Source organism: Phytopseudomonas dryadis (genome assembly GCF_004327355.1).
Classification (GTDB): domain Bacteria; phylum Pseudomonadota; class Gammaproteobacteria; order Pseudomonadales; family Pseudomonadaceae; genus Aquipseudomonas; species Aquipseudomonas dryadis.
Map to the genome: position 1 here is coordinate 1 of NZ_QJUM01000029.1, position 57,671 is coordinate 57,671.

General features: G+C 65.2%; 46 protein-coding genes (1 of these 46 running past the window's edge). 15 read left to right on the forward strand and 31 right to left on the reverse strand.

Annotated features, from left to right (window positions below; all coding sequences use genetic code 11):
• Nucleotides 1-231: 231 nt before the first annotated feature.
• Nucleotides 232-1,431 carry a tyrosine--tRNA ligase gene (gene tyrS / locus DNK34_RS20510; RefSeq protein ID WP_131177159.1) on the reverse strand — a complete coding sequence of 400 codons (1,200 nt, stop codon included), beginning with the start codon at nt 1,429-1,431 and terminating at the stop codon, nt 232-234.
• Nucleotides 1,432-1,651: 220 nt separating this feature from the next.
• Between tyrS and DNK34_RS20515 the strand changes: the two genes are divergently transcribed.
• Together DNK34_RS20515 and DNK34_RS20520 are read left to right on the forward strand one after the other, a co-directional pair.
• The gene (locus DNK34_RS20515) at nt 1,652-3,073 is read left to right on the forward strand and encodes a peptidoglycan DD-metalloendopeptidase family protein (protein WP_131177158.1); all 1,422 of its coding nucleotides are present in this window, start codon (nt 1,652-1,654) and stop codon (nt 3,071-3,073) included.
• Between the two features lie 4 nt (nt 3,074-3,077).
• A complete protein-coding gene (locus tag DNK34_RS20520) occupies nt 3,078-4,166 on the forward strand; it encodes an anhydro-N-acetylmuramic acid kinase (protein WP_131177157.1) in 1,089 nt (362 codons plus the stop codon).
• A 60-nt stretch (nt 4,167-4,226) separates the two neighbouring features.
• Here the strand turns inward: DNK34_RS20520 and erpA are convergent, their stop codons facing one another.
• The 3 genes from erpA to DNK34_RS20535 all read right to left on the reverse strand — a co-directional run bounded on the left by erpA (nt 4,227) and on the right by DNK34_RS20535 (nt 5,747).
• Nucleotides 4,227-4,577, reverse strand: a complete 351-nt coding sequence (gene erpA, locus DNK34_RS20525; protein WP_025163181.1) for an iron-sulfur cluster insertion protein ErpA — start codon at nt 4,575-4,577, stop codon at nt 4,227-4,229.
• 75 nt (nt 4,578-4,652) lie between these two features.
• Complete coding sequence (locus tag DNK34_RS20530; RefSeq protein WP_131177156.1) at nt 4,653-5,063, reverse strand: bactofilin family protein; 411 nt, start codon at nt 5,061-5,063, stop codon at nt 4,653-4,655.
• 15 nt (nt 5,064-5,078) lie between these two features.
• The gene (locus tag DNK34_RS20535; protein WP_131177162.1) at nt 5,079-5,747 is read right to left on the reverse strand and encodes a DUF6776 family protein; all 669 of its coding nucleotides are present in this window, start codon (nt 5,745-5,747) and stop codon (nt 5,079-5,081) included.
• A 269-nt stretch (nt 5,748-6,016) separates the two neighbouring features.
• Here DNK34_RS20535 and hemJ point away from each other — a divergent pair, with 269 nt between their 5' ends.
• From hemJ to DNK34_RS20555, 4 genes are all read left to right on the forward strand, one after another.
• Nucleotides 6,017-6,442 carry a protoporphyrinogen oxidase HemJ gene (hemJ, locus tag DNK34_RS20540; protein WP_131177155.1) on the forward strand — a complete coding sequence of 142 codons (426 nt, stop codon included), beginning with the start codon at nt 6,017-6,019 and terminating at the stop codon, nt 6,440-6,442.
• A gap of 28 nt (nt 6,443-6,470) precedes the next feature.
• Nucleotides 6,471-7,418: an NAD(P)H-dependent flavin oxidoreductase gene (locus tag DNK34_RS20545; protein WP_131177154.1), complete on the forward strand. Its 948-nt coding sequence runs from the start codon at nt 6,471-6,473 to the stop codon at nt 7,416-7,418.
• A gap of 116 nt (nt 7,419-7,534) precedes the next feature.
• Entirely contained in the window at nt 7,535-8,536 is a 1,002-nt protein-coding gene (locus DNK34_RS20550; RefSeq protein ID WP_131177153.1) for a DUF805 domain-containing protein, read from the forward strand.
• 41 nt (nt 8,537-8,577) lie between these two features.
• Complete coding sequence (locus DNK34_RS20555; RefSeq protein WP_131177152.1) at nt 8,578-9,366, forward strand: SDR family NAD(P)-dependent oxidoreductase; 789 nt, start codon at nt 8,578-8,580, stop codon at nt 9,364-9,366.
• A gap of 12 nt (nt 9,367-9,378) precedes the next feature.
• On the opposite strand, the gene DNK34_RS20560 is transcribed toward DNK34_RS20555, so the two are convergent.
• On the reverse strand, nt 9,379-10,860 hold the full coding sequence (locus DNK34_RS20560) for an AAA family ATPase (RefSeq protein WP_131177151.1): 1,482 nt from the start codon (nt 10,858-10,860) through the stop codon (nt 9,379-9,381).
• Nucleotides 10,861-11,275: 415 nt separating this feature from the next.
• On the opposite strand from DNK34_RS20560, the gene coq7 reads away from it, so the two are divergent.
• Complete coding sequence (coq7, locus tag DNK34_RS20565; protein ID WP_131177161.1) at nt 11,276-11,923, forward strand: 2-polyprenyl-3-methyl-6-methoxy-1,4-benzoquinone monooxygenase; 648 nt, start codon at nt 11,276-11,278, stop codon at nt 11,921-11,923.
• Between the two features lie 106 nt (nt 11,924-12,029).
• Here the strand turns inward: coq7 and DNK34_RS20570 are convergent, their stop codons facing one another.
• Nucleotides 12,030-12,458, reverse strand: coding sequence for an OsmC family protein (locus tag DNK34_RS20570; RefSeq protein ID WP_131177150.1), 429 nt, complete (start codon nt 12,456-12,458; stop codon nt 12,030-12,032).
• Between the two features lie 392 nt (nt 12,459-12,850).
• Between DNK34_RS20570 and crp the strand changes: the two genes are divergently transcribed.
• On the forward strand, nt 12,851-13,495 hold the full coding sequence (gene crp, locus DNK34_RS20575; RefSeq protein ID WP_131177149.1) for a cAMP-activated global transcriptional regulator CRP: 645 nt from the start codon (nt 12,851-12,853) through the stop codon (nt 13,493-13,495).
• A gap of 46 nt (nt 13,496-13,541) precedes the next feature.
• Here crp and DNK34_RS20580 read toward each other — a convergent pair whose 3' ends face one another.
• The 3 genes from DNK34_RS20580 to ptsP are packed head-to-tail and all read right to left on the reverse strand — an operon-like array spanning nt 13,542 to nt 19,106.
• A complete protein-coding gene (locus DNK34_RS20580; RefSeq protein ID WP_131177148.1) occupies nt 13,542-15,278 on the reverse strand; it encodes a fructose-specific PTS transporter subunit EIIC in 1,737 nt (578 codons plus the stop codon).
• 22 nt (nt 15,279-15,300) lie between these two features.
• Nucleotides 15,301-16,233 carry a 1-phosphofructokinase gene (pfkB, locus tag DNK34_RS20585; RefSeq protein ID WP_131177147.1) on the reverse strand — a complete coding sequence of 311 codons (933 nt, stop codon included), beginning with the start codon at nt 16,231-16,233 and terminating at the stop codon, nt 15,301-15,303.
• Nucleotides 16,233-19,106, reverse strand: coding sequence for a phosphoenolpyruvate--protein phosphotransferase (gene ptsP, locus DNK34_RS20590; RefSeq protein ID WP_131177146.1), 2,874 nt, complete (start codon nt 19,104-19,106; stop codon nt 16,233-16,235). Before ptsP ends, pfkB begins: the two co-directional genes overlap by 1 nt.
• A 253-nt stretch (nt 19,107-19,359) precedes the next feature.
• Here ptsP and cra point away from each other — a divergent pair, with 253 nt between their 5' ends.
• Nucleotides 19,360-20,349: a catabolite repressor/activator gene (gene cra / locus DNK34_RS20595; protein ID WP_131177145.1), complete on the forward strand. Its 990-nt coding sequence runs from the start codon at nt 19,360-19,362 to the stop codon at nt 20,347-20,349.
• Between the two features lie 9 nt (nt 20,350-20,358).
• Here cra and DNK34_RS20600 read toward each other — a convergent pair whose 3' ends face one another.
• A complete protein-coding gene (locus DNK34_RS20600) occupies nt 20,359-22,428 on the reverse strand; it encodes an AsmA family protein (protein WP_131177144.1) in 2,070 nt (689 codons plus the stop codon).
• A 148-nt stretch (nt 22,429-22,576) separates the two neighbouring features.
• Between DNK34_RS20600 and DNK34_RS20605 the strand changes: the two genes are divergently transcribed.
• Nucleotides 22,577-23,365: a TatD family hydrolase gene (locus tag DNK34_RS20605; RefSeq protein ID WP_131177143.1), complete on the forward strand. Its 789-nt coding sequence runs from the start codon at nt 22,577-22,579 to the stop codon at nt 23,363-23,365.
• A gap of 140 nt (nt 23,366-23,505) precedes the next feature.
• Here DNK34_RS20605 and DNK34_RS20610 read toward each other — a convergent pair whose 3' ends face one another.
• The 4 genes from DNK34_RS20610 to DNK34_RS20625 form a co-directional block, all read right to left on the reverse strand.
• Nucleotides 23,506-25,524 carry a methyl-accepting chemotaxis protein gene (locus tag DNK34_RS20610; protein ID WP_131177142.1) on the reverse strand — a complete coding sequence of 673 codons (2,019 nt, stop codon included), beginning with the start codon at nt 25,522-25,524 and terminating at the stop codon, nt 23,506-23,508.
• A gap of 318 nt (nt 25,525-25,842) precedes the next feature.
• Nucleotides 25,843-26,679 (reverse strand): regulatory signaling modulator protein AmpE, encoded by an 837-nt coding sequence (gene ampE, locus DNK34_RS20615; RefSeq protein ID WP_131177141.1) that lies wholly within the window; start codon nt 26,677-26,679, stop codon nt 25,843-25,845.
• A complete protein-coding gene (gene ampD, locus DNK34_RS20620) occupies nt 26,676-27,239 on the reverse strand; it encodes a 1,6-anhydro-N-acetylmuramyl-L-alanine amidase AmpD (protein WP_131177140.1) in 564 nt (187 codons plus the stop codon). The genes ampE and ampD overlap by 4 nt, the downstream gene beginning before the upstream one ends.
• A 406-nt stretch (nt 27,240-27,645) precedes the next feature.
• Nucleotides 27,646-29,949, reverse strand: coding sequence for a DUF1631 domain-containing protein (locus DNK34_RS20625; RefSeq protein WP_131177139.1), 2,304 nt, complete (start codon nt 29,947-29,949; stop codon nt 27,646-27,648).
• A gap of 350 nt (nt 29,950-30,299) precedes the next feature.
• Here DNK34_RS20625 and nadC point away from each other — a divergent pair, with 350 nt between their 5' ends.
• On the forward strand, nt 30,300-31,148 hold the full coding sequence (gene nadC, locus DNK34_RS20630; protein ID WP_131177138.1) for a carboxylating nicotinate-nucleotide diphosphorylase: 849 nt from the start codon (nt 30,300-30,302) through the stop codon (nt 31,146-31,148).
• Between the two features lie 50 nt (nt 31,149-31,198).
• Here the strand turns inward: nadC and trpC are convergent, their stop codons facing one another.
• The 8 genes from trpC to DNK34_RS20670 all read right to left on the reverse strand — a co-directional run bounded on the left by trpC (nt 31,199) and on the right by DNK34_RS20670 (nt 37,534).
• Complete coding sequence (trpC, locus tag DNK34_RS20635; protein ID WP_131177137.1) at nt 31,199-32,035, reverse strand: indole-3-glycerol phosphate synthase TrpC; 837 nt, start codon at nt 32,033-32,035, stop codon at nt 31,199-31,201.
• A complete protein-coding gene (gene trpD / locus DNK34_RS20640) occupies nt 32,032-33,078 on the reverse strand; it encodes an anthranilate phosphoribosyltransferase (RefSeq protein ID WP_131177136.1) in 1,047 nt (348 codons plus the stop codon). The genes trpC and trpD overlap by 4 nt, the downstream gene beginning before the upstream one ends.
• On the reverse strand, nt 33,075-33,671 hold the full coding sequence (locus DNK34_RS20645) for an aminodeoxychorismate/anthranilate synthase component II (RefSeq protein ID WP_131177135.1): 597 nt from the start codon (nt 33,669-33,671) through the stop codon (nt 33,075-33,077). The genes trpD and DNK34_RS20645 overlap by 4 nt, the downstream gene beginning before the upstream one ends.
• A 332-nt stretch (nt 33,672-34,003) precedes the next feature.
• Nucleotides 34,004-34,543 carry a lysis system i-spanin subunit Rz gene (locus DNK34_RS20650; RefSeq protein WP_131177134.1) on the reverse strand — a complete coding sequence of 180 codons (540 nt, stop codon included), beginning with the start codon at nt 34,541-34,543 and terminating at the stop codon, nt 34,004-34,006.
• Entirely contained in the window at nt 34,540-35,079 is a 540-nt protein-coding gene (locus DNK34_RS20655; protein WP_131177133.1) for a glycoside hydrolase family 24 protein, read from the reverse strand. Before DNK34_RS20655 ends, DNK34_RS20650 begins: the two co-directional genes overlap by 4 nt.
• 54 nt (nt 35,080-35,133) lie before the next feature.
• Nucleotides 35,134-36,270, reverse strand: a complete 1,137-nt coding sequence (locus tag DNK34_RS20660) for a glycoside hydrolase family 5 protein (protein ID WP_131177132.1) — start codon at nt 36,268-36,270, stop codon at nt 35,134-35,136.
• A gap of 110 nt (nt 36,271-36,380) precedes the next feature.
• On the reverse strand, nt 36,381-36,740 hold the full coding sequence (locus tag DNK34_RS20665) for a putative holin (protein ID WP_131177131.1): 360 nt from the start codon (nt 36,738-36,740) through the stop codon (nt 36,381-36,383).
• A gap of 431 nt (nt 36,741-37,171) precedes the next feature.
• Nucleotides 37,172-37,534, reverse strand: a complete 363-nt coding sequence (locus DNK34_RS20670) for a PA0613 family protein (protein ID WP_131177130.1) — start codon at nt 37,532-37,534, stop codon at nt 37,172-37,174.
• Between the two features lie 193 nt (nt 37,535-37,727).
• On the opposite strand from DNK34_RS20670, the gene DNK34_RS20675 reads away from it, so the two are divergent.
• Complete coding sequence (locus tag DNK34_RS20675; protein ID WP_131177129.1) at nt 37,728-38,378, forward strand: XRE family transcriptional regulator; 651 nt, start codon at nt 37,728-37,730, stop codon at nt 38,376-38,378.
• Between the two features lie 41 nt (nt 38,379-38,419).
• Nucleotides 38,420-38,731: a pyocin activator PrtN family protein gene (locus DNK34_RS20680; protein ID WP_131177128.1), complete on the forward strand. Its 312-nt coding sequence runs from the start codon at nt 38,420-38,422 to the stop codon at nt 38,729-38,731.
• Nucleotides 38,732-39,309: 578 nt separating this feature from the next.
• Here the strand turns inward: DNK34_RS20680 and DNK34_RS20685 are convergent.
• The 7 genes from DNK34_RS20685 to DNK34_RS20715 form a co-directional block, all read right to left on the reverse strand.
• A complete protein-coding gene (locus DNK34_RS20685) occupies nt 39,310-39,846 on the reverse strand; it encodes an ankyrin repeat domain-containing protein (protein WP_131177127.1) in 537 nt (178 codons plus the stop codon).
• Nucleotides 39,843-40,307: a hypothetical protein gene (locus DNK34_RS20690; protein ID WP_131177126.1), complete on the reverse strand. Its 465-nt coding sequence runs from the start codon at nt 40,305-40,307 to the stop codon at nt 39,843-39,845. The genes DNK34_RS20685 and DNK34_RS20690 overlap by 4 nt, the downstream gene beginning before the upstream one ends.
• Nucleotides 40,308-40,464: 157 nt before the next feature.
• Nucleotides 40,465-41,943: an anthranilate synthase component I gene (gene trpE / locus DNK34_RS20695; RefSeq protein WP_131177125.1), complete on the reverse strand. Its 1,479-nt coding sequence runs from the start codon at nt 41,941-41,943 to the stop codon at nt 40,465-40,467.
• A 476-nt stretch (nt 41,944-42,419) separates the two neighbouring features.
• The gene (locus tag DNK34_RS20700) at nt 42,420-43,100 is read right to left on the reverse strand and encodes a phosphoglycolate phosphatase (RefSeq protein WP_131177124.1); all 681 of its coding nucleotides are present in this window, start codon (nt 43,098-43,100) and stop codon (nt 42,420-42,422) included.
• Complete coding sequence (rpe, locus tag DNK34_RS20705) at nt 43,097-43,771, reverse strand: ribulose-phosphate 3-epimerase (RefSeq protein WP_131177123.1); 675 nt, start codon at nt 43,769-43,771, stop codon at nt 43,097-43,099. Before rpe ends, DNK34_RS20700 begins: the two co-directional genes overlap by 4 nt.
• 257 nt (nt 43,772-44,028) lie before the next feature.
• On the reverse strand, nt 44,029-45,852 hold the full coding sequence (locus DNK34_RS20710; RefSeq protein WP_131177122.1) for an ATP-binding response regulator: 1,824 nt from the start codon (nt 45,850-45,852) through the stop codon (nt 44,029-44,031).
• Nucleotides 45,849-46,454: a response regulator gene (locus DNK34_RS20715; RefSeq protein WP_131177121.1), complete on the reverse strand. Its 606-nt coding sequence runs from the start codon at nt 46,452-46,454 to the stop codon at nt 45,849-45,851. Before DNK34_RS20715 ends, DNK34_RS20710 begins: the two co-directional genes overlap by 4 nt.
• A gap of 208 nt (nt 46,455-46,662) precedes the next feature.
• On the opposite strand from DNK34_RS20715, the gene DNK34_RS20720 reads away from it, so the two are divergent.
• The gene (locus tag DNK34_RS20720) at nt 46,663-48,384 is read left to right on the forward strand and encodes a ShlB/FhaC/HecB family hemolysin secretion/activation protein (RefSeq protein WP_165496954.1); all 1,722 of its coding nucleotides are present in this window, start codon (nt 46,663-46,665) and stop codon (nt 48,382-48,384) included.
• An 81-nt stretch (nt 48,385-48,465) separates the two neighbouring features.
• Nucleotides 48,466-54,765, forward strand: a complete 6,300-nt coding sequence (locus DNK34_RS20725) for an MBG domain-containing protein (protein WP_131177119.1) — start codon at nt 48,466-48,468, stop codon at nt 54,763-54,765.
• A 42-nt stretch (nt 54,766-54,807) separates the two neighbouring features.
• Here the strand turns inward: DNK34_RS20725 and gabD are convergent, their stop codons facing one another.
• Together gabD and DNK34_RS20735 are read right to left on the reverse strand one after the other, a co-directional pair.
• A complete protein-coding gene (gabD, locus tag DNK34_RS20730; protein ID WP_131177118.1) occupies nt 54,808-56,268 on the reverse strand; it encodes an NADP-dependent succinate-semialdehyde dehydrogenase in 1,461 nt (486 codons plus the stop codon).
• A 41-nt stretch (nt 56,269-56,309) separates the two neighbouring features.
• Nucleotides 56,310-57,671: the 3' portion of a hypothetical protein gene (locus DNK34_RS20735; RefSeq protein ID WP_131177117.1), read on the reverse strand. Its footprint extends 27 nt past the window's final position; 1,362 of the gene's 1,389 nt are visible here — the last part of the coding sequence; its start codon lies beyond the right edge, outside the window; it ends in the stop codon at nt 56,310-56,312.

Sequence of the window (57,671 nt, forward strand, 5' to 3'; positions counted from 1 at the left end):
CAAACCGCTGTCAACCGCCTCATCACCACCTTCGATCCAACCCGATCGAGCCACCGACAGAACCACTCGAACCGCCCTGTCAGCGCCGGCGCATTCTACTCGAATTCGCCGTCCGTGCAACCCTTATATTCCTCTAACCCTTTGTTTAACAATAGGTTTTCAGATCAGGCCGCGCCGGAAGTGGTGCGCATTATAGGCAACCTGATTCTCAGGTCAACGGTTATTTCAGGTTTATTGCGCTTTCAGCGTGATACGCGCAAACGCCTTCTTGCCGGCCTGGAAAACATGGGTCGCCCCCAGTTTGCAGACGAATGCACGGTCGACCACCTCGCCATCGACGCGCACGCCACCGGAACCCAGCAGGTCACGGGCAACCGCCGCGTTCTTCACCAGCCCTGCCTTATTAAGGAGGGCTGCAATCGGCATGTCCTCGGCAGAGGCAAGCTCGACCTCAGGCAGATCGTCCGGCAGCTCGCCGTCCTTCATGCGGTTACCGGCAGAACGGTGCGCGGAGGCAGCCGCTTCTTCACCGTGAAAACGCGCCACGATCTCTTCGGCCAGCTTGATCTTGATGTCACGCGGATTGGCGCCAGCCTGGACATCCTTCTTGAACTGCTCGATCTCCTCCATGGAGCGGAAACTGAGCAGTTCGAAGTAACGCCACATCAGGGCATCCGGCATCGACACCAGCTTGCTGTACATGACGCCGGGCGCTTCCTGGATACCTATGTAGTTACCCAGCGACTTGGACATCTTCTTGACGCCGTCCAGCCCCTCGAGCAAGGGCATGGTGACGACGCACTGCGAGGCCTGCCCATAGGCACGCTGCAATTCGCGCCCCATCAACAGGTTGAATTTCTGATCGGTGCCACCGAGCTCCACATCCGCACGCAACGCCACGGAGTCGTAGCCCTGCACCAGCGGGTAGAGGAACTCATGGATGGCGATCGGCTGATTGCCAGTGTAGCGTTTGTCGAAATCGTCGCGCTCGAGCATGCGCGCCACGGTGTACTGCGAAGCCAGGCGAATGAAGTCGGCCGGCGTCAGCTTGTCCATCCAGGTGGAGTTGAAAGCGACCTCGGTCCTGGCCGGGTCCAGAATCTTGAACACCTGGGTCTTGTAGGTCTCGGCGTTTTCCAGCACCTGCTCGCGGGTCAGCGGAGGCCGGGTGGCGCTCTTGCCGCTGGGGTCGCCGATCATGCCGGTGAAGTCACCGATCAGGAACACCACCTGATGCCCCAGCTCCTGGAACTGGCGCAGCTTATTAATGAGCACGGTGTGACCGAGGTGCAGATCCGGCGCGGTCGGGTCGAAGCCGGCCTTGATACGCAGCGGCTCACCGCGCTTGAGCTTGTCGATCAGCTCGGACTCAACCAAAACCTCTTCCGCACCGCGCTTGATCAGCGCCAGTTGCTCTTCAACCGACTTCATAAAAGGACTCACGACCACCGAAAGCAAAAGGGAACCAACCATACAAGATCGTGGACAAATGACAAGTTTTGCCCAACATAAGATGGCACTGGAACCAACGGTCACCTTCAGGGTTGCTTCAGGCTGGATTTGGTTATATTTTATACAGTTACTGCATATTCATCAGTATCTTCATCTTCAATAATTCCTTTTCATCTCTTCACTTTACAAAAGCAGCCCTATGACCTCGACAACTAAAGCGCCGCCTCTGTACCCCAAAACCCACATTCTCGCAGCGAGCGGCGTGGCCGCCCTGCTAAGCCTGGCCCTCCTGGTGTTCCCCTCACGCGAAGTAGAAGCAAAGAAGACCTATCTCAACCTGGACATGGACACGGGTGCCGAGCAGATCCAGCAGAATCTGCCCCCGCAACCGGAGCCCGCGGTAGAGGAACAGGATACTGCCGACTCGCCTTTCGCCCAGATAGAAGGCAACGCGGAGGACGGCATCAGCGCCGAACAGGAAAGTGCTCCGCAAGTCGCGGAACAGCCGCCAGTCGACCCCGGAAAGATGACCGTCAGCGTCGCCAATGGCGATACGTTGTCCACGGTGTTCAGCAAGGTCGGTCTCTCCGCCAACACGCTGCATGAAGTGCTCAACAGCAGCAAGGAGGCCAAGCAACTCAGCCGCCTCAAGGTCGGTCAGGAACTGCAGTTCCAGCTCACCGATGACGGCCAGCTGGAAAGCCTGCACAGCAAGCTCAGCGACCTGGAAAGCATCAGCCTGAGCAAAACCGAGCAGGGTTATGAGTTCAAGCGCGAACTGGTCAAGCCCGACGTGCGCGACGCCTACGCCCACGGCGTGATCAACAGCTCGCTGTTCGTCTCGGCCAAGCATGCCGGCCTGTCGCACAACCTGACCATGGATCTGGCCAATATCTTCGGCTACGACATCGACTTCGCCATGGACATTCGCCAGGGCGACGAATTCGAGGTCATCTACCAGGAGAAGGTGGTCAACGACAAATCCGTCGGCACCGGCAACATTCTTTCCGCGCGCTTCACCAACCGCGGCAAGACCTATACCGCCGTGCGCTACACCGACAAGCAGGGCAACGTCAGCTACTACGATGCCGACGGCAACAGCATGCGCAAAGCCTTCATCCGCACGCCGGTGGATTTCGCGCGCATCAGCTCGCGCTTCTCCAACGGCCGCAAGCACCCGATCCTGAACAAGATCCGCGCCCACAAGGGTGTGGACTATGCCGCTCCGCGCGGCACCCCGATCAAGGCGGCCGGCGACGGCAAGGTGATACTGGCCGGGCGCAAGGGTGGCTACGGCAATACCGTGGTGCTGCAACACGGCAGCCGCTACCGCACGCTCTACGCCCACATGCAGGGGTTCGCCAAAGGCGTGCGCACCGGCAGCAACGTCAAGCAAGGCCAGATCATCGGCTATATCGGCACCACGGGCCTGTCCACCGGCCCGCACCTGCACTACGAGTTCCAGGTCAATGGTACCCATGTGGATCCGCTGAGCCAGAAACTGCCCATGTCCGATCCGATCGCCCGTCAGGAAAAACAACGTTTCCTGCAGATGAGCAAGCCGCTGATGGCGCGCATGGATCAGGAAAAAGCCACCATGCTCGCGCTGAACAAGCGTTAAGCCGATGCTCTACCTTGGTGTGATGTCCGGCACCAGCCTCGATGGGCTGGACATCGCCCTCATCGAACAAGGCGAGCACACCAGGCTGCTCGCCCATCACTACCAAGCCCTCCCCGATTCGCTCCGCGCAAAGTTGCTGGCTCTCTGCAGCTCTGGCCCGGACGAACTCGCGCGGGCCGCCATCGCCGAGCAGCAATGGGCACAACTGGTCGCCGACGGCGTGCACAGCCTGTTGGCCGAACAGAATCTGCAGCCGCAAGCCATCCACGCCATCGGCAGCCACGGCCAGACGGTGCGCCATGAGCCAGCCCGTGGCTTCACCATCCAGATCGGCAACCCGGCGCTGCTGGCCGAACTCACCGGCATCTGCGTCGTGGCCGATTTCCGCCGCCGCGACGTCGCGGCCGGAGGCCAGGGCGCGCCCCTGGTGCCAGCCTTCCATGAAGCGCTGTTCGCCGCCCCCGGAAGCAAGCGGGCGATACTCAACGTAGGGGGATTCAGCAATCTCAGCCTGCTGGAAACGGGCAAGCCCGCCCGCGGCTTCGACTGTGGCCCGGGCAACGTGCTGATGGACGCCTGGATCCAGCGGGAGCGTGGCAAGCCCTATGACCGCGATGGCGCGTGGGCGGCCAGTGGCCAGCTATACCCGGCCCTGCTCCAGGCAATGCTGGGCGATCCGTTCTTCCAGACCAGTGGACCGAAAAGCACCGGCCGGGAGCTGTTCAATCCGGGCTGGCTGCAACAGCACCTGGGCACGCTGCCGGCTCTTGCGGCCGAAGACGTGCAGGCCACCCTCCTCGAATTGACCGCCTCGAGCATCGTCGGCGCCTTGCGCCAGGCCCAGCCTGACTGCGAAGAACTGCTGATCTGCGGCGGCGGCGCTCATAACAAAGCGCTGGTCAGGCGTCTGCAGGCGTTGCTGCCGCAGACGCTGGTCGACAGCACCGAGCGCTACGGCGTGCCTCCGGACTGGGTAGAGGCCATGGCCTTCGCCTGGCTGGCCCATTGCTGCCTGAACGGAATTCCCGCCAATCGCCCCGAGGTTACCGGCGCCAAGGGCCTGCGGGTACTCGGGGCGATCTACCCAGCCTGAGTGCACGGACAATGAAAAACGCCGCGCAGAGGCGCGGCGTTTCTTTTCGGCGAACCCCGCTCAGATCGAGAACGACGAGCCGCAACCACAGGTGGTGGTGGCATTCGGGTTCTTGATCACGAAGCGCGACCCTTCCAGACCTTCCTGGTAATCCACTTCGGCACCGGCCAGGTACTGGAAACTCATCGGGTCGACGACCAGGCTGACGCCTTCACGTTCGACGATGGTATCGTCATCGGCCACGTCTTCATCGAAGGTGAAGCCGTACTGGAATCCGGAACAGCCGCCCCCCGTGACGAACACACGCAGCTTGAGGCGCGGGTTGCCCTCTTCATCGACCAGGCTCTTCACCTTGCTCGCCGCACCCTGCGTGAATTGCAAAGCTGTGGGGGTGAAGGTTTCGACGCTCATGTTCTATCTCCCGGCGCCAGGCGCCATACTGCGTTGAGGCCCTGCATTATCCGCTTACCCTAGAAAAGCGGTCAACTATTGTGCAGGGTCGATGCTCTCGGGCAGCTCCAACGGTCGCCGCTGATCCTTGATCGGCCGCAGCCCGCCCTCTACCTGAGCGCCCATGGCCATTTCCATGAGAGCGTAGTAAAGGTTGCCCCGCACACGGGCACGGCTGCCCAGCTCCACGTGCTGACTGGCATAGACATCACCGATGATCTCGCCGTCGATGACAATATGGGGGGCGCGCACCTCACCTTCAACCAGCCCATCGACGCTGACGCGCACCAGGCCTTCTTCGGTGTGGATATCGCCCAGCACCCGGCCGTCGACCTGTACGGCCCCCTGAAACCCCAGATTCCCCCTGAACTCCGCCCCGGCCGCAATCAGACTGGTCTTGCCAGTGAAGCGCTGCAGGTCGGTCTTGCCCTTGCCTTTATTCCACATTGAAAACCGTCACTTTTAGTCGATCCATTTGAATACACGCTCAACCGGTTTTTCGCCCTCGACCTCGGCTCGCACACGCACCTGCTCGGGTTCGAACCCCCGGGGTAGCTGCAACTCGCCCAATCGACCACCCTCGGGAATCGCCTGGAAGTGCTTGAAGGCGAAGGCGATCGCCGCTTCGCTGGAGTCTTCGGGCAGGTCGCTGGTGAGCCGCGCCAACGGCAGGATCGCGGCCGCCTTGTCCTGACGCCCCTCCAGCAGCACCTGCAAACGCCCTTGCAGCGGCTTGTCATCCTTGCCGACCCGGCTCAACAGCAGTTTGTAGCGAAAACGCTGCGCCTGGTCGGTGCGCTGGAGTTCGAAGGTACGGATAAGCAGCCCTTCGCTACGGCTGTCCGGCGCCAGCACACCCTTGTAGAACGCCAGATCCTGCTGTTGCTTGAATATCTGCTCTTCCAGCAGCTTGATGGTCAACCGGCTCTGCTCGTTGGCCTGCTGAGCCAGCGTCGCGCCACTGCCGACCACCGCCAGACGCTGACGCAGCTCATCGAGTTCGCGCACCTGCTCGTCGAGTCGATCCTGCAGGGGCTGGATATCGCTCAGTTGCGCCTGGAGTTGCTTGCCCTGCCACCAGACGCCCAGGTAGAAGGCCGCCGGCGCCGCCATCAGCAGGAGCACCAGCATCACGCGAAGCCGTCGCTCCTGGGCGCGATTGCTGGGGCGAACTTCCCAGCCCGACATCAGTACGCAACAGCCACGCGAAACGAGCCCGGACAGGCGCCATGAGCGTGCCTGGGAGCATGACCGATTGCGCTGGAAAGCATCAGGCGCCTCATGGGAACTGGGGTAGGTGTCGAATCATAAAGCCGCATCCGCCTGCGGCCAACCGTCTTGATGACGAAAGGAGAAGCACGCCCTACTATCGACGCACCTAAAACTTCAGAGGTACCGGCATGCTCTACCCATGGATCAAAGCCCTGCATATCGTCGCCATGGTCTGCTGGTTCGCCGGACTGTTCTATCTTCCACGGCTGTTCGTCTATCACGTCATGAGCGAGGACGAGCCCAGCCGGGCACGCTTCTGCGTCATGGAGCGCAAGCTGTACCGCGGCATCATGACACCGGCCATGATCGCCACCCTGGCGCTGGGTATCTGGCTGCTGTTCATGGCGCCCGGCTGGCTGAGCCAGGGCTGGATGCACGCCAAGCTGACCCTGGTCGTGCTACTGGTCGGCTATCACCACGTCTGCGGGGCGATGCGCAAACGCTTGGCGCGGGGCGAGAACAACCGTGGCCATGTGTTCTATCGTTGGTTCAATGAAGTACCGGTGCTCATGCTGCTCGCCATCGTCGTGCTGGTGGTCGTCAAACCCTTCTGACCTCAATCAATCCTGCTCAGGTGCCGCCATGTCTCTGCCCGTCCTGCTGGAAAATCGCCTGCGACTGCCCCTGGTGGTGGCGCCCATGTTTCTGGTGTCCAACCCCCGGTTGGTCACGGCCTGCTGCAATGGCGGCGTGGTCGGCAGCTTCCCCGCGCTCAACCAACGCGACGGCAGCGGCTTCAGTGCCTGGCTGGATGAAATCGGCGACGGCCTGACGGCGGGCAGCGCCCCCTACGCCGTCAACCTCATCGTCCACGCCAGCAACCCGCGCCTGGAAAAGGATCTGGCGATCTGTGCGGCCCATCGCGTCCCCATCGTCATCACCAGCCTGGGCGCGGTGAAGGAGGTCGTGGATGCCGTGCACAGCTACGGCGGCCTGGTGTTGCATGACGTCACCACTCGCCGGCACGCGGAAAAAGCCGCTGAAGCGGGCGTCGACGGCCTGATCGCCGTGGCCGCCGGAGCGGGAGGGCATGCCGGCACCTGGAGCCCCTTCGCCCTGGTCGCGGAGATCCGCCAGTTCTTCGACAAGACCCTGCTGTTGGCCGGCTGCCTCAACCACGGCCATGAAATACTCGCGGCGCAACTGCTCGGCGCCGACCTGGCCTACATGGGCACGCGCTTTATCGCCACCCGTGAAAACGCTGCCGCCGCGGACTACAAGCAGATGATTCTCGAGGCCCACGCCGCCGATATCGTGCATACCCCGGCCGTGTCCGGCGTCCCGGCCAGCTTCATGCGCCAGAGCCTGGAGCGCGCCGGCTACGACATGCAACAACTGCGCAGCAAAAGCGCGCAGGACGGCGGCGAGAAACTGAAACCGCTGGATGACGAGGCCAAGGCCTGGAAGACCGTATGGTCAGCCGGCCAGGGGGTCGGCGGCATCGACGACCTGCCATCGGTGAGCGAACTGATCGAGCGCCTGGATGGCGAATATCGAGCCGCGCTGACGCGCGTACAGGCTCAGCGCTAACCTGCGAACGAGCACTCGGTTACGCGCAAAATTATCCGCCGACCACTTGTTCGCCCCCTGTCGGCGGGATAGGGTCTGTGCGAGAAAATCCCGCCCGCGCTGACAAGGATGCACGCATGACACCTCCTCGCTTCAAGATCGTGTTCGACGGGGCGCTGATGCCCGATGCGTCACTGGAGACGACCAAGGACAATCTGGCGCGCCTGTTCAAGAGCGACCGTACGCGCATCGAGACCCTGTTCGGCAGTGGCCCGATCGCCATCAAGCGCGACTTGCTCGAAGCCGAAGCCGATCAGTACCTCGCCGCCCTGCAGCGTGCCGGTGCCCGGGCCCGCAAGGAGCCCGACCTGGTGGCGGCCCTGAGCCTGGTGGAAACCGACGAGCAACTGGCCGCCAAGGCCCAGCCCGATGCTGTTCCGCAGCCCATGGTCTGCCCGAAATGCGGGCACCAGCAGGACAAGGCCGCCGAATGCTCGGCCTGCGGCGTGATCATCGACAAGTACCTGGCTCGCCAGGCGCTGCTGGGCGAAAGCGCAGCAGCGCAACCTGCCGCTCCGCCCCCCGTCAGCGCGGTCGAAACGCCCTACGCTCCGCCTCGCGCCAAGGTCGACGCCAGCCAGGACGAAGTCGGCCCGCTCAAGGTCCTGTCGTTCAATGGCCGCATCGGCCGCCTGCGCTACCTGGCCTGGTCACTGGTGCTGATGATCGCCTTCGTGATCCTCGGTGCCGTGCTCTCGGCGGTGGCCACGCTGTCCGAAACCCTCGGGGGCGCGCTGTTGTTCGTCGCCGTCGTCGGCATGCTGGTCGTCACCCTGCAGATCGGCGTACAACGCCTGCACGACATGGGCTGGAGCGGCTGGCTCTGGCTGCTCAACCTGGTGCCGATCGTCAACAGCGTGTTCTGGCTGCTGATGCTGGTGGTGCCCGGCACCCTGGGCGCCAACCGTTTCGGCCCGCAGCCGCCGGCGAACAGTCTGGCGGTCAACCTGCTCGCCGGCCTGTTTCTGCTGCTGATCATCGCCGGCCTGCTGGTACTGTTGCTCGGCGGCTTCGCCGCACTGGCGGTGTTCGGCCTGTTCTTCGAGCAGTTGGCGGATCTCGACACGCTGCGCTCCTAGGCTTTGGCCCCATAATGAGCAGAGCCCCCTGAGGAGATTCCATGTCCCGTTATGCCCTGATCACCGGAGCCTCCAGCGGTATCGGTCTGGCCTTGGCCGAAGCGCTGGCACGTCGCGGGCGTAACCTGATCCTGGTGGCGCGCCAGTGCGATGCCCTGGAAAGCATCGCCGTTGAACTGGCCCAGCGCTTTTCCGTGGAGGTGCTGTTCCGCGTCTGCGATTTGAGCGAGCCGCTGCAGGTATCCGGACTGCTGCACGAACTGGAGCAGAGTGGCCAGGTCATCGAGCTGCTGGTGAACAACGCCGGCCTCGGCAGCGCCGGCGCCTTCGTCGCCCAGGACTGGAGCCGCGAGCAGGAGCTGCTCGAGGTCAACGTGCTGGCCCTGGCGCGCCTGTGCCATGCCATCGGTACCGTGATGGCCGGCCGTGGCAGCGGCCAGATCCTCAACATCGCCTCGGTTGTCGCCTTCCAGCCCGGCCCCTGGATGAGCAACTACTATGCGAGCAAGGCCTATGTGCTGCATTTCTCCGAAGGCCTGCGCGAAGAGCTCAAGTCCTATGGGGTCAAGGTGTCGGTGCTGTGCCCGGGACCAACCCGCAGCGCGTTCTTCCGCAATGCGCGACTCGACGCCAGTACCCTGGAAGGCAGCAAGCAGATGCTGAGCGCCGAAGAGGTCGCCCTGGTCGCCGTGCGCGGCCTGGAGAAGAACCGCGCGATCATCGTGCCGGGCTGGCGCAATCGCCTGCTGACCCTGGCCCCGCGTTTCTTCCCGCGGTTTCTGCTGCGCAGGATTGCCGCACGGCTCAACCGGCGCTTCGCCCGCCAGTGAGCGACGCCCCGCTCAATTGGCGCTGACCGTGCGCCCGCGCGCCCATTCGCGCAGCTCGCCCAGTTGTTCGGCCATGATCACCGCCAGCGGTGCCGTGTTCTGGATGCCCCGCAGCAGCAACCCGTGGTCCACCGACTGCTGCTGCGCCTGCGCGGCATACAGGGCGCTGACCACCACCTGTTCGATTTCCGCGCCCGAGAACCCCTCGCTGGCCGCCGCCAGATCCTCGAGGTCGTACGCCGATACCTCCAGCTCGCGTCGCTCCAGGTGGATGCGGAAGATATCGGCACGCACAGCGGCATCCGGCAGGTCGACGAAGAACAGTTCGTCGAAGCGCCCCTTGCGCACCAGTTCCGGCGGCAGGCGCTCGATGACGTTGGCGGTCGCGACCATGAACACCGAGGACTTGCGCTCGGCCATCCAGGTCAGCAGCGTGCCCAGTACCCGCTGGCTGACCCCACCGTCCTGGTCGCCGCTGGCCAGGCCTTTCTCGATCTCGTCGACCCAGAGCACGCAGGGCGACATCTGCTCCGCGAGCTTCAGGGCATCACGCAGGTTACGCTCGGTTTCACCGAAGAACTTGTTGTACAGGCAGGCGAAGTCCAGGCGCAGCAGGGGCAGCCCCCACAAACCAGCCACGGCCTTGGCCGCCAGGCTCTTGCCAGCGCCTTGCACACCGACCAGCAACACGCCCTTGGGCATATCGACGCCGCGGGCGTCGAAGAAGATGCGCTGGCGCTCGCCCAGCCAGCGCTTCAGGTTGTTCAACCCGCCGACATCGGCGAAGCGCGCCGTGTCGTACTCGAAGCTGAGCACGCCATCCAGATCGAGCAACTCGAATTTGGCCTTGTTCAGCTCCGGCAGGTCTTCCTGGGTGATGGCGCCGTCGTCGCAGATCAGGTTGCGCGCCAGCACACGGGCCTCTGCATGGCTCAGGCCGCGCAGGTTCTTGACCACCTGCTGCAGGGTGCGGTTGTCGGTGCGCACCCGCCGGTTGCGATTGCGCTCGCTCCAGCGCGCCGCCTCCTCGCGCACGATCGCCAGCAGTTCATCCTCGCTGGGCAGCGCCAGGTTGAAACGCGCCGCATAACGCTGCACCTCCGGTGGCAGTTTGCAGGCATGGGAAACCAGCACCAGGGTCGGCGCATGGGCGCCATCGGCCATGGCGATTTCCTTGAGCAGGCGCACCAGCCGCGGGTTGTCGCTCAGGAAGGGATGCAGGTCGCACAGCACGTACAGGTTCGCCTGGGGATCGGCCTTGATCAGGCGCAGGGCCGCTTCCGGCTCCTGGCTGCCACTGTCGGCGAAGGTCTCGCCGGCGAACCCCAGGCGCTGCATACCCTCGGTCACCGACCAGGTGTACAACCCGAGGCCGCGGCGCACGGCCAGCCCCGTCAGGGTTTCCAGCACCCGTCGCTCATCCCAGGACTCGACCAGCAGCAACTTGACCTTGGAGTCGAGCACCAGGCCCAGGTCATGGATATCGTTCTTCACACCAACTCCTTATGGCTAATCGCCCGCACCATGCCGGGAAGCTGATCCTCGCCCCGGCCGCTCTGAGGCGCAAGGGCCTCACGCCAACGCGGTGATGGCGGCCACGTTTTGCCGGCCACCATGCGCAAAATGCCAGTCAGTTAAGCATTTGGCCCACAAAACGACGGTTTGTCCTGGCCCTGTGGGAGCCGCGACCCCGCGGCGATTGCTGGCCATCACACGCCTTGTGCGATGGCTACCATCGCATCGCGCTGAGGTCGACGCTCCTACACGGGCGGCTGTTTACCGCTCTTCGGTAGGTGCCCCTGCTCCTACAAGCACCTTATCTGATCGGCATTAACCCATGCGCGCAGGAAGCGAACAGCGCGTTTGCGGTAAACTGCAGGTCAATGTTCTCGCCGGAGGCGCCCCCGTGATGGCCAATAAACGCCACTATTCGCCCGTCGACCGCCTGTTGCTGCAGGCCGACATGGCCCTGCGCACCCTGCTGCCCTTCAGTGGCCAGCCCAGCCGTCCTTCGCCAGCCATCGTCCAGCCGGAGACCGTACTGGACGAGCAGCAAACCCGCCATATCGCCGGGCTGATGCGCATCAACCATACCGGCGAAGTCTGCGCCCAGGCGCTCTACCAGGGCCAGGCGCTGACCGCCAGACTGCCCGAGGTTCGCGCAGCCATGGAACATGCGGCGGACGAGGAAATCGATCACCTGGCCTGGTGCGAACAACGCATCCGCCAGCTGGGCAGCCATCCGAGCCTGCTCAACCCGCTGTTCTACGGGCTCTCGTTCGGTGTCGGCGCAGTGGCCGGGCTGGTCAGCGACAAGGTCAGCCTGGGCTTTGTCGCGGCGACCGAAGACCAGGTGGTCAAGCACCTGGACGAGCATCTGCAGCAAATTCCCGAAGAGGACGGCAAGTCACGGGCCATTCTCGAGCAGATGCGCAGCGATGAGCAGGAACATGCCAGCAGCGCCCTGGAGGCCGGAGGCGTGCGCTTTCCAGCCCCGATCAAATTCGGCATGACCCTGATGTCCAAGGTGATGACCAAGACGACTTATCGGCTTTGAGGCTGGAGGCTGGAGGCTGGAGGCTGGAGGCTGGAGGCTGGACAGGGTCGTGGCAGGCCCCGCCTCGGTCCAGCTCTTTCGCTCAGCCGTCCAGCCTGAAGCGCCGTCAATCGGCGCTCAGCTCGACGATCTCGTAGTCGTGGGTGATCTCGACGCCCGCACGGCCGAGCATGATCGAAGCCGAGCAATACTTCTCGGCCGACAGCTCCACCGCGCGTTTGACCTGGGCTTCCTTCAGCCCACGGCCCTTGATCACGAAGTGCAGGTGGATCCTGGTGAAGACCTTGGGATCTTCAGCGGCCCGCTCAGCCTCGAGAAAGGCTTCGCAGCTCTCGACCGCCTGTCGGGATTTTTTCAGGATGCTGACCACGTCGAAATTGCTGCAGCCACCCAGGCCGATCAGCAGCATTTCCATGGGCCGCACACCCAGGTTGCGCCCACCGTTCTCCGGCGGCCCATCCATCACCACCGCATGGCCACTGCCTGATTCGCCCAGGAACAGGGCTTCGCCGGCCCACTGAATGCGCGCTTTCATCGTTGCCGTCTCCTTGTGAAAGGCACGCAGCTTATCACAGCCCTCCTGGCCGCAATGGGGGGTACGGCAGCGCCAATAAGTTCCATAAATAAGTGCCGCATGGATCGCAAAAAAGACCCTTGCAATCCCACCTCTGTTAAGCTGGCGCCGAATAACTGGCACAATTGCGCAGCTATCGACAACAACAGTGTTGAATAATTATAAAAAAACGTAACTAGGGCGCCCCGACGGCATCGCATCGCACCACCCTCTTGTGCTGCCAGAAACAGGCAAGGCTTGCTCGTTCAGATAAGCGATGGACCTCCTCGCGCTGCATAGCGGCCTTCATCTGCCTTGCGAATAGTCAACAGCTCCTAGTCACAGGCTTCTCTTTCTATATTCGGGATTCAGGCATGGTCGCTATTACCCTCACACCCAAAGTCAAACACCTGGACAAACTCCTCGCGCACTGTCACCGCCGCCGCTACACGGCCAAGAGCACCATCATCTATGCCGGTGATCGCAGTGAAACGCTGTTCTTCATCGTCAAGGGCTCGGTCACCATCCTCATCGAAGACGACGACGGCCGCGAAATGATCATCGCCTACCTCAATCCCGGCGACTTCTTCGGCGAGATGGGGCTGTTCGGCAAGGAAGGCTCGGAAAAGGAACGCAGTGCCTGGGTGCGCGCCAAGACCGAGTGCGAGGTGGCGGAACTCAGCTATACCAAGTTCCGCGAACTGACCCAGCAGGATCCGGACATTCTCTTCGCCCTGGGCACGCAGATGGCCGAGCGCCTGCGCAATACCACGCGCAAGGTCGGTGATCTAGCGTTCCTCGATGTCACCGGACGGGTCGCCCGTACTCTGCTCGACCTGTGCAAGCAGCCCGACGCCATGACCCATCCCGATGGCATGCAGATCAAGATCACCCGTCAGGAAATCGGGCGTATCGTCGGTTGCTCGCGGGAAATGGTCGGCCGTGTCCTCAAGGCCCTGGAAGAACAGGGCCTGGTACACGTCAAAGGCAAGACCATGGTGGTCTTCGGTACCCGCTGAGGCCCGCCAGGTCACTCGGCCGGCCCGGCGGGCCGGCTCTATCCCCTCAGGCCTTGGCCGTGACCGCCAGCGCCTCGGCTTCGGGCCGCTTGAGCGCGGCATAGACCACACCCGTGACCAGGCTACCGGCGACTATCGCCAGCAGGTAGAGGGCGGCGTGGTTGATGGCGTTGGGGATCAGCAGCACGAACAGGCCACCGTGCGGCGCCATCAGCTTGCAACCGAAGTACATCGACAACGCACCGGTCAGGGCGCCACCGGCGATGCTCGCCGGAATCACCCGCAGCGGGTCCTTGGCAGCGAAGGGTATCGCCCCTTCGGAAATGAAGCACAGCCCCAGTACCCCCGCGGCCTTGCCCGCCTCACGCTCGGTCTGATTGAACTTGCGCCGCGCCAGCACGGTAGCGATGGCCATGCCGATGGGCGGCACCATGCCCGCCGCCATGGTCGCGGCCATCGGCGCGTAACTCTGCGATGCCAGCAGACCAACGGAAAAGGCGTAGGCCGCCTTGTTGATCGGCCCACCCAGGTCGACGCACATCATGCCACCGAGCAACAGCCCGAGCAGGATGGCGTTGGTACTGCCCATGCCATCGAGAAATGCCGTCAGGCCGGCGAGCACGCCGGCGACTGGCTGGCCGACCACATAGATCATCACCAGGCCGGTGAACAGGCTGGCGAACAGCGGGATGAGCAGAATCGGCTTGAGCGCCTCGACGCTCTGCGGCAGCCGCAGCCAGCGGTTCAGGGCGAGGGCGGCATAGCCGGCGAGAAAACCGGCGATGATGCCGCCGATGAAGCCGGTACCCAGGGCGCTGGCGAGCATGCCGCCGATCATCCCCGGCGCAAGCCCCGGGCGGTCGGCGATCGAATAGGCGATGTAGCCGGCCAGCACCGGCACCATCAGGGCGAAGGCGGCCTCACCGCCGATCTGCATCAGCGCCGCCGGTAAGGTCCCCTCCTCCTTGAACGCCTCGATACCGAAGACGAAGGACAAGGCGATCAGCAGGCCGCCGGCCACCACCATCGGCAGCATGAACGACACCCCCGTGAGCAGGTGCTTGTAGGGGCCGGTCTTGCTGCCCTGAGCGGCGCTCCCCTCGCTTTGCGTCCGACTCTCGCCTTGCAGCGGCTTGGCTTCGGCCAGCGCCCGCTGCAGGGTCTGCTTCGGCTGTTTGAGCGCCACCCCGGTGCCGCACCGATAAACCTTCTTGCCGGCGAAGCGCTCGGTCTCGACCTCGATGTCGGTGGCCAGCAGCACCACGTCGGCGGCGGCGATGGTCGCCTCATCGAGCAGGTTGCGCGCGCCGACCGAGCCACGGGTCTCCACCTGCAGTACATAGCCCAGTTGCTCGGCGGCCTGCTGCAGGGCCTCGGCGGCCATGAAGGTATGCGCCACCCCGGTCGGGCAGGCGGTGACGGCGACCAGTCGCGGCTTGCCTGTCGCCGCGGCGGCCTGTGGCGCGACCTGCTCCAGCACCTGCGCCTGCTGCGCCGCCGCGAGCAGGAACCGCTGCGGATCGACCAGCGCTTCGGAGGGCGTGGACTGCAGCACCGGCTTACCGACGAAGCGCTGCAGATCCAGCTCGCCGGTCTTGACCACGACCACCAGCTCGGCCGCGGCGATATCGGCGTCGCTCAGCGGCGAGCCGATGGCCTTGGGGTCATGCACCTCGACCCGGGTCGACCAGCCCAGACGCTGGGCCGCCGCCTCCAGCAGGCGCGAACACAGGACGCTGGTGACCATGCCGTTGGGGCAGGCGGTAACGATCAGCACATTCATTGCAACGACCTCTTGTTATTGTTCACGCCGGCACCACGCTGACCGCCGCTTCCAGGCGCGCCAGCTGTTGCCGGTCATGGATTCCGAAACCGAGTTGGGTCACCGCCTGGGCCGCGACCGCCGTAGCCAGGCGCAAGGTACGCTCTGCCGGCCAGCCACTGAGCAGGCCATGCAGGGTGGCGGCCAGCAGCGAGTCGCCAGCCCCCACGGTGCTCAGCACCTCGACACTGGGCGGCTGGGCATGCAAGGCGATCTGCGGGCCGAGCCAGTCCACCCCCGCGGCGCCACGCGACAGCAGGACATGCTCGACGCCCTGTTCGCGCAGACGCAGGGCGGCGTCCCGGAGTTGCTCCGGCGACGACGGCGATACGCCGCAGGCGTCGGCCAGCTCCTCTTCGTTGGGCTTGATCAGCCAGGGCGTCGCCGCCAGCCCTGCGCGCAGGGCCGCACCGCTACTGTCCAGCACCAGCGGCAGGCCGAGGGCCTTGAGGTGGCGCAGCAGCGCCACGAACCCGTCCAGCTCGACGCCCGGGGGCAGGCTGCCGGCCACCACCACGGCCTCGTGGCCGGCGGCGATCTGCTCCACCTGCTCGAGCAATTGCGCCTGATGCGCGGCATCGACCTGCGGCCCCGGGCCATTGAGGTCGGTGACGCGCCCGTCACGTTCGGCCAGCTTGATATTGCTGCGGCTTTCCCCCGGCACCCGGACGAAGGCGTCGATGAAGCCACGCCGGTCGAACAGCAGCTCGAAGGGCGCCGCATTGGCCGTGCCGAGGAAGCCGCTGACGGTGACCTTGTGGCCGAGATCGGCGAGCACCTGGGCCACGTTCAGGCCCTTGCCCGCGGCATGGCTGCTCAGCCCCAGGCTGCGGTTCACCGCGCCGGGCCGCAGGGTTTCCAGGCTGACGGTGAGATCCAGCGCCGGGTTCAGGGTCAGGGTGAGAATCCGCGCCATCAGTGTGTCTCCTCGACCAGGGCGCGAACCGCCGCCGCGCTGTCCAGCGCCAGGGCCTGCTGCGCGAGCGCCTGGCTATGGCGCCAGTCCAGCTCGCGCACCCGCGCCTTGACCAGTGGGATACTGCGCGCCGATACGCTCAGTTCGTCCACGCCGAGACCGACCAGCAGCGGTACGGCGAGCATGTCCCCGGCCAGTTCGCCACAGACGCCGACCCACTTGCCTTCGGCATGGGCGGCGGCGACGGTCATACCGATCAGGCGCAGTACTGCCGGATGCAGGCCGTCGGCCTGCGCCGACAGCGTCGGATGGCCGCGGTCGATGGCCAGGGTGTACTGGGTCAGGTCGTTGGTGCCGATGCTGAAGAAATCCACCTCTTTGGCCAGCACCGGCGCCAGCAGCGCCGCCGACGGCACTTCGATCATGATCCCCAGTTGCAGGTCGGCCAGGGGGATCTCCTCGCGCAGGCGCAGGGCCATGTCGCGCGCCACGCGCCACTCCTCGACCTGCCCGACCATGGGGAACATGATCCGCAGCGGACGGCCTTCGGCGGCGCCGAGCAGCGCCCGCAGCTGGGTTTCCATGATGTCCGGCCGCTGCAGGGTCAGGCGGATGCCGCGCACGCCGAGAAAGGGGTTCTCCTCTTCCGGCATCGGCCAGTACGGCAGCGGCTTGTCGCCACCGACATCGAGGGTACGCACCACCAGCGGGCGCCCCGCCAGGGCGTCCAGCACACGGCGGTACTCGGCCTGCTGGGTGTGCAGATCGGGGGCCTGGGGATGATCCATGAAGACCAGTTCGGTCCGCAGCAAGCCGACGGCCTCGGCACCGAGCTCGACCGCCGCGGCGGTTTCGCCACTGGCGCCGATGTTCACCGCCACTTCGACGGCGTGCCCGTCAGCGGTTCGCGCCGGCAGCAGCCGTTCGCCATGGGCCCGTTCGCGGCGCAGCTCACTGGCCTGACGCTCGCGTTCGGCCTGGGCCACGGTCGCTTCGTCCGGCGCCACGCGCACCAGGCCGCGATCGCCATCGAGCAGCAGACGCGTGCCCTGCTCCAGCATCAGCAATGCTTCGCCGCCACCGACCACGCAGGGAATGCCCAGGGCCCGGGCGATGATCGCGCTGTGGGCGGTGGCACCGCCGCGGGCGGTGAGGATGCCGGCGACACGCTGGCGATCGAGGCTGGCGACGTCCGAGGGGCCGACCTCGCCCATCACCAGAATGTAGGGTTCTTGCGGCTCGGCGGGCGCCTCGACGCCACAGAGATCGGCCAGCACCCGGCGCCCGATGTCACGCAGGTCAGCGGCACGCTCGGCCAGCAGGGCATCGTGCAGGGCCTCCTGCTGCGCGGCAGCCGCCTCGATCTCGTCGATCCAGGCGGCCTGGGCACTGGCCCCCTGGCCCAGGCGCGCCTCCACATCGTCACGCAGGGCGGGATCGCGCAGCATCGCCTGGTGGGTGACGAAGATGTCGCGCACGCTGGCTTCGCTGCTGCGCTCGACCAGCGCCTGGATCTGCGCGTCGACACGCTGCACGGCGTCCTGCAGGCGCTGGCGCTCGATGGCGACGCCCTGGCCCTGGGCCGGGTAATCGAGTCGCGGCATACGGCGGACGAAGGCCGGCCCCATGGCGATCCCCGGCGAAGCGGCGACCGCCTGGAGACGCGCGCCGGCCTGGGGGGGCTCGAGGGCCGCCGCCGCGGCGCTGGCGACGCCGCCTTGTTCGCTGTCCGACTGCGCCGGAGGCAGTGCCTGCACCTCTTCGCCCAGCCCCGACAGTACCACCGCCTCGATGGCCGCCAGGGCCGCTTCGGCGATCGCCGGCTCGGCGCTGAACTCCAGTTCCTGCCCGCGCCGCGCGCCCAGCGCCAGCAACTTGCTCAGGCTCTTGGCCGACACCGCGGAAGTGGCGCCATCGGCCAGACGCACGCGGATATCGCCGTCGAAGCCCTGGGCGACCTCGCTGAGTACCTTGGCCGGGCGCGCGTGCAAGCCGTGGGCATTGGCCAGGGTCATGCGCAATGCCGGCCAGTCCGCCGGCACCTCGCCGCCCAGCGCTTCGAGCACGCTACGGCTGGTGGTGGCCTGGGCGAAGGCATCGCCATGGCCTTCGATCAGCAGATCACAGAGGCGCTCGAGCACCTGGCGATGGCCCTCGCCGAGACAGGCCAGGCAGAACAATCCGGCCAGGGGCTGACCCTCATGCTGCAAGGGGCTGCTAGGCGTGACGAACGCCAGGCCGGGCCGCGCCACATGCTGCTCGCTGCTCAGCCACCACAGGCCGTTGCCCAGCGGCAGCGGGTCATTGTGCACCAGGCTGGCGGCAAAGCCGGACTCGCTGCAGCCGGCCTTTTTCAGCAGCCGGGCGCCCTGCCAGGCGAGTTCGTCGAGATCGTCGGCGGCGACGCCAAGGCCGATCAACTGGCTGTCCAGCGCCAACTCCTGGGGCGCCCCCTGCAACAGCGCCAGGATGCTCTCGGCATCCGTGGCTTCACGCAGTGCCTGGCTCAGGTCGCCCTCGCCCAGCGCCCGGGTGAGCAACTGCAGCAGGCGCAGGTGTTCGTCGGAACGGGCGGCAATGGCGATGGCCAGGTACACCCGTTGCCCGTCGCCCCAGTCGACGCCCTCGGGAAACTGGATCAGGCGCATGCCGGTCTGGAACACCTGGTCGCGGGTTTCCGGCGTGCCGTGGGGAATGGCGATGCCTTGCCCCAGATAGGTCGAGCCCTGCCGCTCGCGCGCCTGCATGCCGTCGAGATAGCCCGGGGCGACCAGGCCATCGTCGCTCAGGCTGGCCGCCAGAGCCGCCAGGGCGCTGGCCTTGTCGACGGCGCTGCGGCCCATCTGTATTTGCGAAGGGTGCAATTCGAGCATTGGGCTTCTCCTCTGCCAGACAGGCCAGCGACAAAATTCTTGTTAGCTTAGTCGACTCATTTGCTGAATCGTTTCATCAAGCACTGGAACGTTACCTGATAATGAGTGATCCTTGAAGCCTGATCGCCAAGACCTTCGGCCAGGGAATACCATTCCCGGCGTCCTCCGCCTGGCGGAACGCCGCCCGGCCTGGCGCGATTTTGCGCAGCAACGCGGCTTGCGCCGAAACGTCAACAGACCCTGGATATTGCTCTTGAAACTCAGCGACATCGCTCGTCTGGCCGGGGTCTCCCTGACCACCGCCAGCTACGTGATCAATGGCCAGGCCGCCAGGCGGCGCATCAGCGCCGCGACCGTGCAGCGGGTACTCGATGTGGTCGAGCACCATGGCTATCGCCCCGATCAGCAAGCGGCGGGGCTGCGCCGCGGCCAGAGCCGCTGCCTGGGATTCGTGCTGCCGGATCTGGAGAACCCCAGCTACGCGCGCCTGGCCAAGTTGCTCGAACAGCGCGCCCGGGCAGCCGGCTACCAATTGCTGATCGCCAGTTCCGACGACGACCCGACCAGTGAACGGCAACTGCTCGAACTGTTCCGCTCACGCCGTTGCGATGCGCTGATCGTCGCCAGTTGCCTGCCCCAGGATGCCCCGGAATACCGCCAGTTGGTGGCGGCCGGCACCCCGGTGATCGCCGTCGACCGGGCGCTGGACCCGGCCTATATCCATTCGGTGGTCAGCGACGATCGCCAGGCTGGCGCACAGCTCACCGAAAGTTTGCTCGACTCGCAACCGCGCCATGTGGCCCTGATTGGCGCCCGCCATGAACTGCCCATCAGCCAGGCCCGCGAACAAGGCTTTCGCGATGCGCTGCGCGGTTTTGGCGGCACGCTCAGCATCAGTCACGGCGAACAGTTCAGCCGCGCCTGGGGCTACCGGCAGATGAGCGCCCTGCTGGAACGGGGCGAATCGCCTGACGCCATCGTCACCACCGCCTATGTGTTGCTGGAGGGTCTGCTCGACGCTCTGCACGAGCGCGCCGACCAGGATTTCAGCCAGCTGCGCCTGGCGACCTTCGGTGATGCCCAGCTACTGGATTTCCTGCCACTGCGGGTCAATGCCATCTCGCAACAGCACGAACGCATTGCCGAGCGGGTCTTCGCCCAGGTGCTCGCCGCCCTGGATGGCGGCGACTACCAGCCCGGCCTGGAGGCCATTCCCCGGATACTCAAGAAGCGCCACAACTGAAGCAGCCGGTCAGCGGGCATTGCCCTGGCGCATCTGTTGCAGCAGCACGGCACACTCGTTGGGTTGCTCGCCGCTCGGCGCGACCAGGGCGAGCAGCCCGGCGGCCGGGGCGACGAACGCCCCCAGGGCCAGCATACCGGCACCACGCAAGGCCAGCGGCACCGCCTTGACCCCGGCATCGGGATTCTTGAAGGTGCCCTGGACATACAACGGCGAACGCAGCGAGAAAATGCGCAGGCCTTTGGATTGCGGGGTAATCGTCAGGTCGAGGCGTTCATTGCCGAAGTTGACCGTGCCATCCACCCCGATCAGGGCGTTTTCCGTATCGACCACCAACAGATGCGGCGTCAGCAGCCCCTGCTTGATATCCAGGTTGGCGGCGGCGCAGTTGATCTCCACCTCCTCGTCGCCGAACAGCCGGCCGACCAGGTAGTTGCCCACGTTGAGGCCGGCGATTTCCATCAGGTTGCGGCTGACCCGGCCGTCGTTGATCAGCAGCTTGACCTCGCCATTGGCGCTGCCCAGCAAGGTGGCGACCGAATTGCCGGTACCGCTGATGCTGGCATCGCCATTCAGCGCCCCCAGGCTGCTCTGCATGACCTCCACGCTGGGGAACAACTGGCGCAGTTTGAAGTTGCGCGCACTCAACTGGGCCTGCGCCTTGAGCGGCGTGCCACGCCCGTCGAGACGCAAAGTGGAGTCCAGGCGCCCGCCCGCGACGCCGAAACGCAGGGGTTCGAGGCTGAGCTGGCCTTCGTTGAGCACCACATGGGTGAACAGGTCGGTGAAGGGCAGGTCCTCGCTGTGCACGATGCGCTTGCCAGTGAAGCTGACATCGGCATCCATGTCGCGCCAGCGCTCGGTCTGGAAGGCCTCGACCGGCAGCACCTTGTCGGCGGGCTGCACGCTGGCGGCGCCGCGCTCCTTCTTCTCGGCATTGGAGTCGGCACCGATCAGCGGCGCCAGGTCGGCGAAGCGCAGCTGGTTGGAGACCAGGCTGCCGGAGAGCTTGGGCCGCGGCTCACGGGCGACGAAGGTCAGGTCGCCATGGATATCGCTGTCACCGATGCGGCCATTGAAGCCCTGGTAACGAAACAGGGCGCCGTCGGGATCGTTCAGTTGCGCACTGAGCCGACCATCGGTGGAATAAGCCGGCGTATCCGGCAGGGTGACGCCGGTCAGCGGATACAGGTTGCCCAGGCTGCTGCCGGACAGGCGCAGGCGCAGATCGAGGGCGCCCAGGTTCTGCGGATCGGTGAGGGTGCCGGCCACCTGCATGCGCGTGGAGCCGGCACGGACATCGGCCTGCAAGGGGAACGGGCGGCGCGCGTCCTGCAGCGCCAGCAATCCGCCGATCTTGCCATTACCACTGAGCGCCTGGCCCTTGTAGCGGCCCTTGGCCTGCCAGGCGAAGGCGTAATCCTGTGGCGTGACGTCCTCCTCGGCAGATTCGGCGGCGGTGGCCTTGCCGACGATTTCATCGAAAGGAATGGGCTCGCCCAGGGGGTCGACCAGCACCTCGACGCTGGCTTGCAGGGTCTGGTCGTCGAAGCGGACCCTGGCCCTGTCGAAACCGATGGTGCCGATGTCCAGCGTCCAGGGTGAGGCCGGCGCCTTGCCATCGTCCTGGTTCTGCTCGCTGTCGCCCAGGTCGAACGTCCAGTTGTCGCGGCCATCGGCCAGGCGCTCGAGAGCGGCATCCGCGCCGGTCAACTGGATACGCGGGATGTGGACGGTCTTCCACAACAGCGGCAAGGGCGACAGACGCAATTCGACCCGCTTGAGGCTGACGAAATGCTCGCCCTTGGCCCACTCGGGGTTGCCCAGTTGCAACTGCTCGGCGGACACGTGCGGCCAGGGCAGCCAGGCGCGCAAGCCCCCCTCCTCCGGCTCCCGCTGCCAGACCACGGCCAGGTTGCCTTCGATGGCGAAGGGACGATCGAGCGCTTCGGAGACCTTGGCATTGAGCGTGGGCTTGACCAGGTTCCAGTCGAACAGCACCAGAAACAGCATCAGAGCCGCCACCAGCAACAGCAGGCTCGCCACACACCATCCCACTACCTTACGCAGACGCATCATGCGAATGACCCTTTCATCTGACGATCCCCACAACCGCCATCCATACCTGTTCTGACTGGCCTTAGCGATAAATGACTCACAGAATGTTGGAAAACCGCCGCCATATGCCCGAGTCTGTAGCTCACGTTCACAGGATCGACAGATCGCCATGCAACTGATCGACACCCACACCCATCTGGACTTTCCCGACTTCGATGCAGACCGTGACGCGGTGCTCGCCCAGGCGCGCGCACGCGGTGTGAACCGGCTCGTGGTGCTCGGCGTGTACCTGGACAACTGGCAACGCCTGTGGGAGCTGGTACAGCGGCACGATGGCCTGTACGCCGCCTTCGGCCTGCACCCGGTGTACCTCGAGCGACATCGCCCCGAGCATCTGCATGCCCTGCGCGACTGGCTCGGCCGCCTGCACGGGCAGGACAAGCTCTGCGCGGTGGGCGAATTCGGCCTGGATTACTACCTCGGCGATCTCGACCGCCAGCGCCAGCAGGCCCTGTTCGAGGCACAACTGCAGTTGGCCGAGGCGTTCGAGTTGCCCGTGCTGCTGCACGTGCGCCGCGCCCATGCCCCGACCATCGCCGCCCTGAAGCGCTTCAGGCTGCGGCGTGCCGGCATCATCCATGCTTTCGCCGGCAGCCACGAGGAGGCGCGCGAATACCTGAAACTGGGCTTCAAGCTGGGCCTCGGCGGCGCCCCGACCTGGCCCCGGGCCAGACGCCTGCGCCAGGTCATCACGCGCCTGCCGCTCGATGCCGTGGTACTGGAAACCGATTCGCCGGACATGGCGCCTTCGATGCACCCCGACGGGCGCAACAGCCCCGTCCATCTGCCGGATATCTGCAGCAACCTGGCCGAGCTGTTCGGCGTCTCCGCCGAGCAACTGGCGACGGCCAGCAGCCGCAACGCGGCCCGGGTCTTCGGCTGGCAAGACCCGGCCTAGCAGGCCGCTGAAAAACGTGGGCGAGGCAGCCGATGCGAGGCAAAAACAGGCGAAAAAGCGGAATTTACGTGCTGTAAATGAGCATTTTTAGCCTGTTTTTAACGAAGCAGCGGCAACGCAGGTAGTTTTTCAACAGCCTGCTAGACGCGGAACGCACCGATCAACTGCTTGAGCCGCGCGACCAGAACCGACAGCTCACGGCTGGCCTGTTCGGTCTGGCTGGCGCCTTCGGCGGTGAACTCGCCGGCCTGGTTGATCTCGACGATGTTCTGATCGATGGCATGCGCCACCTGGGTCTGCTGCTGCGCGGCCACGGCAATCTGCTGGTTCTGCCCGACGATCTCGCCGATCGCGCCAAGAATGCTTTGCAGCGACGCCTGCACCTTGCCCGACTCCGCCACCGTGCCTTCAGCCAGTTGATGACTCACGTGCATGGTCTTCACCGCATCGGCGACACCGCCCTGCAGCCTGTCGATCATCACCTCGATCTGCTCGGTGGATTGCTGGGTGCGCCTGGCCAGGTTGCGCACTTCATCGGCCACCACGGCGAAGCCACGCCCCTGCTCACCGGCCCGGGCCGCTTCGATGGCCGCGTTGAGCGCCAGCAGGTTGGTCTGCTCGGCGATGCCCTTGATCACCTCCAGCACCTGGCTGATCGAGGCGCTGTCACTGGCCAGGCGGTTGATCACCTGCACCGACTGATCGATCTCTTCGGCCAGGCGACGAATGCTGACGACCTGTCGCTCCACCAGTGCGCGCCCGCTGATGCTGTCCTGATTGACGCCCTGGGCACTGTGCACCGCGGCCCCGGCGTTGCGGGCGACCTCCTGGGCGCTGGCCGCCATCTGGTTCATCGCCGTCGCCACCTGCTCGATGCGCCCACGCTGCCCGGACACCGCCTGGCTGCTGTCGGCCGAGACCCCCTGCACCCGTCCGGCCTGCCGTTCCACCTCGAGCACGGTCTGCCCGACCCGCTCGATCAGGTCATGGATCTTCCTCACGGTCTGGTTGAATACCTGGCCCAGCTCACCCAGCTCATCGCGACTCTGCGCGCTGAAGCCGGCGGTCATGTCGCCGGCCGCGACCCTGTCCATCACCACGCCGAAATCTTTCAGGGTACGCCGCGTCGACACATAGAAAGCGCCATACAGGTAGCCGATCAGCAGGAAAACCAGCACCAGCGCCGTGACCAGCCAGCCCATCTGCACCCGGTTGTCCTGCAGACGCTGCTGCAAGCGCTGCTCGAGGAAGCCCAGCAGCGCCTCGTTGAACAGGTAGGTCTTGTCCATCAGCGCGCTGATCTGGTCGTAGAACTGCTGCCAGGGCATGTCCAAGGTATCGGCCACCACCAGCCGATCCTCGAGCAGATGGCCCGCCTCCTGCAGCGAAGCCTGACTGGCCAGGCCCGCATCGAGCAGCGCGGCACGGGCGGCGGGGCTGGCATTGAGCGCTTCGCTCAGCTCGAGGCCGTACTCGGCGTGCTGCTTTTCCGCCGCCAGCAACAGGTTGTCCAGGATGGTGCTGGCGGACGAATTGAGATAGCCCAGGCCAAGGGAATAGGCCCCCACCGCGCGCCCTTCGCTGAGCAGTTCGGTGACACGCGGCGTGAACACGGTCAGCAGACCGGCCAGTTGCCTGACCTCGGCCTGGCGATCCTGGCTCAAGCCCGCCTGATTGAGCAGCAGACGGGTGAACACCTGCGCGTCGGCCAGCAGCTTCTCCGCCAGCGCCAGCTTGTTCTGCAGGGATGATTCGTCGCCCGCGGCCTGCAAGGCGACGAGCATGGCATCCCGCTTGGCGCTGAACGCCTCGATCTGCTCCTGCTCGTGAGCCACGGCCTGCCAGCCCTGCAGACGCGCCTGCAACTGCTGGATCTGCGCTTCCAGATCGCCTGCCTGGCCGGTCTGGCCGATCATCGCATCGACTTCGATCAGGTCGCTGTAACGCTCCAGGTCACGCCGCAGCATCAGGGCCGAGCCCAGCAGGTCGAGACTGTCCAGCGCGGACTGGGTGACCACGAACTGGCGGTAGGCATCACGCACCAGATAGAAGTTGCTGACCAGCATGGGCAGGAAGAACAGCACGCTGATCAGGCTGAATTTCTGGCCGAAGCTCAGCCGGTTCATCAGGGCGATGGCGGGATACAACAGGTGTGTCACAGACGTCTCTCCACTTATTATTATGGTCTGCTGGGTCGATCGACGTGGCGATCGACACCTGGCTACGGCGCCTTGTATACCTCTTATCGACCCGGGTCTCTGTAACTAAAGGTTAAGCGAGCAGAGACGCGCCCGCCGGAGAACGCCCAGGCAGGTCGTTCCCCAGCAAGCATCACCAGCTCGATTGGGACAGGGAGGAGAAGCCGGGCCGGCGCAGAAGCCCGGCCCGGCTGTTGAACAGGCGCGCTGTCGAATACGGCGCCTCGGTGCGGCAGGTCAGCGCCAGGCGCAGGCAGGCTGCCGCTGAAAAACCGCCGGCTAGAAGAACAGCGTCCAAAGAGCGAAGGCGGCGTACCAGAAGATCGCCGCGCGAACCAGCAACTGCCAGAGACCATCGAGGCTGGCGACCCCGGATTCGCCGAGTTGCGGCGGTGGCGTTTCACTGGCGGCGCGCGCCACACCGACGGCCAGTTGCGCCGCGGAGATATCCCAGCTGAGCAGCTCATGCAGCAGGGCGCGGCTCACCGCGACGAAGTTGCCCACCAGGGCGAAGCTGGCCGCCAGCACCCGCACCGGCAACCAGTCGAAGGCATGCCGCAGCTGGCCGGCGCGCTCACGCAAGGCGTCGGACAGGCCATGCTCGACCAGCAACGCCAGCAGGCGATAGGCCAGCGCCGCCAACGGTCCCAGCAGGGCATACCAGAAGATCACCGCGAAGAAGCTCTGATAGGCCTGCCAGACCATGTACTTCTGCACGTTCTGCAGCAACGCGGGCTCGCTATCGGCGTCCACCGCCAGGTCACGCCGGGCGACCAGGTAGGCGGCCTCGCTGTCACCACGCCGCCAACTGTCCCGGAACGGCCCCAGAGCGGCCAGCAGGTCGCCTCTGCCGAGGCTGTAGATCACCACCAGCAGATGCACCGGCAGCGCCAGCCAGCCATAGGCCAGTGGCTCGAGCACGGCCAGCAGCAGTGCCAGCAGCAACAACGGCACGCCCACCAGCAGCGCGACCGCCAGCCAGGGCTGATCGGCCGCGGTGCCGCGCCGCTCCAGCCGGGCCAGGGCGCGCAACCAGGGGCCGTCCTGCTGGATACGCGCACGCCAGGCCGAGAATTTCTCGACCCAGAGCACCAGCAGCAACACCAGGAAACTCATAGTGCCTCCTTTTCTTTCATCAATGCCGCACGCAGGCGCGGCCAATCGAACGCGGGCCCCGGATCGGTCTTGCGCCCCGGGGCGATATCGCTGTGTCCGCAGATCCGTTCCAGAGTGATCGCTGGATAGGCCCTTTGCAACACGCGGGTCAAGTCAACCAATGCGACATATTGCGCATCGGTAAATGGCAGTTCATCGGTGCCCTCGAGTTCGATACCCAGGGAAAAGTCATTGCAGTTCTCACGCCCATCGAACCGTGACACGCCAGCATGCCAGGCACGGTCGAGGCAGGAGACGAACTGGGTCATGGCGCCATCGCGCTCGATCAGAAAGTGCGCCGACACCGTCATCGCGGCGATAGCGGCGAAATACGGATGGGCATCGGGTTGCAGGCGGTTCTCGAAGAAAGCCTGTACCTGCCCCGTGCCGAACTGCCCGGGCGGCAGGCTGATGTTATGGATCACCAGCAGGGATATCTCGCCCTGCGGGCGCTCATTGAAGTTGGGTGAAGGGCAGTGGCGAATCCCCTGATACCAGCCGCCTTCGAGCTGCTTGTGCATGTGGGCTCCTCGAACGAGCGCACACTCTAGGGGCTGTTACCGCTGCATCGCAAGCCGTGGCGCTCCGTAAGCCAGGGCAATCGCGCTATGGCGTCTTGTGTGAAAGACACTCGATGAAAAGCGCTGGAGGCTGGAGGGCTGAACGAGAAACCTCTGTTTTCCTGCCTGCTCGGGCTGCTTTTCGCTAAGCCTCCAGCCTTCCAGCGCTGTTTTCGGCTCGGGCTCCTGCTCCGCTCTACCTCCTGCATCCATGCAGTCGTCGGCGCTTCGAGCGTGTAGCGCAATTGCCCTGCTCCGTAAGCCGCTGCAGCAGGAGGAAGAGATGCCGGACCCGGCGATCGGGCGGGTGACGCAGGTGGGGGCATGCAGCGAACGGACAACGCCGCGGCCAGGCTGGCCGCGGCGATCAGGCGCCCTTGAGGCGGCGCAGGTTGCCGATCACGGACTCCAGCGCCCGATCGAACAGCAAGGCGTCGTCCAGCAGGCGCACGGCATTGCGGCGGAACTCGACGGCCAGGCCCATGCGGGTTTTCTCCAGCACTTTCATGCCGGTGCGATTGACGAAGATGAACTTGCCGGTCGGCTTGATGATCGCCGCCAGCTTGCAACGCAGCTTGTGCTCGTCATCCTCCTGGAACTCGACCCAGCTACCGACCCGCAAGGCGTCCACCTGCAGCAGCGCCTCGTCGTCATCGGCGAGCACCGGCTCGTCTTCCTCGGAACGCGTCTGCCCGGGCGCCAACAGGACGATTTCCTCGACCACTTCGACCATGGTCGCGGCGCTTGCTTCCTCCTCCGGCGGCAACTCGAGCAACGGCAGCTCGATGCCGACCTCGGACAATGCCGTGCGCTGCACCTCGTCGAACTCGTTCGGGTCGGCCTTTTCCAGATCGGGCACAGCCCGCTTGAAGCGCTGGAAGGCCTGCACATGCAGCACCTCCAGCTGAGCGAAGAATTCACTGGTGGAGAACGGGTCGAAGGCGGCGCTGGCCATGCCTTCGCGCAGCGCCTTGAGCAGCCCCGGAACCAGTTCGAGCAGGCGTAGCCGGGCTTCGGGATCCTCGTGCGGCTCCACGCTCCAGACCAGATCGTCCATGGTCGCCATGGCCGCGTGCCATTGCTCGGAATCGACGCCGTGCTTGAGGCAGGTCAGCATCAGCACCTTGCTCCAGGCTTCCCGCAGCAGGCGCACCACCACTTCCGGCAACGTCCTGCCCAGCAGGCGCTCGTTCAGGGCCTGCTCCACCTGGCGGCGAGCCATCTCGGCGCGCGCGCTGCCTTCTTCGGCGTCGCGGGTGCGCTGTTCGAGCAATTCACTGCGCCGACGCTCATCGCCGGTGAAGGCCAGGAATTCGGCCAGCAGCTCGGAGAAGATCGCCGGATCGTCGGTAAAGTCGTTGAGCAGGCGCTGCACCACCTGTTCGATCTTCTGGTACAGGCTGTCGCGCTGCGCATCGTCCTGCTCGCCCCAGCCCATGGCTGCCGAAGCGATTTCATTGAGCAGGCGTCGCGCCGGATGGCTGCCGCGACTGAAGAAGGTCTTGTCGAGTACCGCGACCTTCAGCATCGGAATCTGCAGACGGGCGATCAGCGCCTTCAGCGAGTCCGGCAGGGTACGGTCATCGAGGATGAATTCGAACAGCATCGACACCAGGTTGATGACGTCTTCGTCGACCTCGCCGACCACCCGCGCCTTGCCACTCTTGGCACTGGCGCGGGCGAGCAGTTGTTCGAGCTGGTCGCGCAGGTCGAGATCCATACCGACCTGCATCGGCGCCCGCTGCTGCATATGCGACAGCAGACGCATCAGGTCATTGGTGGAAATCGGCAAGGCGTTGGCCGGCGCCTGGCGCCGCTCCACCGCGCCACCACCGCGTGCCTGGGAGAGCAGTTCCTGCAGCGCGCCGAATACCTCGCGCATGCCCTCGTCGGCGTACTCGCCGGCAGATTCATCGGGCGCATCGTCGTAATCGTTGCGCGGCGTCGCCTGACGCTTCGGCGTACGCCGCAGCGGAGCGGATTTCAGCTCGGGCAATACCCCGGCTTCGACCAGCGCGGCGTTCGCTTCGCTGTACAGCTGGTCGAGGCCGCTGAGCACATACTTTTCGAACAGCTTGAGGATGATCAGCTTGACCTTGATCTCGACCCCCAGGCCGCTGCAGGAGTCGAGGAACAACTCACTGAGCGAGACCGGGCCGAGCGGATTGGATTTGTCGTCGAGCTTGCGGCTGACCATGACGTTGAGGCGCGTGGTCAGATGGCTGAGTGCCATATGGTCGCGGCTCATGACCTTGGCGACCATGGAGTCCAGGGCGACGGTCTCTTCGAGTTCGTCGTTCTGCACCAGCGACAGGCTGTCGAAGGACACCGCGTCGAGCGAAGGCGCCTTGCCGATTTCGTACTGGTTCAGGGTCGAGAAGGTCTCGAAGACCTTCTGCAGGAAACCGCGCTCGATACTCTTGCGCTTGAGGCGCAGATCGCGCATGGCTTCGAAGAAGGCGTTCTGTTCGGTGTTGCTGGTGGCCCGGTCGGCCATGTCGAACAGGGTGTCGTCGGCGTTATCGAACAGGGCCTGCAGGGCTTGCTTGAGCTGCGTGGCAGCCTTGTCACGTACCTGAATCAGCGCCACAGGAAGTTTCCCGCCCGTCGAGTGGGTCGGTTGCGCAGAGACCACCTTGTTCAGATGCACCACGTTTGCATCGGTTTTCATCACGATCTCCTGCGCACAACGCTGGTCAGTCAACCCGTTCAGAGCAAGTCAGCAGAGCAAACATCAAATAGGGGCGTCATCCTAACGTCAAACACATGGCGTCAATACTTCCATGCTCGAACATTATAGGAATGCCATCGGGGTTACCAAAGCAATTTCCTGCAGATATGACGCAGGTCACACATGGGCCATGCAAGCCGACCGCGGACCCGCGTATGTGACCCGCCTGGCCCCATCAGGTTCATTTCCGGCCGATGAACGCGACGTACAGCGTAGCGCCTGGATCAATCGCACTGCAACGGCAGACGCCTGCCTTTATAATCCGCCGCTTCAGCCAACCGGAGTCCGTCATGCCGAACATTCACCTCAACGATCTCAGTGCCGAAATCGAGGCCAATGTACGCCGTAGCCTGCATGAGGACATCGGCAGTGGCGACATCACCGCCCAGCTGATCCCCGAGGCCCGTCTGGCGCACGCCACGGTGATCACCCGCGAGGCGGCGGTGATCTGTGGCGTGGCCTGGGTGGACGCGGTGTTCCGCCAGCTCGATCCCCGGGTCTCGGTGCACTGGCAGGTGCAGGATGGCCAGCGGGCATCCGCCAACCAGGCCCTGTTCCACCTGCAGGGTCCGGCCCGCGCCCTGCTCAGCGGTGAACGCAGCGCCCTGAACTTCCTGCAGACCCTGTCCGCTGTCGCCACCCGCTGCCAGCACTACGCCGATCTGGTGCAGGGCACCGCCGTCAAGCTGCTCGACACGCGCAAGACCTTGCCCGGCCTGCGCCTGGCGCAGAAGTACGCGGTGACCCAGGGCGGCTGCCACAACCACCGCATCGGGCTGTTCGACGCCTTCCTGATCAAGGAGAACCACATCGCCGCCTGTGGCGGTATCGCCGCCGCCGTGACGGCCGCCCGACGCATCGCGCCGGGCAAGCCGGTGGAGGTCGAGGTGGAAAGCCTGGAGGAACTCGAGCAGGCCCTGGCCGCCGGCGCCGATATCGTCATGCTCGATGAGCTGTCGCTGGAGGACATGCGCCGCGCCGTGGCGATCACGGCGGGCAAGGCCAAACTGGAGGCCTCGGGCGGCATCGACGAAAGCACGCTGCGCTCGATTGCCGAAACCGGCGTGGACTACATTTCCATCGGCACCCTGACCAAGGACGTCAAGGCGGTGGATCTTTCGATGCGCCTGTCGTTGTGAATCGCCTCTGAATATAACACCGGCGCCTGAGGGCGCCGGGATTGTTTCAGTCAGTCAACGTCGGGGCTGACCAGCAGCCGCTTGCGCTCCGGAAAGAACAGGCGCTCCAGCTCGCCGCCGGGATTGTCCGCACGCATGAAGGCTTCGCCGACCAGAAAGGCGTAGACCTCGCTGATTTCCATCAGCTCCACGTCGGCGCGGTTGAGGATGCCGCTCTCGGTCACCACCAGGCGGTCGCGGGGGATGCGCGGCAGCAGGTCGAGGGTGGTTTCCAGGTTGACCTCGAAGGTGTGCAGGTTACGGTTGTTGACCCCCACCAAGGGGGTATCCAGCACGTTCAGCGCCCGCTCCAGCTCGTCACCGTCGTGCACCTCGACCAACACGTCCAGCTCGAAGGCCCTGGCCGTCGCCGCCAGCTCGGCCATCTGCGCATCGGACAGGGCCGAGACGATCAGCAGCACGCAGTCGGCGCCCAGCGCGCGGGACTCGACGATCTGATAGGGGTCGATCATGAAGTCCTTGCGGATCACCGGCAGCGAGCAGGCGCTGCGTGCCTCCTGCAGGTAGCGGTCGGCGCCCTGGAAGAAGTCGATATCGGTGAGGATCGACAGGCAGGTGGCGCCGCCCTCCTGATAGCTCCGGGCGATTTCCGCCGGCACGAAGTTCTCGCGCAGCACGCCCTTGCTCGGCGACGCCTTCTTGATCTCGGCGATCACCGCCGGCTCCTTGCTGCGCGCCTGTTCGATCAATGCCGCCGCGAACCCGCGGGGAGCATCGGCGGCACGCGCTTCACGCTCGACCTCCGCCAGGCTGACCACGGCACGCCGCGCAGCGACCTCCTCAGCCTTGCGGGCAAGAATCTTTTCCAGAACGGTGGGAATGCTCACCCTTCATTCTCCTGTTTGAATACGGCGGTAAAGGACACCAGCTCTTCCAGTTTCTCCCGCGCCAGGCCGGTATGCAGGGCATCGTGGGCCAGGTGCAGGCCGTCGCGCAGGCTCTCGGCATGGTCGGCGGCATAGAGCGCGGCACCGGCATTGAGCACGATCATGTCGGCGGCCTTCTGCCCGTTCTCGGTCTTGCGCCGACCCAGGGCGTCACGGATCAGTGCCAGGGACTGCTCGGCGCTGTCCACGGTCAGGCCGATCAGGCTCTGGCTCTTGATGCCGAAGTCTTCCGGCTGGATGCGATACTCGCTGACCACGCCGTCCTTGAGCTCGGCGATGAAGGTCGGCGCGGCCAGGCTGATCTCGTCGAGGCCATCCTGTGCATGCACCACCAGCACGTGCTCGCTGCCGAGCCGTTGCAGCACTTCGGCCATGGGCCGGCACAGCGCCTGGCTGAACACGCCGATCACCTGGTGCCTGACCCCGGCCGGGTTGGTCATCGGCCCGAGCATGTTGAAGAGGGTGCGCAGCCCCAGTTCACGGCGCGGGGCGATGGCGTGCTTCATGGCGCCGTGATGGGCGGGAGCGAACATGAAGCCCACACCGACGCCTTCCACGCAACGCGCGACCTGCTCGGGCGTCAGATCGAGGTAGACACCGGCCTCCTCGAGCAGATCGGCGCTACCGCTCTTGCCCGAGACCGCCCGGTTGCCGTGCTTGGCCACCTTGCCGCCAGCGGCGGCGACCACGAAGGCCGCCGCGGTGGAGACGTTGAAGATGTTCATGCCGTCGCCACCAGTGCCGCAGGTATCGACAAGCCGCTCGGCGTCGATGCGCACCGGCGCCGCCAGCTCACGCATGATCTTCGCCGCACCGACGATCTCGTCGATGGTTTCGCTCTTCATGCGCAGGCCCATGAGGAAGGCACCGATCTGCGCGTCGGTGCATTGCCCGGTCATGATTTCGCGCATCACGTCCTGCATTTCCTCGGTGGACAGGTCGAGCTGGCCGACGATGCGGTCGAGGGCTTCCTTGATATTCATGGGCGCACGCCTCCGGTCTGCTTGAGGAAGTTGGCGAACAGCTCGTGACCCTGTTCGGTGAGGATGGATTCGGGATGGAATTGCACGCCCTCGATATTCAGGGTCTTGTGCCGCAGGCCCATGATCTCGTCGACGGTACCGTCCTCCAGCTGCGTCCAGGCAGTGATTTCCAGACACTCGGGCAGGGTTTCGCGCTTGACCACCAGGGAATGGTAGCGGGTCACGGTCAGCGGTTCGTTGAGGCCGGCGAACACGCCCAGGTCACGATGGAATACCGGGCTGGTCTTGCCGTGCATGACCTGGCGGGCGCGCACCACATCGCCGCCGAAGGCCTGGCCGATGGACTGGTGCCCCAGGCATACGCCGAGAATCGGCAGCTTGCCGGCAAAGTGCTCGATCACGGCCAGGGAAACGCCGGCCTCGGTGGGGGTGCAGGGGCCCGGCGAGACCACGATGCGTTCCGGGGCCAGGGCTTCGATCTGCGCGACGCTGAGTTCGTCGTTGCGGATCACCCTGACCTCGGCACCCAGTTCGCCGAGGTACTGCACCACGTTGTAGGTAAAGGAGTCGTAATTGTCGATCATCAGCAGCATTGTGCTTAACCCTTTGATTCTGACGCGCTTGTTTATCAAGCCCTGGTCTGCGACCGTCTGCCTGCCGACTGCCTGCGAGTCGGTCATGGAGCGGGAACAGAGGCAACGTAAAGCGTCCGGCTGTGCCGGAACGAGGGGATCAGGCGCGCCAGCGCCAACGGGCATGCGCTTTGATGACTCGCATCAAAAGGGTACTGCTGACTATCACGGGGGAGGTCTCGCACTGCAATTGCTGCACATTAGCCCAGGCACGGTACATGGCGCAATATCGAGCGCCTCGTGGCGCTCGATCGGCGCGGCAGGAGTCACTGGCACTCACGCGATGGCCCGCGTCAGTCCCGCCCCTGCGACACCTGTCGGACATAGGCCTGGCACGCGCCTAGGGCGATGATGGCCTGGTCGCCTCGCTCGGCGATGCCGACAATTCGTTGAGCAGCTCCCGGGTCAAGGTCGCCTCGAACGCCTCCATCCACCAGGCGTCCGGCGCCGGTGGCGGTTGGCACTGCGCCGTCCCCACCTGCAGCGGCGGGGACGGCGGCGAGTAGGACTGACAGGCGCAGATCAGCAGTAGCCAGGCGATCACGCAGGCGCGCAGCAGTGTATTGGGCATCGGTTCGCTTCCTGTATTCGGTTTCGGACGAAGCCTGCAGCTGACGTTCGAGCTGCAGGCGCTTTTCCTGTTCGCGCTGTGCCTGGCCGGCGGCGGCGCGCTGGATCTCGGCGAGGGTGGCGGCGTGCAGCTCGTCGCGCCGGGCGATCTGCTGTTCCAGGCGCCAGCCCTGGACGACCCAGCCGAGGCCGGCACCGCCAGCGAGTGCCAGCACCAGCAGCGCCACGCTCGCCAGCAGGCGGTAGTTCGACAGCCAGTTCATGCCGCCACCTCGCCGCCGCAGGCGCTGTACATCGAGACCAGGTCGTCAGCGTCCGCGGTTTCGGCGGCGCGTTCGTCCGCATAGATTTCCAGCAGCGCCGCCAGGTCGTGCTCACGCTGGCCGTAGCCGGCACCCGGCAGGCTGGCCCAGATCGGCGCCGCGACAGTGATGGCCCGGGTGATGCGACCGCCCTGGATATGCGGCAGAGCCCCGCACTCGGCGAGCAACTTGACTGCTGCCAGGTCCTGCGCCTCGGGTGTGAAGCGGCCATGAAAGTGGTAGAGCTGCACGATGGCGTCCCAGGTACGCGCCAGGAACTGGTAGCGGCCAGCGGCCGTGGACTGTATGCCGTAACGTGGCAGCTCGACGCACGCGCGCGGGTGCCTGCTGTAGTCGTCGAACAGATTGCCGCCGACGATGACGTTGTAGCCATCATCGCTGGCCTTGACGGTGGAAGTACCCTCGCTCCAGGCGAGCATGTCCAGGAAGGCGAGCACGTTGGCACCACCAGCCTGGGTCGTCGATAGTCGGGCCATGGGATTGTCTCCGGATATGGGAAAGCCCGCACGGGGCGGGCTTTGGTGGACGGGCTAGCGGGGCCCGTAGGCGCTGGTGGTGTTGCCGATCCGCGCCATCAACGAGCGGGTATTGGCCTTGAGGGTGCCATCGTTGCGATCCATGCCATTGGGCGAATCATCGGAATCACCGGGGCCGGCCAGCCACTGGAAACGCAACACGTGATTGGCATCGAAGTACTTGTGCAGCTCGGTGAAGTATTTGCGCATGCCCGATACGTGATCCGGGCCGCCAAACTCGCCAGCGATGCCCTGCTTGCCGTTGGCCTTGAGCCAGTCGATGAAGGGGTACCAGTCAGCCACGCGCTCGCGGTAGTTGACCGACTCGTCGGACTGACTCCATTTCCCGCCACCGTCACCCTCCTTGTCCGGGTACTGGTGCGCTTCGTAGAGCAGGCGCCCGGCCGGGTCCGCAAGCGCCTTGAGCATGTCGGAGCGGCTCAGCCAGTGCTTCGCCGAACTGAAGGCGTTGCCCGCCACGCTGATGAAATGGCGCGAATCCACGGCGCGCACGGCCGTGATCAGGCTCTGCACATTGGCGCTCCACAAGTCTTCGACATCGACCCCGCCATCGGCCTCGTCCCCGGTATTGTGCGGCTCGTTCATCAGCCCGTAACCGAACAGGCCGGCCTCGTCCTCGAACTCGCTCGCGATGGCGGCCCAGATACGCGCCAGCAGCGGGTAGTCCACCGGGCAATCCGGCGCCCCGATCGACGTCCAGAGTGCATAGCCACCGCCCCAGGCTTGCACGGTGCGGCCACTGACAGGCCCGGATGCGGGGACATACCAGCGGCAGTAGTTGTGCATATCGAGCAGGCAGAAGCCCCCCCAGCTGTGCACGTGTCGGACGGCCTTGCGGATTTCCTCGATGTAGCCCTGGCGCAAGGTGAAACCGCCAGCGCCATCGAGAATGGCGATGCGCTCACCGGCGAACGGCAAGCGCACGGCGAATGGCTTGCCCTGCAGATCACCGGCATAGGACGCCAGGTAGTCGGGCTGGTGCCCACGTGGCGCGATGGTGCGGTAGTGCGTGTCAAGCCGGGCTGTGGTGATGGCGTCGACATAGGGGTTGTTGCCCAGCCCCGCGGCGTTGAAGCCGATCAGCGGGAACTCGCCGGCAGCGGCCATCCGGTCAAAGGTCTTGATGCTCATGGGTGTTTCCTCCAGACATGAAAAAGCCCGCACGGTGGCGGGCCAGGGTGAGTACGGCGGCACGGGCGTGCCACGCGTACGGGTTTCGGATATCGGTTGATGCGACCGGGTTATTCGTCCCGGCCCTTCGGCGCCTTATCGTGCGGGGTACCCGCACGCCGGCGAATGGCAGTCAGCAGCAGCGTGACCACCAGCCCGGCGCCGGCAAAGCCGGCGGGGCCCGGATAGGCGAACGGGCGGATGCCATAGAACTGGAAATCGGTGATCGCCGGGGCACACAGATAGCCCATCACCGCCGACGTCAGAAAGAACGCCAGTCGATGCCACATCGGCAGCTTCTGGGTGGTGGTGAAGTACACCAGTGCCCCGAGCGACGCCCCGATGGCCGCTTCGCCGTCGATGGACGCGAGCGGCGCGGCGAGATTGGCGCCAAGCACGCCGAGCCATACGGTGCCGCTGAACTCGTTCATTGTTATTGTCCTCCCCGAGGCCGATGGCCCCGACGGTTACGCCGCCCCCTCGAACGACAAAGCCCCGCACGCTGGCGGGGCTTGGCTAAAGAAAGGTCGACTTGTTGCGGCGCGCCTTCAGGAACGCGCAAGCCGAAGAAAAGTCGCAAGGCCGGCTGACTGCTCGCCCACCTCTCCGACGTTGATGAATGTATATCCCCCGATTCCCGGACTCACAAGGCACCTGCGGCCATCAGCGGAAACCCACTGGAAAAAAACGGAAACGCTCGGGCTTGGTACACATCGCCCCACCAATCCAGCGCACACGGCCTGGCCGACACGCTGAGCGGAAGCGTGTCGCTGGCGCGACAGAACTCTGGAGGCGTGCGCGCGGAACGGCGCTGCAGGTTTCTGCCTGCCGGATCGGCAGGCTACGGAAATGCGAAGCGCGCTCAGGCGGCGCGCTTCAGGAGTTGGCCCTGGATGGACTTGTGTGCCTGCCCCAGGCGTCGATAGTACTGCGAGCGGCTGCAAGCGCATGCCGCCCATTTCTCGCTTGGCGAATCGGCGTGAGCGCAATAGTGCTCGATGACGACCTGCCGCTGCTCGGGCGACAGGTGCTTGCTGACGATCCATTCGATCTCCGCCGTTCTGTCGAGCAGAACCCGGCTGCCGCGCGCCCCACGGATCAGCACCCCTCGGGAGGCCATCAGCGAGGCGATGAGATTGCCGCCCAAACCGGAGGCAAGGTCGGTTTCGCCGCCCTGCCGCCCAACGGCCCATGACTGCAACGCTTCATCGATATAGGAAATCATCGTGCTCCTCCTGCCACCCTGTTGGCGGCCAGACGACTGGATGGCCCATGAGCGCTGTCTGCGCGGGCCGGGTTGAAGAACGGGTCGAGCCTTACCGGTGATCGGCTGAAAGAAAAATAATCACGAATCGTGTTTTATTCAAGGCGCGAGTTGCGCTATAAATATTTCACATCGTGATTAACGGAGCGTTTTCATGGAAACCCTCGGGCAACGCATCAAGCGCCTGCGCAAGCACAGAAGCCTTAGCCAGCAGCTACTGGCCGAGGCCTGCGGCTGGTCATCGCAGTCGCGTATCGGCAATTACGAGAGCGACCTGCGCGAACCCAGCCTGGCGGATCTGCTGCTGCTGGCCCCGGCGCTTGGCGTCAGCATCGCCGAGCTCGCCGGCAGTGAGGCGCTCCCCGTGCCGGCGGATACGTTGGACGTGGGCCACGCTCGCGGCGGCGCGGTGCCGGTGGTGGGACATGCGCAGCTGGGCAGCCACGGCTACTTCGAAGAGATCGACTTTCCCGTCGGCCATGGAGACGGCTGTCTGCGCATCCACAGCGACGATCCGAACGCTTACGGCTTGCGGGTGAGCGGCGACAGCATGCATCCGCGGATCAAGAACGGGGAGTACGTGCTGATCGAGCCGAACAAGCCCTTCCACGCTGGCGACGAGGTGATGGTGCGCACGCTGGATGGGCAGGCGATGATCAAGGAATACATCTACCTGCGCGACGGCATGTACCGTTTCGACAGCGTCAACCAGAACCATCCGCCCATCCATATCCCCCAGGACAAGGTCAGCAAGATTCACCTGGTGGGCGGCATCCTCAAGTCGTCGCGTTTCACCGAAGAATGATCACGCCCCTTTATCAACCAGAGCCAAGAGTTCCGCGCCCCATGAACACTCAGCCTGAGCCGCCACTGCCGCTGCAGACGCTGGAGCTGCTTTTCCGCACCCACGGCGACGTGCTGGTGCCCATCGACCGGGTGCGCACGCTGTATTTCCGCCACCTGAGCCCCGACAACTTCATGCGGGCCATCGCATCCGGGCGCCTGAACCTGCCGATCACCACCCTGGACAGCAGCGCCAAGGCGCCCAAATTCATCGAGCTGCACCATCTGGCCGCCTACATCGACAGCTGTGCCGGCTCCGCCAATGCTCAGCCCCATGTGCAGCCTGGCAGCCCCACGACAGCGCTCGCGAGCTGAAGCCGTGCGCAGGGCGTGGCGGCGGCGTGATCGCGGAGATGGAAGCCCATGAAGATGGAAACCCAAGCACCGCACCAACGAGCGGCAAACTGACCATCCACGAACAGGCCGGTGCCTGCCTCGACGCAGGCGCAGCACTGGCCAATGTAGTGATCTAATTCTCATGGCCGCCTCGATAGAATCCGAGACTAGGATCTGAGCATTGCACTGGTCTGTCACGATCTGGGCTTGGTCAACAGAGCAGTGCGCCGCTGGTTGGCCCAGGTAATCTTGGCCAAGCAGGTGCCGATAAGCACTGACGCCCAAAAAGTATCGTATTCCAAATCTCGAGCGTGAGAACCAACGGCTACGAGAAGACGTTGCAATAATAAAAAGGCATCGACCTTCTTAGCCTGAGAACTGAAGTATCCCATTGCTTAACTTATCAGTTTCAGAAGGACGCCGGCATGCCTCGGCTATACAAGCCGCTGAATTTGGATCGCTTCAGGCTTTACGCGATTAAACAACGAATGAGGCATGCGGCGAGAGTTGATGAGCCGGAGCTACATCACAGGGCAGTCATTATGGCAGGTGGAGAGTCACGGGGTCGCTACATCGACTGCCGATCGCAAAGTGCCAATGATCACTGATCTATCCTCGCCGGGGTACTGGCTTTGTAATCGCTCGGCCACTTGGAGGGGCGTCTCACCCTCGCTGTTGAGCTTCGACCTATCAGCGCCATGCAAGAGAAGAAATCCCAAATTCTCGGGCTGATTGAGGATGGCTGCGCTGTGCAAGGGGGTATGGGTACGCTCGCCCAGAGCGGAGCGAATATCGGCATTCACATCCAGACCGTGAGCCAAGAATCGCTCAGCAAGCTCGAACCGCTGAGGCAGTTCAGATTCAAGCACAAAGGCGATCCCACCATCGGCCTGCAACTGCTGAATATCATCAGGCCCCATACGAAAGGTGATCAGGTACTGGCGACAGATCGGGGCCGGCACGAAGAACCCATTGCCTGGCTCACTACAAAGAATGAGTTGCTGGACTCGATAGTTTGTCATTGAGTGGATCGCCGCTGATAAGAAGACAATCACTGCCAGGGTAATGAGCCCGAGACCGATCCGCTTGATCATGAGTGCAGGCCTGCTGCTGTGGAGGAACAGAAGGCAATAGCTCTTCGCACCACATAACGGCCGCGCATGGCACTCATCACCCTCAAGTCAGCGCGGAAGCGGCGGCTGATTTCACTACGCACTGTATTGTAAATTTTGGCATCCATCAGATCAGTAGCCGTCGCGTTCTTGAACCAGTGCTTGGCAGCCTTCTTTCCGAAACCCTTGATTAGCTTATTTGCATTGGGCCCGCCGTGAAAGAGTGTAGAAACGAGGGCATCCACATACCCCATCGTATAGGAGGCATCAATAGCAGCGACAAGTAATCCCTGCGCGAAGTTGCGAGTGCTAACGGTTACGATCATCGAATTGATGAGCGCACCGTCATGAGGAAAAAAATATTTAAGCGCCTGGCGGGTTTCGCTCTCGTCGAGAACCAGTTCGTCCGCAGTAAATGTGCGCAGGTATATGATGCTTCCCATGATGGACACTCTATTTACTTTAGCCTGCGTAGCATATTGCCGAGGGAGGGCATCGCACCGGACGAATCTCGCACTTTGAAAATTATTTGAAGTGGACAGAGCAGACCCTATGCTAAAGCCCCGTCCACCTTGTTTCAGCACCTCCACTTCGAGCGCGTTAGAGCGAGCTCTGCTCGGCCAGGGCCACGGCCTTGAACATGGCGCGCCGCTTGTTCAGGGTTTCTTCCCATTCCAGGGCGGGCACCGAGTCGGCGACGATGCCGGCACCGGCCTGCACGTGCAGCTCGCCGTCCTTGATCACCGCGGTGCGGATGGCGATGGCGGTATCCATGTTGCCGTTCCAGGCGTAGTAGCCCACCGCGCCGCCATAGACGCCGCGCTTGACCGGCTCCAGTTCGTCGATGATTTCCATGGCGCGGATCTTCGGTGCGCCGGACAGGGTGCCGGCCGGCAGGATGGCGCGCAGGGCGTCCATGGCGCTGAGGCCCCGCTTCAGTTCGCCGGTGACGTTGGAGACGATGTGCATGACGTTGGAATAACGCTCGATGACCATCTTCTCGGTCAGCTTGACCGAGCCGATTTCGGAGACACGGCCGGTGTCGTTGCGGCCCAGGTCGATGAGCATCAGGTGCTCGGCGACTTCCTTGGCGTCGGACAGCAGATCCTGCTCCAGCGCCAGGTCGGCCTCTTCGCTGGCGCCCCGCGGCCGGGTACCGGCGATGGGGCGCACGGTGACCAGGTTGTCCTCGACCCGCACCAGCACCTCGGGCGAGGAGCCGACGACGTGGAAATCGCCGAAGTTGAAGAAGTACATGTACGGCGTCGGATTGATGCAGCGCAGCGCACGGTACAGGTCGATGGGCGCGGCCTTGAAGGGAATCGACATGCGCTGGGAGATCACCACCTGCATGCAGTCGCCGGCAAGGATGTAGTCCTTGATGGCATTGACCGAACGCTCGTAGTCGTCGCGGCTGAAGCTGGAGCGGAAGCTCGGCTCCTCGCCCATGGCGCGATTGAGGTCCACGCCCAGACGCGGGGTGAACGGCTGGCGCAGCTTGTGCAGGATGGCCTGCAACTGCGCCTGGCCCCGCGCAAAGGCGTCGGCCTCGGCCGGATCGACCAGGACGATGGCGTGCATCTTGCCGGCCAGGTTGTCGAACACCACCACCGCGTCGGAGACCATCAGCAGGATGTCCGGCGTGCCCAGCGCATCGGCATTGACGCCCGCGGCCAGCCTCGGCTCCACGTAGCGCACGCTGTCGTAGGCGAAGTAGCCGACCAGGCCGCCGTTGAAGCGCGGCAGACCGGGGATGGTCGGCACGCGGTAGCGGGCCTTGAAGGTCTCGACGAACGCCAGCGGATCGGCGCATTCATGGCGCTCGACCTCGATGCCGTCGCGGCTGACCACCACTTCATGGCCATGCACGCGCAGCACGGTGCTCGCTGGCAGGCCGATGATCGAATAACGGCCCCATTTCTCGCCGCCCTGCACCGACTCGAGCAGGTAGGAATTGGGCGCGTCGGCCAGTTTCAGGTAGATCGACAGCGGGGTGTCGAAGTCGGCGATGGTTTCGCAGGCAAGCGGAATGCGGTTGTAGCCTTCGGCGGCCAAACGCAGGAATTCTTCGTGGAGCATGATCAGCCTCGTGGCTTGGGGAATCGGTCAGGTGCGAACGGGCCGCCTGTCGCGGCAGCAGAATGTCAGGCGCGCCAGCGCCAACGGGCCAGGGCCTTGATGACTTTCATCCAGAGTTTGCAGGTGACCACCACGGGAGCATCTCGAAGGGGGAAAACGAGCGGCCAAGGTAGCAGCTGCAAGCTGCAAGCTGCAAGCTGCAAGCTGCAAGCTGCAAGCTGCAAGCTGCAAGCTGCAAGGCAGCGTGGCTGACGCCCACTGTCGCGGTCAAGCTGTCGCCTTTGCGCTTTTTCAACCTGCACGGGACTCGGCAATAAGGACGCAGAATTGCTGCATTTGTGTAGGAGCCGCGACCCCGCGGCGAATCGTGGCCATACCGCGATTCTTGCAGCATGGCCACTACCGCATCGCGCCGGGGTCGACGCTCCTACTGGTGTTGCGAACGGGCTCTTGCAGGCCAAGGATCAAGACGGGTTCTACAGAAGCTCGGCGAGGTTATCGACGACGAGGCTCGGTTCTTCCTCGGCCACCGGCCGACCGTGGTTGTAGCCGTAGCTCACCGCCACGCAGGGCACGCCGGCGGCGCGAGCGGCCAGCACGTCGTTGCGTGAGTCGCCGACGAACAGTGACTGCGCTGGCGTCACGCCGGCCAGGTGCATCACCTGCAACAACGCCGCCGGATCGGGCTTCTGCTGCGGCAGGGTGTCGCCGCCGATGATCCAGCGGAAATATCCGCCCAGGCCGACCTGCTCCAGCAGCGGCGCGACGAAGCGCTCCGGTTTGTTGGTGACCACGGCCAGCTCGACGGCGGCGCTGCTCAGGGCTTCCAGCAGTTCGTGGACGCCGGGATAGAGCACGGTCAGGTCATGACAGTCGGCGTAGATATCGAGAAAGCGCGCCAGCGCAACGTCAGCTTCTGCATCATCCACGGCGCTGTGCTCGATATCACCGGCCAAGGCGCGGCGCACCAACACGCGCGCGCCGTTACCAACCCATTCACGAACCTGCTCGACGCCGGCCGGCTCACGCCCCAGCTCGATCAGCATGCGGTCGACGGCGGTAGCCAGATCCGGCACCGAATCGACCAGCGTCCCGTCCAGGTCGAACATCACCAGGCGCGGCAGCTCACCGGCGCACAACTCGCGCAGCGCTTTCATCCACGCACCTGGGCCAGTTCGACACGCATGGCGTCGATCACCGCCTTGTAGTCCGGCTGGTTGAAGATCGCCGAGCCGGCGACGAAGGTATCGGCACCCGCTTCGGCGATCTCGCGGATATTCTTGGCGCTGACGCCACCATCGATTTCCAGGCGGATATCGCGGCCGCTGGCGTCGATCAGGGCGCGGGCTTCACGCAGCTTGTCGAGGGTGCCGGGGATGAATTTCTGGCCACCGAAACCGGGGTTGACGCTCATCAGCAGAACCATGTCGACCTTGTCCATCACGTACTTCAGTACATCCAGCGAGGTCGCCGGGTTGAACACCAGGCCGCACTTGGCGCCGCCATCCTTGATCAACTGCAGGGAGCGGTCGATGTGCTGACTGGCTTCCGGATGGAAGGTGATATAGCTGGCACCGGCTTCGAGGAAGTCGCCGATGATGCGATCCACCGGGCTGACCATCAGGTGCACGTCGATGGGCGCGGTGACGCCGTACTTGCGCAGCGCCGCGCAGACCATCGGGCCGATGGTCAGGTTGGGCACGTAGTGGTTGTCCATCACGTCGAAGTGAACGATATCGGCGCCGGCGGCGAGCACGTCATCCACTTCCTGGCCCAGGCGGGCGAAGTCGGCGGAGAGGATCGACGGGGCGATGGCGAAGGGTTGCATGGCGCACCTCTGAGAACCTGTTTACGATCTCGCGAGCTAGAGCCAGGCTAGGCAAAAACAGGCGAGGAAGCGGAGTTTACTGAAGTAAATGAGCATTTCGAGCCTGTTTTTAACGACGCCTGGCCGACGCGCAGCAGATCGTAAGCAGGTTCGGAGTGCTGGATCACGGTGGCGCGCATTGTAACGGCTCGAACGCCATCTCGCAGCGCCGAGAACAATGATGCCGCCGGCGATCCGCCCGACCAGGCGCACTGCCTTCAGTGTGCGTCGAGCAGTTCCAGCAGCGCCTGGCGCAGTTGCTCCGCGGCCAGCGGCTTGTGCAGCAGCGGGATACCGCTGGCTTCGGCCTCGCGCAAGCGTTCGGGCGCGGTGTCGCCCGTGACCAGCAGCGCGGGGATATCGCTGCCGTAATGCGCCCTCAGCATACCGATGACCTCGGCACCGGTCTGCCGCTCGCGCAAGCGGTAATCGCAGATGACGGCCTGCGGCGCCAGCGTCCAGTCGAGCGAGAAGACCTCGTCGAGGGACTCCACCGTGCGGCAGTCGCAGCCCCAGTTGCTCAGCAAGTGACGCATGGCCAGGCGCACGGACTCGTCATCGTCGACGACCAGCACCCGCTTGCCCCCCAGGCTGGCATTACGCTGGGCCTGGATCGACGGGTTTTCCAGGGTGCCGGCCGGCAGCGCATCCTGCGCCAGCGGCACTTCGACACGGAATACGCTGCCGCGCCCCAGGCGCGAGACGAGGGACAGACGGTGGCCCATGGAGCGCGCCAGGCCTTCGGCGATCGCCAGCCCCAGGCCCAGTCCCTTGCGCCGATCCCGCTCCGGATTGCCCAACTGATGGAATTCGCGGAACACTTCACGCTGCTGCTCCGGCGCGATACCGATCCCCGTATCGAAGATTTCTATGACGGCCTGCCGGCCACGGCGGCGACACGCCACCAGCAGGCCGCCCTGCTCGGTATAGCGAATGGCGTTGGAAATCAGGTTGCGCAGCACCATCTCCAACAGAGTCGGATCGGCAACCACAACGTGCCGGGTTTCCCGGGAGCGATAGATCAGCGCCTTGGCATCCGCCTGTGGCGCCAGTTCCTGCTCCAGTTTGTAAAACAGCGACTGCAGCGCGAACGGCATGGGTTTGGGGCGCACGACCCCGGCCTCGATACGGGAAAAATCCAGCAGCGTGTTCAACATGTCCGCCGAAGCGATGCCGGCCGCTCTGGCATTCTCGAGGCCCTGACGCTGAACATCGTCCAAGCGGCTGTAGGAGAGCGCCTCGAGGAACAGGCCCAGGGCATGGATCGGCTGGCGCAGGTCGTGGCTGGCCGCCGCGAGGAAGCGCGACTTGGCCTGGTTGGCCCGCTCGGCTTCTTCGCGGGCGGCGCTGGCCAAGGCCTTCTCGGTCTCCAGCCGCGCGACCAGGTCGAGGTTCTCGAAACCCAGCTTGATCGAATTGTTCAGACCACGACCGATGATCCGCGCCTGGCCGTACTGACCGGCCACGTACAGCAGGCAACAGACCCCAATCGCCTGATAGAGCAGCCCGTCCATGGTCAGGAAGCGGATTGCGGCCAGCAACATGAGCGGCAGCATCAAGCCCAGGTAGAGCCGGATGATCGGCGACAACAGCGACACGGCATTGCTGCTGATGGACGCCATCAATGCGAGTAGCAGGGCGGTAGCGGCGGCGGGCGAGTTTTCCTGTACCACCAACCAGCAGAACACGCCCCATACCGCGCCTTCGTAGAGCTTGCCGAACAGCAACAATCGCACGATGCGAGGCATATCGGCGTGCTGGAAACCAAGCCGGAGCGTACGCCGGGCGTACCAGACCTGTAGCCCACGCGCGAACATGATCGCCAGGTACCAGATACCCAGGCCCAAGGGATCGATGATGGCGCCCCGCACATCCACCTGACGACTCGACTCGGCGGAAATGGCGACCTGCACCTCGCCGCTGGAGAAATAGAACACCACCACCAGCAGGGTGGCCAGCACCGCCCCCACCAGCAGCGAGTCCGCGATACCACCGAGCACCAGCCGCAGCCGCTCGGCGTAGACCCGCGGGTCGTCGGTCAACGAATCAGCCCCAGCCGGCGTGCGGCGAACGCCGCTTCCGAGCGGCTGGAAACCTGCAGCGCCGCCAGCATGGCCTGTACGTGCCCGCGTACCGTGTGTTCCGACAGGTTCAGGCGCCTGCCGATCATCTTGTTCGACAAGCCCTGGCACAGCAGATCCAGCACTTCGCACTGGCGCGGCGTAAGCCTGGGGCGGCTCGGAATGGCAATACCGCGGGCCGCCGCCAGGGCACCGTCGTCGGCCAGCAGCTGGCGAATCTGCTGCAGCATGCGCTCGGGTCGCTCGGTCTTGGAAATGAATGCCAGAGCACCGCGCTCGACGGCTTCGCTGACCACCTCGGACAGGTCGAATGCCGAAACCATGACGACCTTGGCGGCCGGCCATTTGCGCCGCAACGACTCGATCCCCTCCAGACCGCTGACGCCCTGCAGTTGCACATCCAGCAGCACCAGGAGCGGTTCGACGCCGGCAAGGCGCAACGCCTGTTCCAGCGAACAGGCCTCGTGAATCTCCACGCCCTCCAGCCCGGCCTGCAGCACCATGGCGATTCCGGAACGAAACAGGGCGTGGTCGTCGATAAGCAGTATGGGCGTGGTTTTCATCGGCCTATGAAAGCGCTTCCTCTATCGCCGCACAAGCCCCGCCAGCCAGTCCATATGGACTATGGGAAAACCACGCGCGCCGACTTATGGTTCGCCTCACTCGCCCATGCGCCGCGAACAGCAATGCCTCCGCATGCCAGCGAAAGCCTCTTATCCCACAACGCCCCTGCACGGCCGCCAGTGCCGCGTATGGCAACCTGGAACGGCCATGCCCAACAATCGCCACCCTGGCGGCGCCAGCAGCCGCTGGATCTCCGCGTTCGCCTCCGCCGTGCTCTGCTCCACGGCCTACGCCCAGGTCGCCCCGGACGCCGGGCAGATCCAGCGCCAGATCGAGCAGGAGCTGCGCACGCCCGATATCCAGCAGCCACCAAAGGCGGTGACGCCCGAGACGGTGGTGGATACCTCCGGGCCCCAGGTCGTCATCCGGCGGATCGAGCTGGAAGGCGCCAGCCTGATTCCCCACGACCAACTGATCCGCCAGTTCGAGCCCTACCTGAACCGCCCCATCAGCCTGGGCGAACTGCAAGCCGCCGCCCAGACCCTGGTCGGCGTGTACCGCGAGCGCGGCTGGTTCGTCCGCGTCCAGTTGCCCGAACAGGATGTCAGCGACGGCACCCTGCGGGTTCGCGTGATCGAGGGGCGCTTCGGCCGCATCGACCTGCAACCGGGCGACAGCCGCGCCAATGCCGAGTTCGTCGCCAACACCGTCGGCCGCCATCTCGAGGCCGGCCAGCCCTATTCCCTCGCGGCTCTCGAACGCGGCCTGCTGCTGGCCAACGACCTGCCCGGCGTGCGCGCCGACGGCACCCTGCGCGCCGGCCAGGCACAAGGCACCAGCGACCTGGCCCTGCGCGTGAGCGACACACCGCTGCTCAGCGGCGCGCTCGGCGCCAGCAACTACGGCAACCGCTTCACCGGGCGCGGCCAGGGCTTCGCCAGCCTGGCGCTGAACGGCCCCAGCGGCTACGGCGATCGCCTGCAATTGAGCGGCCTGCTCGCCGAGCACCTCGACTACCTCGGCGCCGACTACAGCCTGCCGCTGGGCCATGACGGCCTGCGCGCCAGGCTCGGCTACAGCCAGGTGCACTATCGCCTCGGCAAGGACTTCGCCATTCTCGACAGCCAGGGCGAGACCCGCACTGTCCGCGCCGGCCTGGACTATCCCCTGCTGCGCAGCAGCCAGCACAACCTGTGGCTCAGCCTGGAACAGGCCCAGGCCCGCCAGGAGGACGAAACCCTGGGCATCACCCTGCGTGAACGCCGCCTGGACACCACCACCCTGGAACTGCGTGGCGATGCCCGCGACGCCTGGGGTGGCGGTGGCCTGAACAGCGGCCGCCTGGCCCTCAGCGGTGGCCGCGCCGACCTGCGCCTGGCCGCCGACCGCGCGCAGGACGCTGGCGGCGCCGGCATCGACGGTGGCTTCGCCCACCTGCGCCTCGACCTGCGCCGCGACCAGCTGCTCGCCCCGTCGCTGTACCTGCGCGGTCGGTTCAGCAGCCAGTTGGCCTTCGACAACCTCGACTCCTCCCAGCAGTTCAGCCTCGGCGGCCCCTACGGCGTACGCGGCTACCCGGTCAACGAGGCCAGCGGCGACAGCGGCGCCCTGCTGCAACTGGAACTGCACAGCCTGCTGCCCTGGGCCGGCATCCCCGGCCTGGACGGCTACGCCTTCCTCGATGGCGGCGTGATCCGCCAGCGCCACACCACCTGGCAGGGCTGGGATACCGCCGACAGCGGTCGCAACAGCTACGCGCTCTACGCCGCAGGCCTGGGCCTGTCCTGGAGCCACCCCAGGGGTTTCGCCATCAACGGCGTGCTGGCGACCCCCCTGGGCAACAACCCCGGCAGCGGCGAAAGCGACCACGACCAGGACGGCACCCGCAGCGGCCCACGCGCCTGGCTGAGCCTCAGCCAGGCGTTCTAGACCAACGACCGGCGGCCTGACTCGCCCTTGATCCCATGCCGGTTCACCGGCACCGAATCCCTCGCAGGGAGGTACACCGACATGTGGCACCACGGCAGCATCAACCGCGCTTATCGACTGGTCTTCAACCGCGCCCGGGGCACCTGGGCCGTGGCCCCGGAAACCGCCCGGGGCCAGGGCAAGGCTGCGGCGGCCGTGGGCGGCGCTACCGTCACGGGGCAGTTCGCCTTCTCTGCGCGCCGGCTGCGCCTGGCGATACTCGCCGGCCTCGGCCTGCTCGCCCTGCCCTCGTCGGGCTTCGCCCTCGACGCCGGCGCCCTGCCCAGCGGTGGCCAGGTCATTGCCGGCCAGGCCGATATCGGCCAGAGCGGCACCAGCCTCACGGTGAACCAGGGTTCCGACCGCGCCATTATCGACTGGCAGTCCTTCGATATCGGTAAAGACGCCAGCGTGCGCTTCAACCAGCCCGGCGCCCATGCGGCAGCGCTGAACCGGGTCACCGGCGGCAGCCGTTCGCAGATCCTGGGCAACCTCTCGGCCAATGGCCAGGTGTACCTGGTCAATGGCGCCGGCGTGCTGTTCGGCCAGAGCGCACAGGTCGACGTCGGCGGGATCGTCGCCTCGACCCTGGCCATCAGCAACGAGGATTTTCTCGCCGGCAAGGATCGCTTCACCCTGACCGAGAACAGCACCGGCGAGGTGATCAACCAGGGCAGCATCACCGCCACCAACGGCACCGTGGCCCTGCTCGGCACCTCCGTGAGCAACACCGGCAACATCCAGGCCGATGGCGGCAATGCCATTCTCGCCGCCGGCCGGGAAATCACCTTCGCCGCCGGCGCCGACGGCCACCTGCAGATCGCCGTGGACGCCTCCGAGCTGCAACTGGCGGTGCACAACGGCGGCGCCATCGTCGCCGACGGCGGGCAGATCGTGCTCAACGCCCAGGGCGCCAATGCCCTGGCCTCGGCGGTGGTCAGCAACAGCGGCACCTTGCAGGCGCGTACCCTGGCCGAGCGCGAGGGCAGGATCCTGCTGCTGGCCGATCTCGACAGCGGCGGCCGCGCCGAAGTGGCCGGCACCCTGGATGCCAGCGCGCCCGCCGCTTCCAACCCCAAGGGCGGCAACGGCGGCTTCGTCGAGACCAGTGCGGCCAAGGTCAGCATTGCCGCAGGCACCCGCGTCAGCACCAAGGCCGAGCAGGGCCAGACCGGCACCTGGCTGATCGACCCCACCGACTTCACCGTGGCCGCCGGCAGCGCGACGAAGACCGACAGCGGCATCGGCGCCGAGACCCTCAACGCCAACCTGGCCAACACCAGTGTCACCCTGCAGACGGTGGCGACCGGCAGCGAAGCGGGCGACATCAATGTGGATGCCGCCGTGGCCTGGAACTCAGACACCACGCTCACCCTCAATGCCCACGGCGATATCAATATCAATGCCGCCATCACCGCCACCGGCGAGAGCGCCGGGCTGGTGCTCAACCATGGCGGCTACGCCCAGAACGGCACGGTCGCCAGCGGCAGCGACTACAACATCAGCGCGCCGGTCACGCTCTCGGGCAGCAATGCGAGCCTGAGCATCAACGGCGAGGCCTACACGCTGATCCACAGCATGACGCAGTTGGACGCCATCGACAGCACCGGCCTGGGCGGGCGCTATGCCCTGGCGCAGGATCTGGATGCCAGCGGCACCACTTACGGCCAGGCAGTGGTGGGCAGCACCTTCACCGGCATTTTCGCCGGGCTGGGGCACAGCATCAGCGACCTGACCATCGAATCGGCCCATGGCTATCTCGGCCTGTTCGGGAGTACCGGCACCGACGCGCTGATCCGCGACATCGGCCTGCTGGGTGGCAGCGTGACGGGCACGGGTACCGGCTACAACCACCTCGGCGGGCTCGTCGGCTACAACTACGGCGGCACCATCAGCAACGCCTATGCCACCGGCAGCGTGACCGGCACCGGCACGTACAACTACCTCGGCGGGCTCGTCGGCCTCAACTACTACAACGGCACCATCACCAACGCCTATGCCACCGGCAGCGTGACCGGCACCGGCACGTACAACCGCCTCGGCGGGCTCGTCGGCTACAACAACAACGGCACCATCAGCAACGCCTACGCAACCGGCAGCGTCAATAGCACCGGCACGTACAACCACCTCGGCGGGCTCGTCGGCCTCAACTACTACAACGGCACCATCACCAACGCCTACGCCACCGGCAGCGTCAACGGCACCGGCACGTACAACCGCCTCGGCGGGCTCGTCGGCTACAACGACGACGGCACGATCAGCTATGCCCACTGGGACAGCGGCTCCACCGGCCAGTCCCAGGCCGTAGGCACCGGGACAAGCGCCACCAACACCACCGATATCGCCGCCAACCGCTACGCCCATACCGCCTACGCCAGCTTCGGCACCTGGAGCGAAGACGCCCCCGGCGTCTGGGTCGCCCGCGATGCCGATGGCGCGCCGCAGTGGGTGATGCTCGAAGGTTCGACCCGGCCCTTTCTCTACAGCGAATACAGCACCAGCATCGGCAATGCCCACCAGTTGCAACTGATGGCCCTGGATCTGACGGCGACCTACACCCTGGCCGCCGACATCGACGCCAGCGCGACCGATGGCAGCAACGCCAGCGGCATGTGGAGCACGGCCGGCTTCGATCCCATCGGCGACGCCAGCAATGCCTTCACCGGCAGCCTGGACGGCCAGGGCCACGTGGTCTTCGAGCTGAGCATCAACCGCGCAAGCGAAAGCTACGTCGGGCTGATCGGCCATGCCGGCAGCGGCAGCAGCATCCGCGATATCGGGCTGACGGATGCCGAGGTGAACGGGGGCGACTACGTCGGCGTGCTGGTGGGCTCCAACAGCGGCAGCATCGGCAACGCCTGGAGCAGCGGCAGCGTGTCGTCCGGCGGCAGCAACATCGGCGGCCTGGCGGGCTCCAACCAGGCCAGCGGCAGCATCGACGAGGCCTCTTCCGCAGCCGAGGTATCGGGCGCCAACGTAACCGGCGGCCTGGTCGGGCAGAACCACGGCAGCATCACCGGTTCCCATGCCAGCGGCAGCGTCACGGCCACGACTGACAACATCGGCGGGCTCGTCGGCTGGAGCGGCGGCAGCATTGCCGACACCTATGCCAGCGGCAGCGTACAGGGCGCCAACAACGTCGGCGGGCTGGTCGGCGGCAACTCCGGCAGCATCGATGACGCCCATGCCAGCGGCAGCGTCAGCAGCAGCGGCAGCGGCAGCGGCACGAACAACGACCTTGGCGGGCTCGTTGGCTACAACGACGGCGGCACGATCAGCAATGCCTACGCAACCGGCAGCGTCACCAGCTCCGACGTGAACAGCTATCTCGGCGGGCTGGTCGGCTACAACAACTACGGCACCATCACCAACGCCTACGCAACCGGCAGCGGCACCGGCAGCGGCACCAGCACAGCCAACTACCTCGGCGGGCTCGTCGGCTACAACAACTACGGCACCATCACCAACGCCTACGCCACCGGCAGCGTGACCGGCACTGGCACAACCAACCACCTCGGCGGCCTCGTCGGTTTCAACGACGGCGGCACGATCAGCAACGCCTACGCAACCGGCAGTGTGACCGGCACTGGCACAACCGGCCTCAACGTCCTCGGCGGGCTCGTCGGCTACAACTACAACGGCACCATCACCAACGCCTACGCCACCGGCAGCGTCAACGGCTCCAGCACGTACAACACCCTCGGCGGGCTCGTCGGTTTCAACGACGGCGGCATGATCAGCGATGCCTTCTACGCCACCACCGATGCCAACGGCAATCTCATCAACAGCGGCTCCGGCTACAACGCCCTGGGCACCGCCAAGACCCTGGCCGAATTGCAAGACCTGTCCACCTTCGCCGCCTGGGGCAGCGACATCGACGCCCAAGGCGGCAGCGGCAGCGTCTGGCGTATCTACGATGGTTATACCACCCCGCTGCTGCGCAGCTTCCTGACCCAGGTGACGGTGAGCGCCGACCTGTCCGCTGCCGGCAAGACCTACGACGGCAGCGCCGCCAGCGGCACCAGCAGCTACACCACCGACCTGACGGGCGCCAGCCTCGACGGCAGCCTGAGCTACGCCACCGACTCGAAGAATGCCGGCACCTACAGCACTGTCGATGGCAACCTGATCTTCGACGGCCTGTACTCCGGCCAGCAGGGCTACGACATCCGTTATGCGAACGCCGAGTTGGCCATCGACAAGGCCGACCTCACCGTCACTGGCCTTTCCGCCAACAACAAAACCTATGACGGCACCGCTGCCGCTGCCCTGAGCGGCACTGCCAACGTCACGGCCATAGGTGCCGACCAAGTCGCCATAAGCGGCACCGGCACCGGCGCCTTCGACGACAAGAACGCCGGCACCGGCAAAGCGGTGACCGTCACTGGCTACACCCTGAGCGGTATCGATGCCGACAACTACAACCTGCTCCAGCCCACCGGGCTGACAGCTACCATCAACAAGGCCCAGGCCACGGTGACTGCCAATAGCGCCAGCGTCACCTACAACGGCCAGCAGCAGAACCTGTCGGGCTTTACCGCCAGCGGCCTGGTCAACGGCGAGACCGAAAGCGTGCTCGCCGGTGTGACCACCAGCGGCGGCAACGGCATCAATGCCGGCAGCTATCTGCTGGCCGCCAGCGGCAGCGATGGCAACTACACGCTGACCTTCGTCGATGGCGCCCTGACTATCGACAAGGCCGCCCTGACCGTCACCGCCAACGACGCCGGCAAGACCTACGACGGCCTGGCCTGGAGCGGTGGCAACGGCCTCAGCTACAGCGGCTTCGTCAATGGCGAGAACGAATCCGTACTCGGCGGCAGCCTGGCCTACGGCGGCGATGCCCAGGGCGCAACCAATGCCGGCAGCTATGCGCTCGACGCCAGCGGCCTGACCGCCGGCAACTACGCCATCAGCTACCAGGGCGGTACCCTGGCGATTGGCAAAGCCCAGGCCACCGTCACTGCCAACAGCGCCAGCGTCACCTACAACGGCCAGCAGCAGAATGTTTCCGGCTTTACCGCCAGCGGCCTGGTCAACGGCGAGAGCGAAAGCGTGCTCGCCGGCGTGACCACCGGCGGCGGCAGCGGCACCAACGCCGGCAGCTACCTGCTGACCGCCAGCGGCAGCGATGGCAACTACAACCTGACCTTCGTCGATGGCGCGCTGACCATCGGCAAGGCCCAGGCCACCGTTATCGCCAACAGCGCCAACGTCACCTACAACGGCCAGCAGCAGAACGTATCGGGCTTTACCGCCAGCGGCCTGGTCAACGGCGAGAGCGAAAGCGTGCTTGGCGGTGTGACCACCAACGGCGGTAGCGGCATCAACGCCGGCAGCTATCTCCTGACCGCCAGCGGCAGCGATGGCAACTACGCACTGACCTTCGTCGATGGCGTGTTGATTATCGACAAGGCGGCCCTGACCGTCACCGCCAATGACGCCGGCAAGACCTACAACGGCCTGGCCTGGAGCGGCGGTAATGGCGTCACTTATAGCGGCTTCGTCAACGGCGAGAACCAGTCCGTGCTCGACGGCACCCTCGTCTACGGCGGCACCGCCCAGGGCGCGGCCAATGCCGGCAGCTATGCCCTCGACGTCAGTGGCCTGACCGCCGGCAACTACGCCATCCGCTACCAGGGCGGCAACCTGACCATCGGCAAGGCCCAGGCCACCGTCACTGCCAACAGCGCCAGCGTCACCTACAACGGCCAGCAGCAGAGCGTAGCGGGCTTTACCGCCAACGGCCTGGTCAATGGCGAGACCGAAAGCGTGCTCGGCGGCATCACCACCAGCGGCGGCAGCGGCATCAACGCCGGCAGCTATCTGCTGACCGCCAGCGGCAGCGATGGCAACTACGCGCTGACCTTCGTCGATGGTGCTCTGACCATCGGCAAGTCCGCCCTGACCGTCACCGCCAATGACGCCGGCAAGACCTACGACGCGCAGCCGTGGATCGGCGGCAATGGCGTGACCTACAGCGGTTTCGTCGGCGGCGAGACCGACGCCGTGCTCGGCGGCGATCTGGTCTACGGCGGCAGCGCCCAGGGCGCCGTGCAGGTCGGCGACTACAGCATCAGCGTTTCTGGCCTGGCAGCGGACAACTACGCCATCGCCTACCTCGATGGCCGCCTGCTGATCGAGGCCCAACCCGAGGTTCCGCCGTTGCCCGGAACGCCGGCCGGCCCGACGGCGGGCGATATCGAGCGGCCCGTGCGCCAGGACGAACGGGAACGCCTGGCACGGGTCGGGATGGCCGGCGACGGCGCTGCGCGACTGCACCGCAGCGTGGCCGACCTGCCACTGCAACTGGCGGAAAACTTCATCCGCCTGGAGGAGTGAAACGGCGATCCGCCCCGGCGCTCGCGAAAACGCCACCGGGAGTCAGATACCGCCAAGGCAGAGGTACTTGATCTCCAGGTATTCATCGAGGCCGTACTTCGAGCCTTCGCGGCCCAGGCCAGAGGCCTTGATGCCGCCGAACGGCGCCACTTCGTTGGAGATCAGACCGGTGTTGATGCCGAGCATGCCGTACTCCAGCGCCTCGCCGACGCGGAAGGCGCGGCCCAGGTCACGGGTATAGAAGTAGCCGGCCAGGCCGAACTCGGTGTCGTTGGCCTGGCGCACCACCTCGGCTTCGTCGCTGAAGCGGAACAGCGGCGCCAGGGGGCCGAAGGTTTCTTCGCGGGCCACGCGCATGTCGTGGGTCACCCCGGTCAGTACCGTGGGTTCGAAGAAGTTACCGCCCAGGGCATGCACCTTCCCGCCCTGCAGCACCTGCGCGCCTTTGCTCAGGGCATCGCTCAGGTGCGCCTGTACCTTGGCCACGGCATTGCCGTCGATCAGCGGGCCGGTGGTCACGCCCGCCTCCACGCCGTGACCGACCTTGAGCCTGGCCACGGCCGCCGCCAGCTTCTCGGCGAAAGCGTCGTACACCGCATCGTGCACGTACAGGCGGTTGGCGCAGACGCAGGTCTGCCCGGCGTTGCGGTACTTGGCGACCATGGCGCCCTCCACCGCCGCGTCCAGATCGGCATCCTCGAAGACGATGAAGGGCGCGTTGCCGCCCAGCTCCAGGGACAGTTTCTTCAGGGTCGGCGCGCACTGCTCCATGAGCTTGATACCGACGCCGGTGGAGCCGGTGAACGACAGCTTGCGCACGATGGGGTTGGCGCACAGCTCAAAGCCCACCTCACGGGAGCGCTCGGCGTCGGCCGGCAGCACATTGAACAGCCCGGCGGGAATACCGGCGCGCTCGGCCAGCACCGCCAGGGCCAGGGCGCTGAAAGGCGTTTGCGGCGCCGGCTTGAGCAGCATGGCGCAACCGGCGGCCAGGGCCGGGCCGGCCTTGCGGGTGATCATCGCCGCCGGGAAGTTCCAGGGCGTGATCGCCGCCGTCACGCCGACCGGTTCCTTGGTCACCAGCAGGCGCTTGTCGGCCTGATGGCCGGGGATGGTATCGCCGTAGACGCGCTTGGCCTCCTCGGCGAACCACTCGATGAACGACGCGGCGTACAGCACCTCGCCGCGCGCCTCGCTCAGCGGCTTACCCTGCTCGGCGGTCATGATCCACGCCAGGTCTTCCTGGTTGGCCAGCATCAGTTCGTACCAGGCGCGCAGCCGCGCGGCGCGCTCCTTGGCGGTCAGGGCGCGCCAGGCCGGCTGGGCGGCGCGGGCGGCGTCGATGGCGGCGCGGGTCTGCGCCGCGCCCAGGTTCGGCACCCGGCCCAGGGACTCGCCGCTGGCCGGGTTGAAGATTTCCGTGGTGGCGCCATCTTCGGCGTCGCACCACCGGCCGTCGATATACGCCTGGTGGCGCAGCAGCCGGGGATCGTTCAGTTGCATGGGATCATTCCTCTACGGTGGGAGCCTCGGCGGTAATGGTTTCAGTCCTGGTCGGGGACCTTGGCAAGCGGCACATCCTTGCTGAAGGTCTGGTCGTTCTCGCCACGGAAGAAGCGGGTGCCGTAGATCAGCAGGCACAGGCCAAGGCCGATGGCGAAGGCCCAGCCGGCGCCCTTGATCGCCAGTACCGCGCCGATCACCCCGGCGATGCCCAGGTCGCGCTGGCTGCGCGCCTCCATGATGCCCAGGCGCACGCTGACGTAGCCCTGGATCAGCAGGGTCAGCGCCAGGGCCACACCGAGAATCGGCTGCACCAGGGTCACCACCGGCAACAGCAGCAGGCCGGTGTTGGTGCCCCAGCGGAACGATCCGACGCCGCCGTAGATGGACTTCATCGCCTTGGCCCCGCCCTTGAAGCGCTCGGTGATCACCACCTGCATGGCCGCCCACTGCGGGCCGCACATGGCCACGTCGGGGCCGAGGATGCTCATCAGCGCGTTGCGCCCACCGAACAGCAGGTGCGAGCGGTTGGGGTCGAAGTCGATCTTCTCGTCACGGCGTACCTTGCCGCCCTCGTCGAGGATCGCCTGGTTGCTCAGCACATCGCCGAAGACCACCAGGTAGGCGGCCAGCACCGTGGGAATGGAGGTGATGAACATCATCAGCGGCGGCATACCCAGGCCGAACACGGTGTACTCGTTCCACAGGGTGATGAAGTCGGGCTTGCTGATGCCCCACTCGATGCTCGGCCACGGCGCCTCGCCGAAGAGGGGCGCGACGATCACCGCCAGCAGGATGATCGGGAAGATGCCCAGCTTGGCGAAGTTCCACCAGAAGCGGTTGCGCTTCTTCAACTCCTGGAAATGGATGGAGAACACCAGGTAGAAGGCCACGCCGATGGCGATGGAGATGGTCCAGGGGAAGGCATCGAAACGCCCGCCTTCCTTGAACACGGTCACCACCGCGCTGAGTCCGGCGCCCATGATGATCCCGGCCTTGAGCGCCGAGGGCACCAGCGACACCACCTTGCGCGCCATGCCGCTCATGCCCAGGCCGATGGAAAATATCCCCAGCATCAACTGGAAGGCGATCAGCGCATGCACCCGCTCCGGACCCTCCGGGAACTGGCTGCAATAGGCCATGAGCATGGGGATGGCCGGGGTGATCCAGCCCGGCACCACCGGGTCGCCGAGCAGGTGGTGGATCAGGTACAGCAGGCCGTTGAGCATGACCACCGCCAGCGCCACCTCGAACGGCATGCCGAGGAATTCGGTCATCAACGGGATCGCCGCCAGATCCACCGCACACATGAGCAGACCCTGCATGTAGTCGGAGATTTCGAAGCGGTAGTGGATGAAGGGCAGGCGCAGCTTGAACGGCCCCAGCGGGGTGTAGGGCGCTTC

Coding starts and splice junctions, on each gene's coding strand:
- DNK34_RS20625 (WP_131177139.1), bottom strand. CDS start 29,949: ATGAAAACCGATGCAAACGTGGTGCATCTGAACAAGGTGGTCTCTGCG.
- DNK34_RS20685 (WP_131177127.1), bottom strand. CDS start 39,846: ATGATCAAGCGGATCGGTCTCGGGCTCATTACCCTGGCAGTGATTGTC.
- DNK34_RS20680 (WP_131177128.1), top strand. CDS start 38,420: ATGAACACTCAGCCTGAGCCGCCACTGCCGCTGCAGACGCTGGAGCTG.
- DNK34_RS20600 (WP_131177144.1), bottom strand. CDS start 22,428: ATGATGCGTCTGCGTAAGGTAGTGGGATGGTGTGTGGCGAGCCTGCTG.
- DNK34_RS20715 (WP_131177121.1), bottom strand. CDS start 46,454: ATGAAAACCACGCCCATACTGCTTATCGACGACCACGCCCTGTTTCGT.
- hemJ (WP_131177155.1), top strand. CDS start 6,017: ATGCTCTACCCATGGATCAAAGCCCTGCATATCGTCGCCATGGTCTGC.
- DNK34_RS20660 (WP_131177132.1), bottom strand. CDS start 36,270: ATGAGCATCAAGACCTTTGACCGGATGGCCGCTGCCGGCGAGTTCCCG.
- DNK34_RS20670 (WP_131177130.1), bottom strand. CDS start 37,534: ATGATTTCCTATATCGATGAAGCGTTGCAGTCATGGGCCGTTGGGCGG.
- DNK34_RS20675 (WP_131177129.1), top strand. CDS start 37,728: ATGGAAACCCTCGGGCAACGCATCAAGCGCCTGCGCAAGCACAGAAGC.
- pfkB (WP_131177147.1), bottom strand. CDS start 16,233: ATGGCGCGGATTCTCACCCTGACCCTGAACCCGGCGCTGGATCTCACC.
- DNK34_RS20605 (WP_131177143.1), top strand. CDS start 22,577: ATGCAACTGATCGACACCCACACCCATCTGGACTTTCCCGACTTCGAT.
- gabD (WP_131177118.1), bottom strand. CDS start 56,268: ATGCAACTGAACGATCCCCGGCTGCTGCGCCACCAGGCGTATATCGAC.
- rpe (WP_131177123.1), bottom strand. CDS start 43,771: ATGCAACCCTTCGCCATCGCCCCGTCGATCCTCTCCGCCGACTTCGCC.
- DNK34_RS20550 (WP_131177153.1), top strand. CDS start 7,535: ATGACACCTCCTCGCTTCAAGATCGTGTTCGACGGGGCGCTGATGCCC.
- DNK34_RS20645 (WP_131177135.1), bottom strand. CDS start 33,671: ATGCTGCTGATGATCGACAATTACGACTCCTTTACCTACAACGTGGTG.
- DNK34_RS20690 (WP_131177126.1), bottom strand. CDS start 40,307: ATGGGAAGCATCATATACCTGCGCACATTTACTGCGGACGAACTGGTT.
- DNK34_RS20570 (WP_131177150.1), bottom strand. CDS start 12,458: ATGAAAGCGCGCATTCAGTGGGCCGGCGAAGCCCTGTTCCTGGGCGAA.
- tyrS (WP_131177159.1), bottom strand. CDS start 1,431: ATGAAGTCGGTTGAAGAGCAACTGGCGCTGATCAAGCGCGGTGCGGAA.
- nadC (WP_131177138.1), top strand. CDS start 30,300: ATGCCGAACATTCACCTCAACGATCTCAGTGCCGAAATCGAGGCCAAT.
- ampD (WP_131177140.1), bottom strand. CDS start 27,239: ATGCACAAGCAGCTCGAAGGCGGCTGGTATCAGGGGATTCGCCACTGC.
- coq7 (WP_131177161.1), top strand. CDS start 11,276: ATGGCCAATAAACGCCACTATTCGCCCGTCGACCGCCTGTTGCTGCAG.
- erpA (WP_025163181.1), bottom strand. CDS start 4,577: ATGAGCGTCGAAACCTTCACCCCCACAGCTTTGCAATTCACGCAGGGT.
- DNK34_RS20720 (WP_165496954.1), top strand. CDS start 46,663: ATGCCCAACAATCGCCACCCTGGCGGCGCCAGCAGCCGCTGGATCTCC.
- DNK34_RS20530 (WP_131177156.1), bottom strand. CDS start 5,063: ATGTGGAATAAAGGCAAGGGCAAGACCGACCTGCAGCGCTTCACTGGC.
- DNK34_RS20535 (WP_131177162.1), bottom strand. CDS start 5,747: ATGCTGGTGCTCCTGCTGATGGCGGCGCCGGCGGCCTTCTACCTGGGC.
- ptsP (WP_131177146.1), bottom strand. CDS start 19,106: ATGCTCGAATTGCACCCTTCGCAAATACAGATGGGCCGCAGCGCCGTC.
- DNK34_RS20725 (WP_131177119.1), top strand. CDS start 48,466: ATGTGGCACCACGGCAGCATCAACCGCGCTTATCGACTGGTCTTCAAC.
- DNK34_RS20555 (WP_131177152.1), top strand. CDS start 8,578: ATGTCCCGTTATGCCCTGATCACCGGAGCCTCCAGCGGTATCGGTCTG.
- DNK34_RS20580 (WP_131177148.1), bottom strand. CDS start 15,278: ATGAATGTGCTGATCGTTACCGCCTGCCCCAACGGCATGGTCACCAGC.
- DNK34_RS20700 (WP_131177124.1), bottom strand. CDS start 43,100: ATGAAAGCGCTGCGCGAGTTGTGCGCCGGTGAGCTGCCGCGCCTGGTG.
- DNK34_RS20520 (WP_131177157.1), top strand. CDS start 3,078: ATGCTCTACCTTGGTGTGATGTCCGGCACCAGCCTCGATGGGCTGGAC.
- trpD (WP_131177136.1), bottom strand. CDS start 33,078: ATGAATATCAAGGAAGCCCTCGACCGCATCGTCGGCCAGCTCGACCTG.
- DNK34_RS20650 (WP_131177134.1), bottom strand. CDS start 34,543: ATGAACTGGCTGTCGAACTACCGCCTGCTGGCGAGCGTGGCGCTGCTG.
- DNK34_RS20655 (WP_131177133.1), bottom strand. CDS start 35,079: ATGGCCCGACTATCGACGACCCAGGCTGGTGGTGCCAACGTGCTCGCC.
- ampE (WP_131177141.1), bottom strand. CDS start 26,679: ATGAGTTTCCTGGTGTTGCTGCTGGTGCTCTGGGTCGAGAAATTCTCG.
- DNK34_RS20545 (WP_131177154.1), top strand. CDS start 6,471: ATGTCTCTGCCCGTCCTGCTGGAAAATCGCCTGCGACTGCCCCTGGTG.
- DNK34_RS20515 (WP_131177158.1), top strand. CDS start 1,652: ATGACCTCGACAACTAAAGCGCCGCCTCTGTACCCCAAAACCCACATT.
- DNK34_RS20665 (WP_131177131.1), bottom strand. CDS start 36,740: ATGAACGAGTTCAGCGGCACCGTATGGCTCGGCGTGCTTGGCGCCAAT.
- trpE (WP_131177125.1), bottom strand. CDS start 41,943: ATGCTCCACGAAGAATTCCTGCGTTTGGCCGCCGAAGGCTACAACCGC.
- crp (WP_131177149.1), top strand. CDS start 12,851: ATGGTCGCTATTACCCTCACACCCAAAGTCAAACACCTGGACAAACTC.